57 protein-coding genes (2 of these 57 running past the window's edge) are annotated in these 55,232 nt (G+C 63.1%); 37 read left to right on the forward strand and 20 right to left on the reverse strand.

What is annotated here, in order from left to right:
* Window positions 1–1,048, forward strand: partial view of a hypothetical protein gene (locus ACREXZ_RS11375; RefSeq protein ID WP_431764159.1) — the 3' portion only. Its footprint begins 143 nt before the window's first position; only the last 1,048 of its 1,191 coding nucleotides appear in the window; its start codon lies off the left edge, out of view; it ends in the stop codon at window positions 1,046–1,048.
* A 406-nt stretch (window positions 1,049–1,454) separates the two neighbouring features.
* On the opposite strand, the gene ACREXZ_RS11380 is transcribed toward ACREXZ_RS11375, so the two are convergent.
* Window positions 1,455–1,637, reverse strand: coding sequence for a hypothetical protein (locus ACREXZ_RS11380; RefSeq protein WP_431764160.1), 183 nt, complete (start codon window positions 1,635–1,637; stop codon window positions 1,455–1,457).
* A gap of 458 nt (window positions 1,638–2,095) precedes the next feature.
* On the opposite strand from ACREXZ_RS11380, the gene ACREXZ_RS11385 reads away from it, so the two are divergent.
* From ACREXZ_RS11385 to ACREXZ_RS11410, 6 genes are all read left to right on the forward strand, one after another.
* Window positions 2,096–2,980, forward strand: coding sequence for an acetaldehyde dehydrogenase (acetylating) (locus ACREXZ_RS11385; protein ID WP_431764161.1), 885 nt, complete (start codon window positions 2,096–2,098; stop codon window positions 2,978–2,980).
* On the forward strand, window positions 2,977–4,002 hold the full coding sequence (gene dmpG / locus ACREXZ_RS11390) for a 4-hydroxy-2-oxovalerate aldolase (RefSeq protein WP_431764162.1): 1,026 nt from the start codon (window positions 2,977–2,979) through the stop codon (window positions 4,000–4,002). The genes ACREXZ_RS11385 and dmpG overlap by 4 nt, the downstream gene beginning before the upstream one ends.
* Before the next feature lie 84 nt (window positions 4,003–4,086).
* Window positions 4,087–4,467, forward strand: coding sequence for a cupin domain-containing protein (locus tag ACREXZ_RS11395; protein ID WP_431764163.1), 381 nt, complete (start codon window positions 4,087–4,089; stop codon window positions 4,465–4,467).
* Between the two features lie 69 nt (window positions 4,468–4,536).
* Window positions 4,537–4,929 carry a carboxymuconolactone decarboxylase family protein gene (locus tag ACREXZ_RS11400; protein WP_431764164.1) on the forward strand — a complete coding sequence of 131 codons (393 nt, stop codon included), beginning with the start codon at window positions 4,537–4,539 and terminating at the stop codon, window positions 4,927–4,929.
* The gene (locus tag ACREXZ_RS11405) at window positions 4,926–6,638 is read left to right on the forward strand and encodes a thiamine pyrophosphate-binding protein (RefSeq protein ID WP_431764165.1); all 1,713 of its coding nucleotides are present in this window, start codon (window positions 4,926–4,928) and stop codon (window positions 6,636–6,638) included. Before ACREXZ_RS11400 ends, ACREXZ_RS11405 begins: the two co-directional genes overlap by 4 nt.
* Before the next feature lie 116 nt (window positions 6,639–6,754).
* Entirely contained in the window at window positions 6,755–8,467 is a 1,713-nt protein-coding gene (locus tag ACREXZ_RS11410) for a glycosyltransferase family 39 protein (RefSeq protein WP_431764244.1), read from the forward strand.
* 139 nt (window positions 8,468–8,606) lie between these two features.
* Here ACREXZ_RS11410 and ACREXZ_RS11415 read toward each other — a convergent pair whose 3' ends face one another.
* Together ACREXZ_RS11415 and ACREXZ_RS11420 are read right to left on the reverse strand one after the other, a co-directional pair.
* Window positions 8,607–9,815: a CaiB/BaiF CoA transferase family protein gene (locus tag ACREXZ_RS11415; protein WP_431764166.1), complete on the reverse strand. Its 1,209-nt coding sequence runs from the start codon at window positions 9,813–9,815 to the stop codon at window positions 8,607–8,609.
* Window positions 9,816–9,987: 172 nt separating this feature from the next.
* Window positions 9,988–10,926 (reverse strand): LysR substrate-binding domain-containing protein, encoded by a 939-nt coding sequence (locus ACREXZ_RS11420; protein ID WP_431764167.1) that lies wholly within the window; start codon window positions 10,924–10,926, stop codon window positions 9,988–9,990.
* Between the two features lie 188 nt (window positions 10,927–11,114).
* Here ACREXZ_RS11420 and ACREXZ_RS11425 point away from each other — a divergent pair, with 188 nt between their 5' ends.
* A complete protein-coding gene (locus ACREXZ_RS11425) occupies window positions 11,115–12,431 on the forward strand; it encodes an MFS transporter (RefSeq protein ID WP_431764168.1) in 1,317 nt (438 codons plus the stop codon).
* Between the two features lie 62 nt (window positions 12,432–12,493).
* Entirely contained in the window at window positions 12,494–13,228 is a 735-nt protein-coding gene (locus ACREXZ_RS11430) for an enoyl-CoA hydratase/isomerase family protein (protein ID WP_431764169.1), read from the forward strand.
* A 62-nt stretch (window positions 13,229–13,290) separates the two neighbouring features.
* Here ACREXZ_RS11430 and ACREXZ_RS11435 read toward each other — a convergent pair whose 3' ends face one another.
* Genes ACREXZ_RS11435 through ACREXZ_RS11445 form a run of 3 tightly spaced genes read right to left on the reverse strand, consistent with a single transcriptional unit; the run spans window position 13,291 to window position 16,313 of the window.
* Entirely contained in the window at window positions 13,291–14,541 is a 1,251-nt protein-coding gene (locus ACREXZ_RS11435; protein ID WP_431764170.1) for an MFS transporter, read from the reverse strand.
* Window positions 14,538–15,044 carry a YybH family protein gene (locus ACREXZ_RS11440; RefSeq protein ID WP_431764171.1) on the reverse strand — a complete coding sequence of 169 codons (507 nt, stop codon included), beginning with the start codon at window positions 15,042–15,044 and terminating at the stop codon, window positions 14,538–14,540. The genes ACREXZ_RS11435 and ACREXZ_RS11440 overlap by 4 nt, the downstream gene beginning before the upstream one ends.
* Before the next feature lie 39 nt (window positions 15,045–15,083).
* Window positions 15,084–16,313, reverse strand: coding sequence for a YbfB/YjiJ family MFS transporter (locus tag ACREXZ_RS11445; protein ID WP_431764172.1), 1,230 nt, complete (start codon window positions 16,311–16,313; stop codon window positions 15,084–15,086).
* A gap of 209 nt (window positions 16,314–16,522) precedes the next feature.
* On the opposite strand from ACREXZ_RS11445, the gene ACREXZ_RS11450 reads away from it, so the two are divergent.
* Window positions 16,523–17,431, forward strand: a complete 909-nt coding sequence (locus ACREXZ_RS11450; protein WP_431764173.1) for a LysR substrate-binding domain-containing protein — start codon at window positions 16,523–16,525, stop codon at window positions 17,429–17,431.
* Between the two features lie 22 nt (window positions 17,432–17,453).
* Here ACREXZ_RS11450 and ACREXZ_RS11455 read toward each other — a convergent pair whose 3' ends face one another.
* Complete coding sequence (locus tag ACREXZ_RS11455) at window positions 17,454–18,377, reverse strand: SAM-dependent methyltransferase (RefSeq protein WP_431764174.1); 924 nt, start codon at window positions 18,375–18,377, stop codon at window positions 17,454–17,456.
* A 92-nt stretch (window positions 18,378–18,469) separates the two neighbouring features.
* Window positions 18,470–19,426, reverse strand: coding sequence for a LysR family transcriptional regulator (locus tag ACREXZ_RS11460; RefSeq protein ID WP_431764175.1), 957 nt, complete (start codon window positions 19,424–19,426; stop codon window positions 18,470–18,472).
* Between the two features lie 146 nt (window positions 19,427–19,572).
* Here ACREXZ_RS11460 and ACREXZ_RS11465 point away from each other — a divergent pair, with 146 nt between their 5' ends.
* The 7 genes from ACREXZ_RS11465 (at window position 19,573) to ACREXZ_RS11495 (ending at window position 27,407) form a co-directional block, all read left to right on the forward strand.
* The gene (locus tag ACREXZ_RS11465) at window positions 19,573–21,303 is read left to right on the forward strand and encodes an IlvD/Edd family dehydratase (protein WP_431764176.1); all 1,731 of its coding nucleotides are present in this window, start codon (window positions 19,573–19,575) and stop codon (window positions 21,301–21,303) included.
* An 8-nt stretch (window positions 21,304–21,311) separates the two neighbouring features.
* Complete coding sequence (locus ACREXZ_RS11470) at window positions 21,312–22,241, forward strand: dihydrodipicolinate synthase family protein (protein WP_431764177.1); 930 nt, start codon at window positions 21,312–21,314, stop codon at window positions 22,239–22,241.
* A gap of 79 nt (window positions 22,242–22,320) precedes the next feature.
* Window positions 22,321–23,334: an arabinose ABC transporter substrate-binding protein gene (locus ACREXZ_RS11475; RefSeq protein WP_431764245.1), complete on the forward strand. Its 1,014-nt coding sequence runs from the start codon at window positions 22,321–22,323 to the stop codon at window positions 23,332–23,334.
* Between the two features lie 106 nt (window positions 23,335–23,440).
* Entirely contained in the window at window positions 23,441–24,955 is a 1,515-nt protein-coding gene (gene araG / locus ACREXZ_RS11480; protein WP_431764178.1) for an L-arabinose ABC transporter ATP-binding protein AraG, read from the forward strand.
* A 35-nt stretch (window positions 24,956–24,990) separates the two neighbouring features.
* Complete coding sequence (gene araH / locus ACREXZ_RS11485) at window positions 24,991–26,007, forward strand: L-arabinose ABC transporter permease AraH (RefSeq protein WP_431764179.1); 1,017 nt, start codon at window positions 24,991–24,993, stop codon at window positions 26,005–26,007.
* A 106-nt stretch (window positions 26,008–26,113) separates the two neighbouring features.
* The gene (locus ACREXZ_RS11490) at window positions 26,114–26,998 is read left to right on the forward strand and encodes an alpha/beta hydrolase family protein (RefSeq protein ID WP_431764180.1); all 885 of its coding nucleotides are present in this window, start codon (window positions 26,114–26,116) and stop codon (window positions 26,996–26,998) included.
* Window positions 26,982–27,407, forward strand: a complete 426-nt coding sequence (locus ACREXZ_RS11495) for a MarR family winged helix-turn-helix transcriptional regulator (RefSeq protein WP_431764181.1) — start codon at window positions 26,982–26,984, stop codon at window positions 27,405–27,407. The genes ACREXZ_RS11490 and ACREXZ_RS11495 overlap by 17 nt, the downstream gene beginning before the upstream one ends.
* Window positions 27,408–27,414: 7 nt before the next feature.
* On the opposite strand, the gene ACREXZ_RS11500 is transcribed toward ACREXZ_RS11495, so the two are convergent.
* Together ACREXZ_RS11500 and ACREXZ_RS11505 are read right to left on the reverse strand one after the other, a co-directional pair.
* Window positions 27,415–28,215 (reverse strand): DUF2182 domain-containing protein, encoded by an 801-nt coding sequence (locus ACREXZ_RS11500; protein WP_431764182.1) that lies wholly within the window; start codon window positions 28,213–28,215, stop codon window positions 27,415–27,417.
* A gap of 8 nt (window positions 28,216–28,223) precedes the next feature.
* On the reverse strand, window positions 28,224–28,991 hold the full coding sequence (locus ACREXZ_RS11505; protein ID WP_431764183.1) for a DUF899 domain-containing protein: 768 nt from the start codon (window positions 28,989–28,991) through the stop codon (window positions 28,224–28,226).
* A gap of 122 nt (window positions 28,992–29,113) precedes the next feature.
* On the opposite strand from ACREXZ_RS11505, the gene ACREXZ_RS11510 reads away from it, so the two are divergent.
* Complete coding sequence (locus ACREXZ_RS11510) at window positions 29,114–30,337, forward strand: helix-turn-helix domain-containing protein (RefSeq protein ID WP_431764184.1); 1,224 nt, start codon at window positions 29,114–29,116, stop codon at window positions 30,335–30,337.
* Window positions 30,338–30,378: 41 nt separating this feature from the next.
* Entirely contained in the window at window positions 30,379–31,047 is a 669-nt protein-coding gene (locus tag ACREXZ_RS11515) for a Vgb family protein (protein WP_431764185.1), read from the forward strand.
* Between the two features lie 134 nt (window positions 31,048–31,181).
* Here ACREXZ_RS11515 and ACREXZ_RS11520 read toward each other — a convergent pair whose 3' ends face one another.
* Window positions 31,182–31,787, reverse strand: a complete 606-nt coding sequence (locus ACREXZ_RS11520; RefSeq protein ID WP_431764186.1) for a TetR/AcrR family transcriptional regulator — start codon at window positions 31,785–31,787, stop codon at window positions 31,182–31,184.
* A gap of 321 nt (window positions 31,788–32,108) precedes the next feature.
* On the opposite strand from ACREXZ_RS11520, the gene ACREXZ_RS11525 reads away from it, so the two are divergent.
* From ACREXZ_RS11525 to ACREXZ_RS11535, 3 genes are all read left to right on the forward strand, one after another.
* Window positions 32,109–32,771, forward strand: coding sequence for a DUF3313 domain-containing protein (locus ACREXZ_RS11525; protein ID WP_431764187.1), 663 nt, complete (start codon window positions 32,109–32,111; stop codon window positions 32,769–32,771).
* A gap of 20 nt (window positions 32,772–32,791) precedes the next feature.
* Window positions 32,792–33,082 carry a hypothetical protein gene (locus ACREXZ_RS11530; protein ID WP_431764188.1) on the forward strand — a complete coding sequence of 97 codons (291 nt, stop codon included), beginning with the start codon at window positions 32,792–32,794 and terminating at the stop codon, window positions 33,080–33,082.
* A 237-nt stretch (window positions 33,083–33,319) separates the two neighbouring features.
* The gene (locus ACREXZ_RS11535) at window positions 33,320–34,894 is read left to right on the forward strand and encodes an intermembrane transport protein PqiB (protein ID WP_431764189.1); all 1,575 of its coding nucleotides are present in this window, start codon (window positions 33,320–33,322) and stop codon (window positions 34,892–34,894) included.
* Between the two features lie 15 nt (window positions 34,895–34,909).
* Here ACREXZ_RS11535 and ACREXZ_RS11540 read toward each other — a convergent pair whose 3' ends face one another.
* From ACREXZ_RS11540 to ACREXZ_RS11550, 3 genes are all read right to left on the reverse strand, one after another.
* Window positions 34,910–35,680 carry an SDR family oxidoreductase gene (locus ACREXZ_RS11540; protein WP_431764190.1) on the reverse strand — a complete coding sequence of 257 codons (771 nt, stop codon included), beginning with the start codon at window positions 35,678–35,680 and terminating at the stop codon, window positions 34,910–34,912.
* A 92-nt stretch (window positions 35,681–35,772) separates the two neighbouring features.
* Window positions 35,773–36,627, reverse strand: coding sequence for an alpha/beta fold hydrolase (locus tag ACREXZ_RS11545; RefSeq protein ID WP_431764191.1), 855 nt, complete (start codon window positions 36,625–36,627; stop codon window positions 35,773–35,775).
* Window positions 36,628–36,695: 68 nt separating this feature from the next.
* The gene (locus ACREXZ_RS11550; RefSeq protein WP_431764192.1) at window positions 36,696–37,391 is read right to left on the reverse strand and encodes an alpha/beta fold hydrolase; all 696 of its coding nucleotides are present in this window, start codon (window positions 37,389–37,391) and stop codon (window positions 36,696–36,698) included.
* Between the two features lie 138 nt (window positions 37,392–37,529).
* Here ACREXZ_RS11550 and ACREXZ_RS11555 point away from each other — a divergent pair, with 138 nt between their 5' ends.
* From ACREXZ_RS11555 to ACREXZ_RS11565, 3 genes are all read left to right on the forward strand, one after another.
* On the forward strand, window positions 37,530–38,162 hold the full coding sequence (locus ACREXZ_RS11555) for a CGNR zinc finger domain-containing protein (protein WP_431764193.1): 633 nt from the start codon (window positions 37,530–37,532) through the stop codon (window positions 38,160–38,162).
* Window positions 38,163–38,214: 52 nt separating this feature from the next.
* Window positions 38,215–38,886, forward strand: a complete 672-nt coding sequence (locus ACREXZ_RS11560) for a haloacid dehalogenase type II (RefSeq protein ID WP_431764194.1) — start codon at window positions 38,215–38,217, stop codon at window positions 38,884–38,886.
* 150 nt (window positions 38,887–39,036) lie between these two features.
* Window positions 39,037–39,555, forward strand: coding sequence for a DoxX family protein (locus ACREXZ_RS11565; RefSeq protein ID WP_431764195.1), 519 nt, complete (start codon window positions 39,037–39,039; stop codon window positions 39,553–39,555).
* A 26-nt stretch (window positions 39,556–39,581) separates the two neighbouring features.
* Here ACREXZ_RS11565 and ACREXZ_RS11570 read toward each other — a convergent pair whose 3' ends face one another.
* Complete coding sequence (locus tag ACREXZ_RS11570; protein ID WP_431764196.1) at window positions 39,582–40,142, reverse strand: cysteine hydrolase family protein; 561 nt, start codon at window positions 40,140–40,142, stop codon at window positions 39,582–39,584.
* Between the two features lie 413 nt (window positions 40,143–40,555).
* Between ACREXZ_RS11570 and ACREXZ_RS11575 the strand changes: the two genes are divergently transcribed.
* From ACREXZ_RS11575 to ACREXZ_RS11595, 5 genes are all read left to right on the forward strand, one after another.
* Entirely contained in the window at window positions 40,556–41,641 is a 1,086-nt protein-coding gene (locus ACREXZ_RS11575; RefSeq protein ID WP_431764197.1) for a hybrid sensor histidine kinase/response regulator, read from the forward strand.
* Between the two features lie 628 nt (window positions 41,642–42,269).
* Window positions 42,270–43,379: a porin gene (locus ACREXZ_RS11580; RefSeq protein WP_431764198.1), complete on the forward strand. Its 1,110-nt coding sequence runs from the start codon at window positions 42,270–42,272 to the stop codon at window positions 43,377–43,379.
* Window positions 43,380–43,419: 40 nt separating this feature from the next.
* On the forward strand, window positions 43,420–44,550 hold the full coding sequence (locus ACREXZ_RS11585; protein WP_431764199.1) for a hypothetical protein: 1,131 nt from the start codon (window positions 43,420–43,422) through the stop codon (window positions 44,548–44,550).
* A gap of 165 nt (window positions 44,551–44,715) precedes the next feature.
* Entirely contained in the window at window positions 44,716–45,477 is a 762-nt protein-coding gene (locus tag ACREXZ_RS11590) for a COG4705 family protein (RefSeq protein ID WP_431764246.1), read from the forward strand.
* Between the two features lie 159 nt (window positions 45,478–45,636).
* Window positions 45,637–46,086 (forward strand): PaaI family thioesterase, encoded by a 450-nt coding sequence (locus tag ACREXZ_RS11595; RefSeq protein WP_431764200.1) that lies wholly within the window; start codon window positions 45,637–45,639, stop codon window positions 46,084–46,086.
* 19 nt (window positions 46,087–46,105) lie between these two features.
* On the opposite strand, the gene ACREXZ_RS11600 is transcribed toward ACREXZ_RS11595, so the two are convergent.
* From ACREXZ_RS11600 to ACREXZ_RS11620, 5 genes are all read right to left on the reverse strand, one after another.
* A complete protein-coding gene (locus tag ACREXZ_RS11600) occupies window positions 46,106–46,666 on the reverse strand; it encodes a MarR family winged helix-turn-helix transcriptional regulator (protein WP_431764201.1) in 561 nt (186 codons plus the stop codon).
* 49 nt (window positions 46,667–46,715) lie between these two features.
* Complete coding sequence (locus ACREXZ_RS11605) at window positions 46,716–46,841, reverse strand: hypothetical protein (RefSeq protein ID WP_431764202.1); 126 nt, start codon at window positions 46,839–46,841, stop codon at window positions 46,716–46,718.
* Window positions 46,842–46,899: 58 nt separating this feature from the next.
* The gene (locus ACREXZ_RS11610) at window positions 46,900–47,187 is read right to left on the reverse strand and encodes a hypothetical protein (protein WP_431764203.1); all 288 of its coding nucleotides are present in this window, start codon (window positions 47,185–47,187) and stop codon (window positions 46,900–46,902) included.
* 244 nt (window positions 47,188–47,431) lie between these two features.
* Window positions 47,432–47,665, reverse strand: coding sequence for a hypothetical protein (locus ACREXZ_RS11615; RefSeq protein ID WP_431764204.1), 234 nt, complete (start codon window positions 47,663–47,665; stop codon window positions 47,432–47,434).
* A gap of 189 nt (window positions 47,666–47,854) precedes the next feature.
* Window positions 47,855–49,246: a PLP-dependent aminotransferase family protein gene (locus ACREXZ_RS11620; RefSeq protein ID WP_431764205.1), complete on the reverse strand. Its 1,392-nt coding sequence runs from the start codon at window positions 49,244–49,246 to the stop codon at window positions 47,855–47,857.
* A 444-nt stretch (window positions 49,247–49,690) separates the two neighbouring features.
* Here ACREXZ_RS11620 and ACREXZ_RS11625 point away from each other — a divergent pair, with 444 nt between their 5' ends.
* The 7 genes in view from ACREXZ_RS11625 to ACREXZ_RS11655 are tightly spaced (at most 19 nt apart) and all read left to right on the forward strand, a layout consistent with a single transcriptional unit that may run on beyond the window.
* A complete protein-coding gene (locus ACREXZ_RS11625; RefSeq protein WP_431764206.1) occupies window positions 49,691–50,173 on the forward strand; it encodes an MSMEG_0572/Sll0783 family nitrogen starvation response protein in 483 nt (160 codons plus the stop codon).
* A gap of 19 nt (window positions 50,174–50,192) precedes the next feature.
* Window positions 50,193–51,236: a Nit6803 family nitrilase gene (locus ACREXZ_RS11630; protein WP_431764207.1), complete on the forward strand. Its 1,044-nt coding sequence runs from the start codon at window positions 50,193–50,195 to the stop codon at window positions 51,234–51,236.
* On the forward strand, window positions 51,187–52,299 hold the full coding sequence (locus ACREXZ_RS11635) for an MSMEG_0568 family radical SAM protein (protein ID WP_431764208.1): 1,113 nt from the start codon (window positions 51,187–51,189) through the stop codon (window positions 52,297–52,299). Before ACREXZ_RS11630 ends, ACREXZ_RS11635 begins: the two co-directional genes overlap by 50 nt.
* Before the next feature lie 2 nt (window positions 52,300–52,301).
* On the forward strand, window positions 52,302–52,862 hold the full coding sequence (locus ACREXZ_RS11640; RefSeq protein WP_431764209.1) for an MSMEG_0567/Sll0786 family nitrogen starvation N-acetyltransferase: 561 nt from the start codon (window positions 52,302–52,304) through the stop codon (window positions 52,860–52,862).
* Complete coding sequence (locus ACREXZ_RS11645) at window positions 52,862–53,851, forward strand: sll0787 family AIR synthase-like protein (RefSeq protein ID WP_431764210.1); 990 nt, start codon at window positions 52,862–52,864, stop codon at window positions 53,849–53,851. Before ACREXZ_RS11640 ends, ACREXZ_RS11645 begins: the two co-directional genes overlap by 1 nt.
* Complete coding sequence (locus tag ACREXZ_RS11650; protein WP_431764211.1) at window positions 53,848–55,059, forward strand: MSMEG_0565 family glycosyltransferase; 1,212 nt, start codon at window positions 53,848–53,850, stop codon at window positions 55,057–55,059. Before ACREXZ_RS11645 ends, ACREXZ_RS11650 begins: the two co-directional genes overlap by 4 nt.
* Window positions 55,060–55,068: 9 nt before the next feature.
* Window positions 55,069–55,232, forward strand: partial view of an MSMEG_0570 family nitrogen starvation response protein gene (locus ACREXZ_RS11655; RefSeq protein WP_431764212.1) — the 5' portion only. 121 nt of this gene lie beyond the right edge of the window; only the first 164 of its 285 coding nucleotides appear in the window; its start codon is at window positions 55,069–55,071; its stop codon lies beyond the right edge, outside the window.

Below are 55,232 nucleotides of genomic sequence, written 5' to 3' on the forward strand. Positions count from 1 at the left end.
TTCCGCGGGAATATTTTATTGTTATCAGGAACCGTGCAATGAAGTACTTATCGATCTGGATACTCGCCCTGATGATTTTCTCAAACCTCCGGACCATGACAACCAGCTTCTGAGACACCCGACACTTACGGCGCCCTATTTTTACGAGAGCTACTGCATCCGCGATCGTCTGAAAGGCCGGTTCAGAAAATCCTTCAGCTATGAGGAATATTTCACAGGACCCAGACTTCCAGAGCTGCAAAGGGAATATTTCACTGCGTTGATTGAAGCAGCGCCTGAACGGCCGCTACTGCAGTTCTGTCGCAGTGCAGGGCGTATGGAAGCGCTCAAGCGGGAATTTGGCGGCGTTCACATTCATCTCTGGAGAGAGCCGCGTGGCCAATGGTGGTCATACAAAATTTCTGACTATTTCGACGCCACTACTCAGGCGATCTATAACGCATTTCAATTGCCCGAAGTTCTGATGAAAATCCGAAGGCTGGCTGACATCCGGTGTTTCCGGGGGCGTTCCGTCAACAGGGAGATCGGCTTTTACCGGAGTCATCCGCTAGGTTCGCGAGAAAGCTATCTTGCGTTCTTCGGTATGTGGCTGTATTCATTCATCGAGTGTGAACGACATACATCCGAAACAATTTGCGTCAACAAACTCAACGATGCTGATTACCGCGTACAAGTTATACATGCATTGTCGCTTGCGGGTATTGACGGATTGGAGTTCAGCGATGCGGCGCTGGCAAACTCAATATTTTATAAAACAGAGGCATCATTTTATGAAAATATAGAGAATGAAGTCGCGCAGTTGTTCTGTGCATATGGCTATCCACGATCGGAGGTCATGTCAGCCCTTAGCGTTGGAAGGTCCGACATGCCGCCCATTTCGGATGTGCTCGTAGATCCTTTGCAGGAGGAAATCTCCCGACTACGAGCGCTGGCATTTGCGCATTGGGACATGAAGAAGGCGGACGAATACCGTCTTTTCTCCAGGGTGTCGTCGGCGTACCGGTGCTTGATGCACAACCTCAAGCGATACGCAGGTCACCCAACCTAGACCGGATTCGCGAGGTTACAGGCCGCGATCGGTTTGGGTGAGCCAGGGCATGTGCTGTCCCATAGGAAACGGTGACCGCCCGGATGCGGTCTTCGTACGAATACGTGAACTACCCCAGGGTCGTCCACAATTCTGTCCGCATCCCCGTTCGAGTCATGCGGGGTCAGGGGGGCGCGCCGTCGCCGCTTGAGCGGACTGATGGCGTGAAGATCGAAGGGGGATGAGAGATAAACGTGCCTGCGGTGCGACGGATCATGGCCGCCGTGTTTTACGAGGGCATCGCGCTTACTGCAACTCGACGTTCACGCGCTGATCGCTCGGCCCTATTAGCCAGGGCTGCAAGGCCTGCGCCAGCCGATGGCTCGAATCCGCGCTGCGATGTTGCTGGAATGCGGCATCGTTGCGCTCACGTAGCTGTCGAACAGTCCCATTGCGCGATCGAGCCCGGTACGAGCGATGTCAGGTATGTGACGACCGTTAGCTGGCCAGTCGCACGGGTGTCGTGCCGCGCGGTATCCTGGCTGGCAGACCGGCTGTTCGCCGCAGCAGAAAGCAGCAGTGCGGCTGCTACCCATCGCAGGTAGGCCATGGATTCTCCTGATGTCTCGAATTGGCTTTCCAAGGAAGCCGCAGTATTTCGGTTTTGTGAAACTCAATCCCCGGAAAAGAAGCGTGTTTACCCCTTAGTTCAAGGATTTGATTTTGTCTTACGAAAGTAGCATGAGATTGATTGAGCAATAAACCCTTGACTTCCAAGGAGTTTGCGATGAAACGCAAACGTTTGCGCAGCCCACGTAGTGTTGGCGGGTAGTTCCCGCCCGCGTCCCGCAGAAGCCTTTCCTCGACCGTCGATCGCCTGTGAAAAATTCACACGGGAGTCGATACACGGCGCCTGTCTATTCGCTGCAAATTCCGAACGCAAGCAAGGCGTTCGTTCATGCACAAAGAGTAAGTGGCTTCAGTATTCGAGCGTTATCTTGATTGTGTTTTCGAAATGTACTTAGACATCCTAATATTTAGGATCTTTTGAACATCGGAGAATGCGACATGAATGATTCACGCACGACCGTAGCAATAATTGGATCTGGAACTATTGGCACGGATCTGATGTGTAAAGTTCTCGCGTCGGAAACCCTGAGCCTTGCATTTATCGCTGGGCGCGATCCAGAGAGCCAGGGACTCGCCATTGCGAAGGAGCGTGGCGTCGAGACGTCGGCTGACGGAATTGATTTCCTCAAGGCGCACAGCGATGCATATGAGGTTGTCTTCGATGCGACATCCGCGTATGCGCACGTCGAACACAATGCCTTCTTTTCAGCTTCTGGAAAATTCGCGGTCGATTTGACTCCTGCCGGAATCGGCATGGCCTGTGTGCCATCGGTCAATCTCGACGATGTCGGTGGGCAGCAAAACGTCAGTCTGATTACCTGTGGTGGACAGGCGAGTTTGCCGCTCGTTCATGCGCTCAGGAATGCGACGCAACAGATCGACTACCTCGAGGTGGTCTCTACGATCGCGGCTGCGAGCGCCGGAATGGCGACGCGAGAGAACATCAACAACTACCTGACGACAACGGAGCGCGCTTTATCCCACTTCTCGGGAGCCGATTCCGTCAAGGCAATTCTGAACATCAATCCCGCCGAACCAGGCGTATCCATGCAGACGACGATCTACGCATACGCGAAGTTCGAGGATTTTTCTGCAATCGAAGACGCGATTGAGAAAGCCGTGGCGTCCGTTCAGGCGTATGTCCCGGGGTTCAAGATCGTGCTCCCACCGGTTCTCGATGCGGGAAGAATCACCGTCAGCGTGACGGTTCAGGGAAGTGGCCAATATCTGCCGAGCTACGCGGGCAATCTCGACATTATCAATTGTGCGGCTATCGCTGTGGCGAAGCACAGGGATGAGCTGACCAGGAGTGCGCGATCATGAAAGACTACATCACACTGACCGACGCAACGCTGCGCGACGGCAATCACGCGGTTCGGCACCAGTTGACGATCGAGCAGATTGTCCAGTATGCGGAAGCAGCGGACGAGGCCGGCATCGATATCGTGGAAGTTGGCCATGGCAATGGACTAGGCGCCTCATCGTCCCTCCTGGGCAAGGCAGTCAACACGGATGCGACGATGCTCGCATCCGTCCGTGCAAAGCTCGCGCACTCGAAGCTCGGCATTCATTTCATCCCGGGGCTTGGCAAGATTTCAGACATTGAAATTGCGCTGGAAGCCGGCGTCGACGTTTTTCGTCTGGCATCGCATTGCACCGAGGCGAACATAACGCGGCAGTTCATCGAGCATGTAAGGCATGCTGGAAAGACCGCATATGGCGTCTTGATGATGTCGCACATGGCCGATGCCACTGAGATCCTGAAGCAATCCCGCCTGATGCAATCCTACGGCGCGCACGCAATTGTCCTGATGGACAGCGCGGGCTTTTCAACCCCCGACCTCGTGAAGGAAAAGGTCGAGCGTCTTATCGACGGTCTCTCGATACCTGTTGGATACCACGCGCACAACAACCTGGGACTCGCGGTTGCGAACTCGATTGTCGCGGTGGAAAGCGGCGCAACGTTACTGGACGCCTGCGTACGCGGTTTCGGTGCTGGCGCCGGAAACACGCAGCTCGAAACGCTGGTTCCGGTTCTCGAACGATATGGGTATCGGACGGGTACCGATTTCGCGCACGCGGTCAGACTTGCGAAGCGCACGGACGAATTCCTGCCAATCCGCACCCCTCATATCGCGATTTCGAATATCACCACAGGTGTCTTCGGCCTTTTCTCGGGCTTCGTTCCGCACATCGAGCGTCTTGCTTCCGAACTGAAGATCGATTCGTTCGAGCTGTGTCAGGCGCTTGCGCATCGAAAGCTGGTCGCGGGGCAGGAAGACGTCATTGTCGAAGAGGCGCATCGTCTCGCGACAAGGAACGCTCGCAGCGTTCCTGCCAGATAGCCACGTTCGCTGAAGAGGGTGTCCCACGAGGTTGGTCGTGCATTTCGGGGCGCCGAGTCTGAACAACCATTGCGGAGCTGGATCATGACAACGAAGAGCGACATATCGCATCACAACCTGGCGGACCTGCCCACCAAAGCCCTCGGCGAAAGCATCACGCAGCAGATCATCAACGGGAAGGACTTGACGCTTTCCTTATTGACACTGAAATCCGGGGCATCCGTTGCGCGGCATTGTCATCCGAACGAGCAACTGACCTACATCATGCAAGGTGCGCTGGTATTTCGTGTAGGTGAAGCGCTGGAGCACGAATTCACGGTGAGGGCCGGCGAGATTCTGCACATCCCCGCCAACGTCCCGCACTGCGCTCATGCGCTGGAGGACACGCTCGATCTCGATATCTTCTCGCCACAACGAACCGATTGGATGAGACCCGGTGGCGAAGACTATTTTCACAAACGCTAACGATCTTGCGGTTGGGCAAAAACAATCGACCTTGATGCCGGTCCCTTCAAGCGGGAAAGGAAGCCATTCATGGAACAGGAAAAAGGCAGTCGTTCAAACGGCGCGAGCGCCGGTCAACGGGAACTGGATGAAATCTATCATCCGGCGCACGCAGCGGCACTGCGATCCCTGCAGGCGTTTTGCCCAGATTATTTCGCCATTATCGAGGAGTTTGGGCTCGGCAATCTGTGGCAGCGACCGACCTTGACGCCGCGCGACAAAGAGCTCGTCGTCTTTTCGACGCTGATCACGCAGGGCGACACGGAACTCCAGTTGCGTCAGCACGTGCACACCGCTTTGAAGCGGGGCATGAAGGTCGAAGAGATTCTTGAATGCATCATCCTGCTGGCGGTATACGTCGGTGTTCCGCGCACGTTGAACGCGATCCAGATCGTTCGATCCGAACTGGCGGAGGTCGCATGAACGTCGCCGACGCAATAGTCAGCGCTTTGCGCGAGGAAAGTGTACGACACGTCTTCTGCGTGCCGGGACAAACGATCGACCCTCTGCTTGAAAGTCTCTCTCGCCAGAATGAGGTGCAGCCCATTGTTTGCGCGCATGAGGCTGGGGCGACTTACATGGCGGACGGATACGGACGCGCAAGCGGCCGCTTTGGCGTATGCGCGACAACGAGCGGGCCGGGCTTCACGAATACCCTTACGGCATTGGCGACGGCTTATACCGACCGATCGGCGGTTCTGGCGATCTCAGGAGAAGTCAGGCAGGACCGCGCGGGGCGGGGCGCTTTTCAGGACTCCAGCGCGGCGGGAATTCGAGGTGCCGATATGGCGACTTCGGTCACGGCACTGCAACTGGATCTGTCTTCTCCGTCGCTTGCGTATCGTCACCTCGGTCGCATGTTGCACAGCATGCTGGGTCATTCGTCACGCGGCCCCGGCCATCTGTCGATTCCTTTTGATGTCCAGGGGGCGGAGACGACTGGCGAGTGGGTACGGCTTCCTTCGTCGTTGTATCAACCGCGCTTCGTGGACGCCGGTAGTTGCGGGGCGTTTTGGGAGCAGGTGGGGACGAAGCCCAAAGTCGCCATTCTTGCCGGGTCCGGCTGCGTGCAGTCGGACGCGACCGAGTCTCTTGTCCGCTTCGCTGAAAGCTTCGACATACCGGTTGCGACGACGTTGCCTGCCAAAGGCGTGTTTCCCGAGGACCATCGCCTGAGTCTTGGCGTGATGGGCTGGTTCGGCAATCGACCGGCGATCGATGCACTCGCGTCCGGCAACGTCGATGTCCTGTTTGTGCTGGGTTCACGCCTGAACATGCTGGACACGCTCATCTGGACTGCGGGATTCAAGCCGCGACATGCGCTGATCGTGAACGACATCAACGCGAACACCGTCTTTCAGGATTACCACGTAGACCTTCCTATCCTCGGCGACGCCCGCACCTGCCTCGACACGCTGAATAACGCTGCACCGGCGCTTTCCGCACGCTTGCGCTCGAGCCGGCCAGCCCGGCAAGACTGGATCTCGTCGCTGAAAATGAACGGTGGGCTGGTCGATGCGATCGAGCATCGCGCATCTGAACCTGGACAGATCCACCCCGCCGAGACCATCACTGTTCTGCGTCGCGTGATGCCTCGCTCGACGATGCTGTTTATCGACAGCGGCGCCCATGCCTTTTTTGCAGGCCACTACTGGACCGCATACGACCCTCGACGTTTCTTCACGTCCATCAAGTACATGGGGTCCATGGGCTGGGCGATTCCGGCGGCGATCGGTGCGCAACTGGCTCGTCCCGACGACCCCTGTGTGGTCGTGACGGGGGATGGCTGCATGCTGATGCACGGAATCGAGATGCAGACCGCCGCTCGTTACGGAATTCCGCTGATCTGCGTGGTCCTCAATAACTCTGCATACGGCAACCCGAAACTGCGTGCGGACCGGATCAGCCCGGAGATGGGGCGTTTGCATGAACTGCCGACACACGACTGGGCGAAATTCGCGGAATCGATCGGTGCGCTCGGTATGACGGTGCACGAGGAATCGGACCTGGCGGAAGCGTTCGAGCAGGCGTTGCATGCGAGAAAGGCCGTGGTGATCGATGTGCGCACCGGGAATTTCCCGACACCGACTGAAGCGTTCGACAGGATGGCGGCGGGCGCCCATATGGAATGACCGGATGCCGGCGGTGTGCCGCGGGCAACTCGATGACTGGACCGATGAGGACTGAACCCAGGCTACTTATGAGCGACATACTCGAACCGATCCTGCCGGCCACTGGCGCCGTGCCCGTGGATGCCACCACGACCGCTGCCCGTGCGCCGCGCGCGCTGCCACTTTCGCGCACGGCGTTGCTGCTGATTGCACTGCTGTTCGCTGGCGCCTGGTTCGCCCAGCTCAATTACCGCCACCTGATCCCGAGTGACGAAGGCCGCTATGCGGAAATGGCCCGCGAAATGTTCGTCACCGGCGATTGGATCACCCCGCGCTACAACGGCGATAAGTACTTCGAAAAGCCGCCGCTGCAAATCTGGTTCAACGCGCTGACCTTCGCGTGGTTCGGCGTCGGCGAATGGCAGGCGCGGCTCTACACGGCACTGACCGGCTTTGGCGGCATCCTGCTGGCCGGCTACACCGGCGCGCGCGTATTCAATGCGACGGCTGGGGTGATGGCCGCGGTCGTGCTCGCGAGCTCCCCGTACTGGAATCTGATAGGCCACTACAACCTGCTCGACAATGGGCTGTCTTTCTGGATGGAGCTCACGCTGTGCGCGCTGCTGCTTGCGCAGTTGCCGGACGCGAGCATAGCGTCCCGGCGCGGCTGGATGTGGGTGTGCTGGGCGGCGCTGGGCTTCGCGGTTCTCTCGAAGGGGCTGGTGTGGCTGATCGTACCCAGCGTGCTGCTCGTCTACTCGTTGGTCGCTCGCGACTGGGCGCTATGGAAGCGCCTGCACCCGATCAGCGGCGCACTGATCTTCGCGGTCGTCGCGGTGCCATGGATCGCGCTGGTGCAGGGTGCAAACCCCGAGTTTTTCCACTACTTCTTCGTCGTCCAGCAGTTAGAGCGCTACCTGACGCCCGCGCAGCATCGCCCTGGCCCGATCTACTATTTCGTGCCGGTGCTGCTGATCGGTTTTCTACCGTGGCTGTCGATTTGCTGGCAGAGCGTGCGCCACGCGCTGCGGATGCCGCGGCAGACGAACGGCTTTGCGCCGGCGACGATGCTGCTCGTATGGTCGGCCTTCATCTTCGTGTTCTTCAGCATCTCGCATTCGAAGCTGATCCCGTACATGCTGCCGATCGCCCCGGCCCTCGCGATGGTGATCGGCGCCTATCTGCCACGCGTGAGCACCGCTCAGTGGCGCCGCCATCTGCTCGGCTATCTGGTGCTGCTGATCGTCGCCGCGTTCGGTGCGCTGTTTCTTGCGCATATGGGCGACGCGAAGAATCCAAACGCGCTGTACCGTCAATTCCAGTTCTGGATCTACGCGGCGCTCGCGGCCTGCTTTGCGCTCACGCTGGTCGCGCTATGGCTGAATCGGCTCGCATTGCGCGCGCCGGCAAGCCGTGCGCTCGCGGCGAGCATCGCTGCATTTGCGTTCGGCTGGTTCGCGTTCTGCGCGATCGGCGGCAATGGTCACGAGGTGTTCGGCCGCTATAGTTCGGGTGCACTGCTCGCGCCGGCAATCAAGGCCGAACTCGCGAAGCTGCCGCCCGATACGCCGTTCTACTCGGTCAATGTGCTCGACCATACGCTGCCGTTCTATGCTGGCCACACGATGATCATGGTTCAGCACGGTGACGAACTGTCGTTCGGCGCTCGCGTCGAACCGAACAAATGGGTGCCGACGGTCGACGAGTGGGTCGTGCTATGGAAGCGTGAGCGCTACGCGATGGCGCTGTTACCGCTGGCGCTCTACGAGAAGTTCGCGGCTGAAGGATTGCCGATGCAGGTGGTCGCGCGCGATCTGCGTCGCGTGGTCGTCGCGAAGTCGCAACCATGAGGCGCCGTACCGTCGTTAAATGACCAGGCGAGAACGTGGTATCCAGGAGGAGTCGGCCGCTTCCGTGTCCGCGGGCGTGAGCGATGAGCGCCGGAGTGGCGCGGCCAGACCGCCACCACGAGATCGACGGCGCACCCTCTCACACCACCACCTCCCCCTGCAGCACAACCCGCTCGTCACACCACGCATCGATCCGCGTTTGTGAGTAACCGAATTCGCGCAGCACCTCGGTCGTATGTTCGCCGAGCATCGGCGGCGGCGTGCGTACCGTGCCTTCGGTCATTTCGCCCATACCGATCGCGCTTGCGACCTGCTTCAGTTGCCCGATCGTGCCATGTGCGACCTCTTCGACGAGCCCGCAGTGCACGACCTGCGGATCGGCGAATACGTCCCGCAGATTGTTGATCGGGCCGGCTGGAATACCCAGCCGGAGCATTTCGGTGATCCATTCATGGCGGGTGCGCGTCCGCAGCCGCCCGTCGATGATCACTTTCAGTTCCTTGCGATGATGCATCCGCTGTTCGTTGGTGACGAAGCGCGGGTCGGACGTGATCTCCTGGAGTTGCAGCAACTCGCACAACTTGACCCACATATCCGGCGTCCCGGGTGCGAGGTTCAGCGGACCATCCTTCGCCTCGAATACGCCGTACGGTGCGATCACCGGGTGATCGTTGCCGGTCGGCTCGGGAATTTCGCCGGCGCTCAGATAGCGCTGCCCCTGCACGCCGAGCAGGGCGACGAGACTGGCGAGCAGCGAACTCTCGACACGTTGCCCGCGCCCCGTACGTTCGCGCGACAACAGCGCCGCCAGTACACCCATCGCGGTCCACATGCCCGCCGTCATGTCGCCGATCGCGACGCCCACCCGCGTCGGTCCCGCGTCCGGCATACCTGTCACGCTCATCAGGCCCGAGTAGCCTTGTGCGACCTGATCGAAACCCGGCCAGTGCGCGGCCGGTCCGCTGCGGCCGAAGCCGGTGATGTTGCCGTAGATCAGTCGTGGATTGGCGGACGACAGTGCATCGAAGCCGAGTCCCATGCTTTCCATCGTGCCGCTCTTGAAGTTTTCGACGACGACGTCGACGTGTCCCGCCATCTCGCGCAACAGATCGAGTGCGGCCGGCTTGCGGAAATCGACCGCGATGCCGCGCTTGTTGCGATTGCACGAGAGGTAATAAGAACTGATGCCCGCGGAGAACGGTCCCCACGTCCGGATCATGTCGCCTTTCGGCGCAGGCTCGACCTTGATCACGTCCGCACCGAGGTCCGCGAGGATCATCGAACAGAAAGGGCCCGCGAGGGCGCGCGTCAGGTCCAGCACCCGGATTCCCTGCAACGGCAATGTCATGTCGGCTCCGCAAGTGACGCTCCGCCTGCGCGGCAGGCTGAAGGTCGGAGCGGCCAATATAGCCAGCGCCCAACGGTCATTCAAAATACCGTTTGACGATAGCTCAATCGCGTTGCGTTATGGGAATGCGCGGTCGATGCATGTTCATTTCTTTGACCGCGTCACGAAGCAGCTAGGCCTCGCGCTCCGCGAGCGTGCTGCGCGCGCCAACCCATTCACCGGACCCGACGCGGCGTGTGACTTCCTGCACGATCAACGACTGGACGATCTCGGCGGCTGGCGTGAGCGGCATGGTTTCAGCGTGGCAGAGCCACAGATCGCGCTGCCAGAAATCGCCTTCGAGTGGTGTCGCGATGAGCTTTCCGGTCTGCACCTGCTCATGCACGGCGGACCATGGCAGCACGGTTGCGCCGACGCCGCGCTCGACCCACGAGACCAGCAGCGAGGTCGCGTTGACGGATGCGACCAGCTGATAGCCGAGTCGCGCCGCGGCGAACGCCTGATCGAGTTTGGTGCGCACGATATTCGGCTGGCTGACGAGCACGAGCGGCAACGTGGCGAGTTCGGCGAGACTGCACACCGGCGCTGGCGATGCGAGTCGCGGATGCCGCACGGCGAACAACTGCTCGTTGAGCAACTGCGTCTGCACGAGTCCACGCAACGGCTCGCCCACGACGATCGCCAGATCGACGCGGCCATGCAGCACCAGCATCTGCAGATCGGCCGACGAACTCTCGACCAGGTCGAGGCTGATGCCCGGGTAGTCGGTGCGCAGACGGTCGACGATATCGATCGCGATCAGATGCGCGGTGCTGTAGGGCATGCCGACCGCGACCTTGCCGCCAGGCTGCTGCCCCTGCTGGGACAGCAGCGCTTTGGTGTTGTCGGCCTGGCGCACGATGCCCATCGCGTGCCGGTACAGCAGCTCGCCCGCTGGCGTCGCTTTCACGCCCTGCACGCTGCGGATCAGCAGTTGAGTGCCCAGCTCCTCTTCGAGATTCTTCACGGCGAGACTCAGCGCCGGCTGTGCGATGCAGAGGATGTCCGCCGCGCGCGTGATGCTCCTCGATTCGACGATTGCGAGGAAATATCTCAACTGCCTCAGGTCCATCGCATGCTCCTCCGTTTCGTGACAGTGCCCGGGTTTGTCCCGTGTCTGTGTCGATCCGCGTCCCATATAAAGCCGCGATGGACGGATCAGAATTCGCTATTTATTCGATGCGCAGACCGCAGCATATAGTAGCTGCGACACACGACGCGCACCACGAACAGCGCGCTCGCACAACAAAGGAGACATCTGTGAACGTATCCGGCCAGGCCTTGGAGGCAGCGCGTCCTGCGCGCAAGTCCAGACTCAATCGCGAGCAGATTGTCGGTTTCTGGGCTGCCTGGTTTGGCTGGACGCTCGACGGGATGGACTCCGTGATCTACGCGCTGGTGCTCATACCCGCGCTGAAGGAATTGCTGCCGCGTTCCGGTTATGCGGCGACACCCGGCACGATCGGTTTTGCCGGGTCGCTGTTGTTTGCGCTGTTTCTGGTCGGCTGGGGCTTCTCGTACATCTGGGGACCGCTTGCCGACCGTTTCGGCCGCGTCCGTGTGCTCGCGGCGACGACGCTTTGCTATGCGGTGTTCACGGGTCTCGCCGCGTTCTCGGGCAACATCTGGGAGCTTGCGCTGTTCCGCTTTCTCGCGGGTGTGGGCGTCGGCGGCGAATGGGCACTGGCGGGCACCTATGTGGCCGAATCGTGGCCCGAAGACCGACGTCGCGCGGGCGCGGGCTATCTGCAGACCGGCTACTATGCCGGCTTCTTTCTTGCCGCGGCACTCAACTACGCGATCGGCACGGTCTATGGCTGGCGCGTGATGTTTCTATGCGGACTGCTGCCGGTGGTCGTCGCGCTATACACGCTGTTCAAGGTGCCGGAAACGCGTCGCTGGGAGCGTACCCGGCACGACGGGCCGGGCGTGACGGCGAAACGGCAACCGCTGCGTGAGATTTTTGCGCCGCCTTACCGGCAGCGCACGATCGTCAACTGCGTGCTCGTCACCGTGGGCATTCTCGGTTTGTGGGGCGGTTCGATCTATCTGCCGAGCGCGGTGATCCAGCTCGCGGAGCGCCAGGGGATCGCTGCAATCGGTGCGGCCAAACTCGCGTCGGTGACGACAGCGATCTATTCGATCGGTACGATCCTCGGCTGTCTCGCGTTGCCGTCTATCGCTGAGCGCTTTGGCCGGCGTGCGACGCTCGGCGGCTACTATGCGTTTACCGCGCTGTGTCTGATTGCGACGTTCGGCTGGGCGTTTTATCTCCGCGCCGGGCTGGTGCCGTTCATCGCGTTGTCGTTCTTCGTCGGCTTCGGCGGCGGCAACGCGGCGATGTACGCGTTATGGCTGCCCGAACAATATCCGACCTCGATTCGCGCGACCGCGTTTTCGTTCTCGACGTCGATCGGCCGGTTCTTTGCGGCGGCGGTGAGCCTGGGGCTGGGCGTCGCGGTCAACCGCGCGGGCACGCTCGGGATGCCGATCGCGGTGACCGCGTCGGTGTTCATCGTCGGAATCGTCGCGCTGCGCTGGGCAATGGAAACGCGCGGCGCACCGCTGCCGGAATGAGAAGATCGCTATTTGAACGGTTTCGCCTGTCGAATTCCCCATGAACTGAACGGCTGCAAACGATGACGGCATCTCCTGGCTTTATCTATTCGCAACACGAAGGTGTTGGCACGATCAGGCTCGATCGCGAAGCTCAGCACAACCGGATCGATCCGGCCGATCTCGACTCGCTGCGCGCGACGCTCGCGGAAGTCGCACGCGACGAAAGCGCGATCGCGCTCGTCATCACCGGCACCGGCGCTAAGACCTTCAGTTCCGGCTATACGTTGTCCGCGCTGGCAAACGGCAGCATCGACCGATCGTTTGAAGCCTTTCTGAATGAACTCGAAGCACTACCCGTCACGACGATCTGCGCACTGAACGGCAGCGTGTATGGCGGCGCGACGGATCTCGCGCTGTGCTGCGATATCCGGCTCGGTGTGGAAGGCTCGCGGATGTTCATGCCGGCTGCGCGCATCGGTCTGCATTACTACCCGGACGGGATGCGTCGTTATGTTCGCGAACTCGGGCCGACGCACGCAAAGCGGCTGCTCCTGACCGGCATCGCAATCGATGCAGCCGAGATGCTGCGGATCGGTTACCTGACCGAGCTGGTCGCAGCCGATCGACTCGCCGAGCGGGTCGACTTTTATACCGACGCGCTGAAGTCGTGCGAAGCGGACGCCGTACGGTCGATGAAAAAGCAATTGCTGGCGATCGCCGCAGGCGACGCGCAGGCGTTGACGGACAGAACCGCGCATGAGGCGTCGCTGCGCGATCCGCGCCTCGCGCAGAGGATCGCGGCGCTTAAAAAGTAGGAGAGGAAGCCTACACGGCGACAGCCTTCCGAATTGCTCGTGCGTAGACGCCCGCGGTACGATCACGCGTGAGCTTGCTGCGAAACCCCCCGCCCCCGCACCCAGTAATTCACCCCCGCACAAAGCACGAGCAGCGACCCCGTCACGAAGAACACCTGATGCAAACCCACGTGCGCGCCGATCTGCCCACCGATCAGCGGCCCGACAACCTGCCCCGTGAACTGCGCCGACTGCAGATAGCCCAGCGTCTTCCCCGAATGGCTTTCATCGACCGAATGCCGCACCAGCTTCGCGATCGCCGGCAGCAAACCCGCAATCGTCATCCCCATCACCCCGCGTAGTGCAGCCAGTTGCCACCATTGCGTGACGAACGCCTGCGGCAGCATCACGAGTCCCGTCACGACGAGACAGCCGATGATCACGTTCCAGCTGCCTATCCGGTCGGCGAGTGCGCCGAGCCTCGGCGCGGTCAGCATGCTGCCGAACGCGGACGACGCCATCACGATGCCGGCCACGCGCGTCAGATGATCGTGCGGCACGCCGAGCTGTGCGATGTACACGGTGATGATCGGCTCGATGGACATGTTGGCCAGCAGCACCATCATCGCGGTAAGCAGCAGCGCGACGAGAACGGAGCGCTGCGATCCGGTCTCATGATTGTCTTGCGCGGCAACGCGCGCACGCGCATCCACGTGCCGGTCGAAATCTTCGCGGACGAGAAAAATCGTCGCGGCCGCCGCGACCGCGATCATCGCGCCGCCGACGAAGAACGTGCCGCGGATCCCAACCCACGCGGGTAGAAAGCCGCCCACAAGTGGACCGATCAGGTTGCCCGCCAGCGCGCCTGTCGAGAGTACGCCGAGCGCCCATCCCGCACGCTCGCGCGGTGCCTGCGTGCCGACCATCACGATCGACGCCGACGCATAGCCGCCCACGAGCCCGGCGACCAGACGCAGCGCAACGAGGACGGCAACGCTATGCGCGACGCCGATCAACGACATCACGACCGCCATGCCGATCGCCGCCCGAATGAGCATCGGCTTGCGGCCGTAGCGGTCGGCGAGGCGTCCCCACAGCGGCGCGGTGACCGCGGTGCCGAGGAATGTCGCGCCGAACGCTACGCCCGACCATTGCACGATCGCAGCCGGCGACGTCACGCCGAGCTGTTCGACATACAGCGGCAGGAATGGCAGCAGCATGCTCAGGCTCACCAGCGTCGTGAACGAACCGAACACGCACACAGCCAGGTTGCGTTTCCAGTACCGCTGATTGCGCTCGACGTAGCTGGGCGGCACATCCATTGAACGATTCATGATCGGTTTGCTTTGTCCGAAGGCGTACTCGCGGGAGCACCCAAAGGCGCACCAAAAATAACCCGCTGATAGTCCGCCAGTAACGCAGGCTCTTCGATCGACCCATGATGATGCAATTGCCGCCATACGCCGTCGATCTTCACGAACCAGCGCGTCGTGCGGATGCGCAGATCGAGCGTTGTTCCGTCCGCCGTGCACGTGCCTTTCTCGCGGCCGACGAAGATATGCCAGTCGTCGCCGCCGTCGCTTGTGAAATCGTGGAAGGTCACGTGAACGCTTGCCGGTCCGGCAAACAGCTTTTGATACCCGTCGCGAATCGAAGACCAGCCACGGCGAATGCCGCCGATCGGGTTATCCATGCTGGGACGCTCGCCTTCGGCCCAGTTCGCCGCGAGCGCGTCGAGGTCGCCGTGATTGAACGCACGGTAGAAGCGGATGAGGGCGTCGAGTGCGCTGCCATCTTCGGCATGCACTTCGTTGCCGGTGATTTGATCGGGTTTCATGGTCGTGATCCTTTCGAGGTTACCCGTGGGTACTCGTGGTTACGCGGTGCGATTGCGGTTGCTCACTGCGACGATGAGATCGATCGACAGCGCGAGCACCATCGCTGCCGTGCCGATTGCAAACAGCAGCCGGTAGTCACCGCTGCCGTGCGAGAAAACGAAAGACAGTCCATATGCCGCGACGGCCTGGAACAGCGCGAACGCGACGGTCGCGGTCCGCCATGCCGGATCCTGTTGCGCCGGGTGATGCGCAAGCAGTTCATGCACGCGGCCGAGCACGAGCGGAACGGTGCCCGTGACGAAAGCCCCGACCACGATGCTCGACACCATCAGCCACGCCATGCCGAGCCCGAGTGCGGGAATCGCGACGCCGCCGATTTGCAGCGCGAACGCGATCCGCAGCGCGCGACCGAAGCCGACGCGGTCGGCGAGCACGCCGGCGAAAACCGGACCCACCGTCGCACCGATGCCGAACAGCACCCAGTATTCGGCGCCGACCTGCAAACCCCGGCCGAGACCACGCGCGACGAAGTCGACGAGGAAAATCATATGCGGTACCCAGCCCGCCGCATTCAACGCGTACTCGGCGTACAGCGCATACAACGAAGTTGAGCGCGGTGCATGACGGGCGTGTGTGTGCGGATGAACGGGCGCGGCCGGTGAGGCGGTCTGGGTCGGCCAGCCCTTCCACGCGATCGCCGTCAGCACGAGCGACAGTACGCCGAGTCCGATCCACGCGGCGCGCAAACCGTTCTGCAGCAGCAGCGGGACAAGCGTGCCCGACGCCGCGATTCCGACGCCTACGCCCATGAAGATGACGCCGCTGGCGAGGCCGCGACGGGACGGCGGCACGTGAGGCAGCACCGTCGGTGCGGCGAGCACCATCAGCGCGCCGCCAGCCAGTCCCGACAGGAAGCGCCATACGAAGAACCACGAAAACGTCACCGGGAACGCACAGGCGACGAACGCGAGCGTAGCCAGCACCATCATCGCGCGCAATGTAACGACGACGTTCGATCGTGCGGCGATCGGCCGGCCGAGCAGCGCACCCGCCAGATAACCGGCCAGATTGGCCGCACCGAGATACGCGGCCATCGACGCATCGAACCAGTGCGCGCCGATGATCGCCGGCAACAGCGGCGTGTACGCGAAGCGCGCGAGCCCGATGCCGACGAGGCTCGCACAAAAGGCCGCCACCGTCGCCCATCGCGCATCCGCGGGTTGCGCGTGCGATCCGGAAGTCCCGCGCGATGTCGCGATCGTGTTCATGTTGCGATCCCTCAGTTCACTCGATTCGATAGCTGCAGGCTACGCGCTATCACTAATCCGAAGAACTGAATTGATTTGATAGCACCTATCTGCTTTGCAGATAGGTGCTATGCTGAAATACCGCGCCTGGATCGCTTTGACGGCGACTAGAATCGACGTGTGGTCTCCCGAAAGGCTCCCGAAAACCCTCACCTTTACCTTTACCGCATATGGACGTCGCCGACCTGAAGACCTTCGAAGCCGTCGCCCGGCATGGCAGCATGAACAAGGCGGCTTCCGAACTGCATACCGTTCAATCGAACGTCACGGCGCGCATCCGCGCGCTCGAAGACGAGCTTGGCTTGCCGCTGTTCCGGCGCCACGCGCGCGGCGTGATCGTCACGCCGGCGGGGCAGCGCATGCTGCCGTTCGTCGGGCGCATTACACGACTGATCGCCGAGGTGCAGGCGGCCGCACAAGACGACGGCGCACCGTCCGGTTCGCTGACGCTGGGGTCGCTCGAAACCACGACTGCGCTGCGCCTGTCGCCGCTACTGACCGAATTCGCGAAGACGTGGCCGTCCGTCAGGCTCGTGGTGAGCTCCGGCACGACGGCGCGGCTGGTGCAGGACGTTGTCGAATATCGGCTGGAGGGCGCGTTTGTCGCCGGGCCGATCGACCATCCCGATCTGCATCAGGAGGCGATCTTCACCGAGGAACTCGTGCTGGTCGCGAGCCCCGGCGTGCAGTCGCTGAAGGACCTGACGAAGATTCCCGACCTGAAGACGGTCGTGTTCCAGTTCGGCTGTTCGTACCGGCAGCGGCTCGAAACGTTCCTCGCGGGGCTGGGCATCGTCGCCGCGCGGCCGCTCGAGTTCGGTTCGCTCGATGCGATCGTCGGCTGCGTGTCGGCGGGCGTCGGCGTGACGCTGCTGCCGCGGGCGATCGTCGCGTCCGCTCACGAAGCCGGCAAGGTGTCGATCCACCGGTTGCCGCGCGAGGTCGCGCGTGTCGAGACGCTGTTTATTCGCCGCCACGATGGATATGTGTCGAGTGCGCTGGCGGCTTTTCTCGAGATGGCGCGGCGCGTCTATCGCACGTCGAAGGCGAAGGCGGCTCCTGAAAAAAAGGCGGCTTGACCGGCCGCCTGGCGCAGATGGCTTAAGACGGCTTGCGCGCGATGACGGTCGGGAACATGCGCGCGCGATCGTCGATGAACACGAGGTCCGTGAAGCCGGCATGTTCGAGTTGCGCACGGGTTTGCGCCTGGGTGCGGAGCGCGCTCCACTTCGCTTCGAGGATCCGCACGAACAGCAGGTGCTGCAGCGCGAGCAGCGCCGGCGTCACCGCGCTCATGTCCCACGGCGATTCCGGCGACAGCATCGGCGGCGGCGTCAGGAAGCTCGTGACGAGGCGGCCATCCGGCTTCAGCGCGTCGAAGAACTTGCGATACAGCGCGATCACGCGCTCGTCGTCGGGTTCGTAGATGTTGAGGCCGTTGCTGGTCAGCACGTCGGCATTGGCATTCAGATCCATCGACCACGCATCCTCGTGACGCAGCGACAGTCGCTGCGCGAGGCCACGTTCTGTCGCGAGCACGAGCGCGCCGTCGAGTGCGCGCTGGTCGAGATCGACACCCAGCAGCGTGGCATCGGGGCATGCGGTGTAGTCGAGCAACAGCAGATCGCCCATCAGTCCGCCCGGCACCGACGCGAGCGCGATGCCCGGCTTAAGCATCGTCTGCACCTCGCGACGGAAGATGCCGAAGCGCTCGCGCGTCGCGAGCACGGCCGGCATGTGTTCGAAGATCTGATATTCGAGGTCGGACACTTCACCACGTTGCAGCGTGCCCGGCTCATAGGTCACGAGACGGTGCGTCCAGTACGCGTCCAGCCCGCGATTGACCAGCAGAAAGCGGCCCAGATCGAACGATGCAAGCTGGTCGACGAGCGCGAGCTGCTGATCGACCGTCGCACCGGGCACATCGCCGGCAGTGCGCAGACGCGCCTTCGCTGCTTCGGCCGCCTGTTCGTATGAGCGGTCGGATTGGTCTTCGTGGGAAATCAGTCGATCGGGAGGGGTCATCGGCGGCGTCGCTTTTCGAGATAAAGCGTGATCATAGCCGGGTGTATGTATCGGCGTTGTGACGCTGAAGCCGAAACGTCACACGCGCAACCTCACCGTTGCGGCCCATCCTCATACGCCAGCCCACCCGCGGTACGCAATGCCTCGAGCATCAAATGCCCCGCCGGCGAAAGCGCGCGATCCGTGCGCGTGATGATGCCGAAGTCGTCCATATGGCACGGTAGTGCGAGCGGCAGTATCGCCACCACGCCGAACGACGCGTAGTAGCGCGCAACGTCCGTCGCGAGCACGGCGAACATATCGGTTTCCGCAAGCAGCCGAGTGAGGACAAGCAGCGCGCTCGTTTCGACGAGGTTCGTCGGCGGCACGAGACTGTCGCGCTGGAACATCAGCTCGAATCGGTGGCGTAGCACGGTGCCGGCGGGCGGCACGATCCACGCGGCATCCCTGACGTCGCCCAGGCTGAGGTCGTGCGCGCCGATGAGTGGATGATCAGGCCGCGCGACCGCGCACACCGGCTCGCTCGCGAGCGGTTCGTAATGCAGCTGCAGCTTGTCGTGCTCGGCGGACAGACGCCCCACCACCAGATCGAGCTTGTCCTGCGCGAGCCGTTCGAGCATCACGTTGCTGTTCTCGACTTCCAGCGCGATCCGCAGCCCGGGATGCCGGCGCTTCAACTGTGCGACGGCGGACGGCAGCACACGCGTCGCCGGCGCCGTGATCGCACCGACCGCGACGTGACCCAGGTCGCCGGTCCTTACCGCCAGCACCTCCTTGTGTGCCTGGTCGAGACTGCCGAGCACCGCGCGCGCGTGGCGAATCATCACTTCGCCGTAGACGGTTGGCCGCATGTTGCGCGGTAGCCGCTCGAACAGTTCGACGCCTAGCGTTTCCTCGAGTTCGCGCAGCAGTTTGGACGCGGCGGGCTGCGTCATGTTCAGCGCGTCGGCGGCGCGATGGATGTTGCCAAGCTCCGCGATTTCGACGAGCAACAGCAACTGACGCGGCTTGAGCCTCGTCCGGATGTACCAGGGTGGCGCGGTGCTCATAGGGTTTGTATGAATGCTGGAATGGATATCGATACTGCCGGAATTTTCATTGGATTGGTATTGGGCCTACTCCTACACTCTCTCTCGCCCCTGCCGTCACGAGAAGACGTCCGTGCGGCCTCGCGGACCTCTTTCAAAAAGAAACCATGCCGGAATCGAAACCCAAACTGCGGTCCACCCAATGGTTCGGAACCGCGGACAAGAACGGCTTCATGTACCGAAGCTGGATGAAAAACCAGGGCATCCCCGATCACGAATTCGACGGACGCCCGATCATCGGAATCTGCAATACGTGGTCGGAGCTGACGCCGTGCAACGCGCACTTCCGCAAGCTCGCCGAACACGTTAAACGCGGTGTCTTCGAGGCCGGCGGCTTTCCGGTGGAATTCCCGGTTTTTTCCAATGGCGAATCCAATCTGCGGCCGACCGCGATGCTGACCCGCAACCTCGCGTCGATGGACGTCGAGGAAGCGATTCGCGGCAATCCGGTCGACGCGGTCGTGCTGCTCGCCGGTTGCGACAAGACCACGCCCGCGCTGCTGATGGGCGCGGCAAGCTGCGATGTGCCGGCGATCGTCGTGAGCGGCGGTCCGATGTTGAACGGCAAGCTCGACGGCAAGGACATCGGTTCGGGAACAGCGGTCTGGCAATTGCACGAGTCGCTGAAGGCCGGCGAGATCGACCTGCATCGCTTCCTCTCTGCGGAGGCCGGCATGTCGCGTTCCGCGGGCACCTGCAACACGATGGGCACCGCATCGACGATGGCGTGCATGGCCGAAGCGCTCGGCACGTCGCTGCCGCACAACGCTGCGATTCCCGCGGTGGATGCGCGCCGTTACGTGCTCGCGCACATGTCGGGCCTGCGCATCGTCGAGATGGCGAAGGACGGGCTCACGCTGTCGAAGGTGCTGACCCGCGCGGCATTCGAGAACGCGATCCGCACGAACGCGGCGATCGGCGGCTCGACCAATGCGGTGATCCATCTGAAGGCGATCGCGGGCCGCATCGGCGTGCCGCTCGAACTCGAGGACTGGGCCCGCCTCGGTCGCGACACGCCGACCATCGTCGACCTGATGCCGTCCGGCCGTTTCCTGATGGAAGAGTTCTATTACGCAGGCGGTTTGCCTGCGGTGCTGCGCCGGCTCGGCGAAGCGCAACTGCTGCCGCATCCGGATGCGCTCACGGTGAACGGCAGAACGCTGTGGGACAACGTGAAAGACGCGCCCAACTTCAACGACGAAGTGATCCGGCCGCTCGACAAGCCGCTCATTTCTGATGGTGGCATCCGTGTGCTGCGCGGCAATCTCGCGCCGCGTGGCGCGGTGCTGAAGCCGTCGGCGGCGACGCCCGAACTGCTCAGGCATCGCGGTCGCGCGGTCGTGTTCGAGAACCTCGAGCACTACAAGGAACGCATCGTCGACGAGACGCTCGAGGTCGACGCGAACTCGGTGCTGGTGATGAAAAACTGCGGCCCGAAGGGTTATCCCGGCATGGCCGAGGTCGGCAACATGGGCTTGCCGCCGAAGCTGCTGCGTCAGGGTGTGAAGGACATGGTGCGAATCTCCGACGCGCGGATGAGCGGCACCGCGTACGGCACCGTCGTGCTGCACGTCGCGCCCGAAGCGGCGGCGGGCGGCCCGCTCGCCGCCGTGCGCGACGGTGACTGGATCGAGCTGGACTGCGAGAACGGCACGCTGCATCTGGACGTCGACGCCGACGAGGTCGAACGCCGGATGAAATCGCTTGCCCCGCCGCCGCCAGGCCAGGGCGGCTACCGTCAGCTTTACGTCGATCACGTGCTGCAGGCGGACGAAGGCTGCGATCTCGACTTCCTCGTCGGCATGCGGGGCGCTTCGGTGCCGCGCCACTCTCATTGACTGACTTCATGACCTCGTCCCGTTCCCCCCGCTATCAGGGCATCTTTCCGGTGGTGCCGACGACCTTCACGGAATCCAGCGCGCTCGATCTGGAAAGCCAGAAGCGTGCCGTCGATTTCATGATCGACGCCGGTTCCGACGGCCTGTGCATCCTCGCGAATTTCTCCGAGCAGTTCGCGCTGTCCGACGACGAGCGCGACCTGCTGACGCGGACCATGCTCGAACATGTCGCGGGCCGCGTGCCGGTGATCGTCACGACGACGCACTACAGCAGCCGCGTCTGCGCGGAGCGTAGCCTGCGCGCGCAGCAGTTGGGCGCGTCGATGCTGATGTTGATGCCGCCGTATCACGGCGCGACGTTCCGCGTGCCCGAAACGCTGATCTACGAGTTCTACGCGCACGTGTCAGACGCGGTCGACATCCCGATCATGGTTCAGGATGCGCCCGCGAGCGGCACCGTGCTGTCCGCCCCGTTCCTCGCGCGGATGGCGCGCGAGATCGAACACGTCGCGTACTTCAAGATCGAGACGCCGGGCGCGGCCGCGAAACTGCGCGAGCTGATCCGGCTCGGTGGCGATGCGGTGGAGGGACCGTGGGATGGCGAAGAAGCCATCACGCTGCTCGCGGATCTCGGCGCGGGTGCGACTGGTTCGATGACCGGCGGCGGTTATCCCGACGGCATCCGGCCGATTCTCGACGCGTATCGCGCGGGCCATCACGATCTCGCGTTCGAGCGCTATCGGACCTGGTTGCCGCTGATCAATCACGAGAACCGGCAGACCGGATTGCTCGCTGCAAAGGCGCTGATGAAGGAGGGCGGTGTGATCGCGTGCGAGGCGTCGCGGCATCCGCTGCCGCCGCTGCATCCGGACACGCGCCGCGAACTGATCGACATCGCGCGGCGGCTCGATCCGCTCGTGCTGCGATGGGGCACGTAGAGACGTACTAAAGGACGCACTAACGGACGTACTAAAACAACCTCGACTCAAGGAGACTCAGATGCAGACAAAGAAAAAGATGAACCCCGGGCTTCGCCGCTTGACCCTGTCGGCGCTGGCCGCTGCCGCGCTGGCGATTCCACTCATTCCGCTCGGCACGTCGCTGTCCGTGCACGCCGACGAGCCGCTGAAAATCGGCTTTCTCGTGAAGATGCCGGAGCAGGCGTGGTTCATCAACGAGCAGAAAGCCGCGACGGCGCTCGGCAAGCAGGATGGCTTCACCGTGATCAACATCGGTACGCCGGATGGCGAGAAGGTGCTGAGTGCGATCGACAACCTCGGGGCGCAAGGCGCGAAAGGCTTCGTGATCTGCGCGCCCGACGTGCGTCTCGGACCTGCGATCCGCGCGCGTGCGAAGACGTACAACATGAAGTTCGTGACCGTTGACGACCAGCTCGTCGATTCGTCGGGCAAGCCGCTTGCCGACGTGCCGCACCTCGGGATGTCCGCGTTCAAGATCGGCAATCAGGTCGGCCAGGCGATCTCCGACGAAATGAAGAAGCGCGGCTGGAAGCCCGAAGAAGTCGGCGCGCTGCGCATCACCGACTACGAGTTGCCGACTGCGAAGGCGCGCACCGACGGCGCGACGCAGTCGCTGCTCGCGAACGGCTTCAAGAAAGCGAACATCTTCGATGCACCACAGAAGACGACTGACGACGAAGGCGGTTTCAACGCGGCATCGCCGGTGCTCGCGCAGCATCCGGACATCAAGCTGTGGGTGGTCTACGCGATCAACGAGGAAACCGTGCTGGGCGCCGTGCGCGCGACCGAACAGCTGCATATCCCGTCCGCCGACGTGATCGGCGTCGGCATCAACGGTGCGGGCGAAGCGTTCGCCGAGTTCCAGAAGAAGGAGCCGACCGGCTTTTACGGCACGATCGCGGTCAGCTCGACGAATCACGGTAAGCAGAGCGCGGAGAACCTCGTCGACTGGATCAAGACGGGCAAGCAGCCGCCCGCCGATACCCAGACCACCGGCAAGCTGATGGTCCGCGGCAACTGGCAGGACGTGCGCAAGGAACTCGGTATCTGAGTGTGCGGAAACACGACGGGGACGGGCGCGTGTGCGTCCGTTTTTCCGTGAACTCGACAACGCCGCGCGATTGATGCGCGGCGTCGTTGCAATCGATGGGTGAAAGATGATCGTTCCAGCAAGCGCGGAACAGGCCAAAGACACGCACATCCTGCTCGACGGCATCACGGTGCGTTTTCCCGGCGTGCTGGCGCTCGACAAGGTCGCGCTCGACGTGCGCGGCGGGGAAGTGCACGGCCTGATGGGCGAGAATGGCGCCGGTAAGTCGACGTTGCTGAAGGTGCTGTCGGGTGTCAATCATCCCGACGAAGGCACGCTGGTGCTGAACGGCGTCGAACGAAAATTCACCGCGCCGAAAGATGCGATCGACGCGGGCATCGCGATCATCTATCAGGAACTGCACCTCGTGCCTGAGCTGACCGTCGCCGAAAATCTGCTGCTCGGCGCGTTGCCGCATCGTCTCGGCGTGCTCGACGAAAAGGCACTGGTGCGGCGTGCCGTCGATGCACTCGACCGGCTCGGCGAAAAAATCGACCCGGCGCGCAAGGTCAAGGAACTGCCGATCGGTCAGCGGCAGATGATCGAGATCGGCAAGGCGCTGATGCGCAACGCGCGCGTAATCGCATTCGACGAACCGACCAGTTCGCTGTCGTCGCGCGAAACCACGCAGCTGTTCCAGATCATCCGCGCGCTGAAGGCGGAAGGGCATGCGATCGTCTACGTGACGCACCGGATGGAGGAAGTCTACGAACTCTGCGATCGCGTGACCGTGTTCCGCGACGGCCGGCGCATCGACACGCTGGACGCGCAGGGCGGGCTCGATCGCGACCGGTTGATCAGCTGCATGGTCGGCCGCTCGATCAACGACGTGTACGGCTACCGGCCGCGCGACACCGGCGACGTGCAGCTGGAAGTGACAGGCCTGATGGGTCCGGGGCTCGCGGAGCCGGCGTCGTTCGTCGCGCGCAAGGGCGAGATCGTCGGCTTCTTTGGACTCGTCGGCGCGGGCCGGTCGGAATTGATGAAGCTGATTTACGGTGCAGTGAAACCGACGGCCGGCGAGATCGTACTGAAGGGTGCTCGCCGCCGTTTTCATTCGCCGCGCGACGCGGTGCGCGCGGGCATCGCGCTGTGTCCGGAAGACCGCAAGCAGGACGGGATCGTCGCGATCGCGTCGGTCTCCGACAACATGAACATTAGCTGCCGGCGACACTTCAGCCGCTTCAACGTGCTGAACCGCCGCCGCGAAGCGCGCGTGACGTCGGAATACGTGAGCCGCCTGGCGATCAAGACACGCGATGGCGATACGCAGATCGGTACGCTGTCGGGCGGTAACCAGCAGAAGGTGATCCTGTCGCGCTGGCTTGCCGAGGACATCGACGTGTTCCTGATGGACGAGCCGACCCGCGGCATCGACGTCGGCGCGCGCAGCGAGATCTACGGCCTGCTCTACGGACTCGCCGACGAAGGCCGCACAGTCATCGTCGTGTCGAGCGACATGGCCGAAGTGATCGGCGTCGCGGACCGCGTGCTGGTGATGCGCGAAGGCCGCATCGTCGGCGATCTTCCACGCGCGCAGGCCACCCCCGACGCATTGATCAAGCTCGCGCTGCCGCGCTGACCGGCAGCATGAGCAACCGCAACAGGAACCGACACATGCAAACGCAATCGACAGGCCGCAACAGCACGGCCTCCACCGCGACCACCACCACCGCGGGCAGCAGCACCCGTGCTTCGCGAACGTGGAATCTGATCAACCGCTCGGGCATCGTGATGGTGTTCATCATCCTGCTCGCGGTGCTGTCGTTCACGGTGCCGGACTTCACAAGTGCACGCAACATCCAGGGCCTGCTGCTGTCGGTCACGCTGATCGGCTCGATCTCCGTCACGATGATGTTCGTGCTTGCGCTGGGCGAAGTGGATCTGTCGGTCGCGTCGATCGTCGCGTTTTCCGGCGTGGTCGCGTCGACGCTGATCACCGCGACGCATAGTGTGCTGCTCGGCGTGGTCGGCGGCGTGCTCGTGGGCGGGGCGGTCGGACTCGTGAACGGTGTGCTGGTCGCGGGCTACCGGATCAATTCGCTGATCGTGACGCTCGCGATGATGGAGGTCGTCCGGGGACTCGCGTTCATTACGTCGAACGGCGACGCCGTGATGATCTCCGAGGAGCGCTTCTTCGATCTCGGCGGCGGATCGTTTCTCGGCGTCTCCTATCCGATCTGGAGCAATGTGATCGGCTTTGCCGTGTTCGGCTTCATCCTGAACCGGACGGTGTTCGGCAAGAACGTGCTGGCGGTCGGCGGCAACAGCGAGGCCGCGCTGCTCGCGGGGTTGCCGGTCAGACGCATCAAGATCACGGTGTTCGTGCTGCAAGGGCTCGTCACCGGCTTTGCGGGCGTGATGCTCGCGTCGCGGATGAGCCTCGGCGATCCGAAGACGTCGGTCGGCCTCGAACTCGGCGTGATCTCCGCGTGCGTGCTCGGCGGCGTGTCGCTGACGGGCGGCGTCGCGACGATTTCCGGCGTGATCGTCGGCGTGCTGATCATGGGTTCCGTGCAGGACGCAATGAGCCTCTTGAACGTGCCGACGTTTTATCAATATCTGATTCGCGGCGGCATCCTGCTGCTCGCGGTGCTGTTCGACCAGATCCGGCGCAACCGGCGCGGCGGGTAATCCAGCGCTCCATACCGAAGATCATTCGAATCCATCCTCGATTCGAATGATTGCGGTTCGTTATTTCGCATGCTAAACAAGTTACTTCGCATGCGAAATAAAAGCCATGACCACGACAACTCATTCCGTTCGCTGTTCCGACGGCTTCATGCTCGAAGCCACCATCCATTCTGCCGCGCAGCCGGCCAGAGCAGTCGTGCAGATCAATCCGGCCACTGCCGTCACCGAGCGGATGTATTTTCCGTTCGCCGAGTACCTGACTGCGCAGGGCTTCGACGTCGTCACGTACAACTATCGCGGCATGCGCGCGGGCGGTCCCCATGCAAAATCAGTGGACGCCGGTTTCATGACGTGGGCCGACCAGGACGTCGAGGCCCTCACGCGATGGGTTGCCGGACGCTATGCGGACGTTCCGCGTCTCGCGGTGGGCCATAGCTTCGGCGGACACGCGATCGGCCTGTGCGACAGCAGCCGTCTGCTGTCCGCGGCCGTGTTGATCTGCGCGCACGCGGGCTGCCTGCGCTTCATCCGGCCATTCGGCGAACGTCTGCGCGGCGCGCTTCTGTTGAAGGTTATCGGGCCGCTGTGTGCACGGATGCTCGGTTTCGTACCGGGGCGCAGGCTCGGCATCGGCGAGAATCTGCCGGGGCGGGTTATGCTGGAGTGGTCGCGCTGGACGAGCCTGCCGCGTTACTTCCTCGACGATCCGGAGACTCACGCGCTCGAACGTTTTCGCAGTCAGCGGCTACCCGTGTTGTCGCTCGGTATGGAAGACGACCTGTGGGCACCCGCGGAGGCGATCGATCTGCTGGCGCGTGAACTCACGGGCTGCGCGGTCGAACGCCGGCAACTAGGTCCGTCGGATAGCCGCGGTCAGGCAGTCGGGCACCTCGGCTTTTTCCGTCGGCATCACGCGGACACGTTATGGCCCGTCGTCACGCAATGGTTTGAACGACATCTCTCGAGTGAGCGATATGGCGCAAGACCGTAGATATGTGTTTCTTTTGAATACCGCGCAGAAGGCGCTGCAGCGATATCTGGAGCGGCAGGTCAACGAACAGGCCGGCGCCAGCGTCGCGCAGGCAGCGGCGCTGTTCGTGCTTCAGCGCCAGGACGGCGCGTTGAGCGGGGAAGTGGCGCTCGCACTGGATATCGCGCCGTCGGCGATGACAGGGCTCGCGGACCGGATGGTGAAGGGTGGATTGATCGAACGCCGGGCCCATGAGGACGATGGGCGAAACAGCTGCTTATGGCTGACGAAGGCCGGTCGAGCGGCAGCGGTATCGGCGACGAAGCAGCTCGGTCCGCTGAATGCGAAGTTGACCAGCGGTTTCGACGATCACGAACTGGAGGTTGTTTCCCGCTGGCTTGCGGCGGTGCGTGAGCGATTCGGTAGTTAAGTGTGCGTCATCCGAGCCCGATCGACCGCGCGATCATGAAGAGGCCTGCGCCGATCGCAACGGCACCGATCGCGCGCGCGACCCGCTTGCCCGCAGGCGCGAGACGCTCGGCAGCGATGGCGACAGTGACGACGGTCATCGCGTGCAGATTCATGATACCGGCGACGAGCAGAACCGCGGTCGGGCCGGCGCAGCAGTAGACGCAGTGGAGGCCGAAGCTGAGACCATATCGCCACGCGGTGCCCGTGTTTGCCGCTAATGGACGCTTACCCGGCGTGTTCGAGCAGCAGGCCAGACGACGCATCTTCCATGAAGTGAACTGCGACGCACCGGCGACCAGCACCACAATGCCGCTCGCGACCGGCACGGCACGAGCCAGCACAGGTATGTGCATGTCGAGCATCGTCAGCGCGACGCCCAGCGGAAAGACCGTCATGCCGAACGCGGTCCACACGACGAAGTACGCCGCGCCGACGCAGACGGTCAACCGGTCCGCATGCGCTTTATCGGTCGTGTCGAGCGCCGCGCGGTAGCGCCACAGCGTCGGCGCGACGATGGGCAGCATCATCGCCGTCATCATCGCGATCCACATGCCGGCGAACGATGCCGCGACGTCGATCCACGTTTGTCCGCACACGCGCATCCACATCGACGACATCGTCCAGCCGCCGGGCATCGGCATGCCGTTCATCGCGGACATCGACGTGTGATGGACGAGCGTCATGCCCACGCCGGCGGCGAACAGCAGCGTCGTCACGGCAATGAAACTCCAGCGTGGCCTTGCTTCGACGAGATTGGCGTAGCGCATTACACAACTCATCGCTTCGCGTACTCGTCATGCCGATGCCACCAGACACCCGTCTCGTTGCGTCCCTTCGGCGCGTGATCGAGCCACTGATACATGCCCCACAGACCATCGAGCCCGCGCGCGTACGTCGAATACGTGTGATACACGACGCCGTCTTCGAGCACGAAGGCGCTCATGCCGGGTCGATCGCGCGAATAGGTGGGCGCGTCGGTGCCGCAGGCCGCGGCGAATTCGACGACGGGCGGCGGTACTGGCGTTGCGTCCATCGCGTGGCCGCCGCGCCGGTAGTTGTATTCGATAGAGTCGTCGCGCTGCTGCTGCTCGGTGAACGACACGTTGAGGTCGAAGTTGAAATCGCTGTCGACCGACGATGCCCACGGAAACGTCCAGCCCATCCGCTGCTTATACGCGTTCAGCTTCGCGAGCGGCGCACGCGATACCGCCGTGAGCATCACGTCGTGATTCGCGAGGTGCACGGCGAAGCCATCGAAACCATCCGCGATCGCCGAACACGACGGACATCCTGCCTGGTAGTCGGGGCCGAACATGAAGTGATAGACGAGCAGTTGCGAGCGTCCATCGAAGAGATCTTTGAGCGATGCGCTGCCCTTGCCGGTCTCGAACCGGTAGGTCTTGTCGACGCGTACCCACGGCAGCGCCTCGCGTTGTCGCGCCAGTTCGTCGCTGCGGCGGGTGAGTTCCTTTTCCGCTTCGAGCAGGTCGAGGCGCGCGGTCAGCCATGCTTCGCGGGTGCCGGTGGGGTGGGTCGTCGTCATGATTGCTCCGTTCGGTTGCGCCGTCGTTCGCGCGGTCTGCTCGACGACGGACGGTGAGGGGTCGTGTGATAGATTAGTTCTCGACCTCGAACGGTGGGAGTGACAAGTGTGGCGGGATTCCGATGGACTCGCTGATCAACGCCGCCGCGCACGCGCTCGCGGCGGGTGATCCGCTCGGCGCGCTGAACCGGGTCGCGTTGCGCGATGACGCGCCGGCGCTCGCGCTGCGCGGCATCGCAATGGCGCAGCTCGGCGATCTGGTTCGGGCGAAGACATTGCTGCGCCGTGCGGCTCGCGCGTTCGGTCCGAAAGAGGCGGTGGCGCGCGCGCGCTGTGTCGTCGCCGAGGCCGAAGTCGCGCTCGTGTCGCGCGACCTGAACTGGCCCACGAAAGCACTCGATGCCGCGCGCGCAACGCTCGACGCGCACGGCGATCATGTGAATGCCGCGCATGCGCGATATCTCGAAGTTAGACGTCTATTGCTGATCGGACGTCTCGACGAAGCCGAGCGCACGCTCGACGGTCTCGCTTCTGCAGCACCGCTGCCGCCCGCGTTGAGCGCTGCGCACGAACTGGTCGTCGCGGGGATCGCGATGCGTCGTCTGCGCACGCAACCCGCACGTGCCGCGCTCGACCGCGCCGCGCGTGCGGCTCGCGATGCGGGCATCGCCGCGTTGACCGCGGAAGTCGACAGCGCGTCGCACGTTCTGAATACGCCTGCCGCGCGTCTGATCGCGCGCGGCGCCGAGCGGCTGCTTCTGCTCGACGAAGTCGAGGCGCTGCTGACGTCGGCAGCGTTTGTCGTGGACGCGTGCCGTTACGCGGTACGCGATGCGCACCAAACGGTTTCGCTGGCGACACGCCCCGTGTTGTTTGTGCTTGTACGCGCGCTCGCGGAGGCGTGGCCGCAAGACGTGCCGCGCGACACGCTCATCGCTCTCGCATTCCGGACGAAGCATGCTGACGAATCGCATCGCGCGCGGCTACGGGTCGAAATCGGACGGCTACGCGCGATGCTGCGGCCGCTCGCGCGTGTGAGCGCGACGCCGCGCGGGTTCGCGCTGCTGCCTGCTGCGGCGCAGGAAGTCGCGGTACTGGCACCGCCCGTCGACGACCCGCATGCGACCGTGCTCGCGTTCCTCGCCGACGGTGGCTCGTGGTCGAGCTCGGCACTCGCGCTTGCGCTAGGCACGAGCCAGCGTACCGCGCAGCGCGCGCTCGACGCGCTGGCGGCGACGGGCAAGGTGCAGTCGTTCGGTCGCGGGCGCGCGCGTCGCTGGACTACGCCGCCGGTGCCCGGATTCGCGACGACCTTGTTACTCCCCGCTCCACTGCCGGGCGATTAGGATCGAACCATCCATCGTCCACTATAAAAGAGGATCGACACATGAAACGATCGGCGGCAGAAATCATCCGTGAATATGGGCCTTTCCCGGGCATCGACCATGTGCATGGCGTGAGTTACGACGGCCGGCAGGTCTGGATCGCGACTGGCGACACGCTGAGCGCGCTCGATCCCGCGAGCGGCGAGAAGCAGCGTTCGGTCGACGTCGCGGCGCATGCAGGGACCGCATTCGACGGCCGGCACCTGTTCCAGATCGTCGAGGATCGCATCGAGAAAATCGATCCGCAGACCGGCGATGTGCTTGCGACGATTCCGTCGCCCGGCGGCGGTGGCGACTCGGGGCTCGCGTGGGCCGAAGGGACGTTGTGGGTCGGGCAGTATCGCGAGCGGAAGATTCATCAGATCGATCCCGCGACCGGCAAGATCCTGCGCACGATCGAGTCGAATCGCTTCGTGACCGGTGTCACGTGGGTCGACGGCGAACTGTGGCACGGCACGTGGGAAGGCGATCAAAGCGATGTGCGGCGTGTCGATCCGCGTACGGGCAACGTGCTGGAGAGTCTCGACATGCCGGAGGGCACCATGGTGTCGGGGCTTGAGTCCGACGGCGGCGACCGGTTGTACTGCGGTGGTGGCAGCAGTGGGAAAGTACGGGCGGTTCGCCGGCCGCGCCGGAATACCAGGGATGCGGGCGGCTCCGCGAGCGAGTAAGCAAAACGGACCGCAGCAGGGCGTGCGTCGAAACCGTCGGACCGAAGAAGGTATCGCACGATGCGCATCGGCGCGGCCGCTATCGCATGGTGCATGCCTAACCCGCTACGCGGCCTCTGCAAACAGAGGTCGAATCACTGCGAAGGTTTCTTTGCCTTCGCCTTGCTGTTCTTTGGCGAGGCGACAGACTTCCATTTGTCGTCATCGAGCAGCCGCTCGAACAAGCGGTCGCGCTGTTTATCGGAGAGCGGGCACAACCCGAGCAACGCATTGAAGGCGAGGCCCTTGGCCGCGGCCCAGCGCACCAGCGCCATGTCGGGATCGGTGGCTTCTTTCTCGATAGTCTTGATATTCGGCACGTCGGTCGTGCGGATCATTTCCAGCAACGTCGCATCTTCGACCAGCGCCGCTAGCACCGCACGCGCGACCGGATGCGGTTGCTTCATCGCTTCGCGCGACACCGCGATCTGCGCGGAAAGCGTCGGCTCGGTCGCCGAAGCGGCCTTGCTCGACAGATAGTCGGTCGCGAACTGCTGAAAATGCTGCGTCTGATATTCAAGCAGCGCCTTGATGATGCCGCTCTTGGTGCGGAACTGATGCAGCAGTCCCCCCTTGCTGATCCCGCTTTCGCGCGCGAGCGCATCGAACGTCAGTGCGCCGACACCGTCGCGGGTAAGAATGACGAGCGCCGCCTGGATGGCGGTCTGACGGGATCGTTCGGAACGGGTGGGGTTGTCCATATTCTCTCGAGAAAGCGTCAACGGCTGTTCGCGCCGGTGTGACGGTGCATCGCATTGCGAATGCCGGAGCCACCGCTGCCGGCGGCCTGCGATGCGCGATTCTATCAAGCCGGCAACGCGTCTTCTTCGTCGCCGGTCTGGAGTGCGGAAAGCGCGTCGGCGCAGTTTCCTGCCCGGCCACAAGAACCAGTATGAACCATTGCCTTAAGAAAACAAACCGTCTGGACGGTTTACATCGAGCACAAGCGATGTTACGCTCGCGACTCAAATGACTGAGCCTGCATGTCCATTCACGTGCACGGCCCTTGAACGGAGGTTCGAATGGTTAACGTGAACGGCGCGCGGCGCGTTCTGATCGGGGCTGCGTGCATCGCGCTGGCGGGTTGTGCGGGCGTACAGCCGGTCGCGTATTCGGGTATCGATTCGTCGTCGTACCTGAAGACGAACACGCACGACACATCCGGCCGCATCCCGTACCGGTATTCGACTCAGGTCGACTGGCGCAGCTATACGAAGGTCATCGTCGATCCGGTCACCGTCTATCGCGGGGCCGATGGCCAGTTCGGCGATCTGCGCGACACGGATAAGACCGCGCTTGCGGACTACATGAAACGCACGTTCGTCGACAAGCTGGGTAAGCGCTTCGTCGTTTCCAGCGAAGCGAGCCCGAACACGATGCGCGTGAAACTGACGCTGACGGGTGCCGAAACCACGACGCCGTTCCTCGGACCGGTATCGCGATTCGATATCGCGGGCGGTCTCTACAACGGCGTGCAGGCGATACGCGGCGGCAAGGGATCGTTCACCGGTTCCATCACATACGCGGTGGAGGTCTTCGATGCGTCGACCGGTCGTCTGCTGGACGCCTACGTAACGAAGCAGTACCCGAATGCGATGAATATCGGGGCGGCCTTCGGCTCGCTAGGCGCGGCAAAAACCGGCATCGACAAGGGCGCCGACGCGTTTCTTGCCGGCCTGAACTGAACGGCCGGGTGTTTCTTGCCATGTTCTCGCCTGCGATCCACGACACCGTGCTTACCGTGGCCGATTTCGTCGCGCAACGCATGCCGCCGACGCTAACGGTCGTGCTCGTCTTCGCGATCGCGTACCTCGTCGTGGGCATACCGGTTCACTTCCGGCGCGGTGCCGAATCGCGGGACGTGCTGGGATCGCTGGCGGGATTGTTTGCCGGGCTGATGTACCTCGTGTTCCTGCTTGGCGTTTATCCGGGTCTGCACAGCGTGCATCTCGCCGATGCGCCTCCGCGCGTCGCATCGCATGCGACGCCGCGTTGAAGTGCGTCGACTTGCATCGCGGGACGTGTTGCGGGCATTCGCTCAAGGCAGCGCGATGAAATTTATCCGTGTATTCGGAGGCAAGATGCGATTGGGATCGATCAAGCGGTTCGCACGCAAAGTGTACGAGGTCGTCGTCGGACGGTTGTGAAATGAAACAGGCGAAGCATGGGTGAATCACGCACGACGTGCACGCGATGCATCCGGCTTAAGCCTTTCGCGCACGAGTCCACGTAGATGATCGCGATCGCGAACAGGCGTCGGCTGCCGTCGCTCGTGTGGTTGCTGCCGCTCGTCGCGGCATCGATCTGCATCGTGCTGCTCGTGCGCAGCGTCGTTGCGCGCGGACCGGCTGCGACGATTGCGTTCTCGACGGCTGAAGGACTGGAGGCAGGCAAGACGCGCGTCAGGTATCGGAACATCGATATCGGTCGCGTGGAAGCGATCCGTCTGTCGAGCGACCGGTCGCACGCGCTGGTCGACGTGCGGTTGACGTCGGCGGCGAAATCGTTCGCTGTTACCGGCTCGCGTTTCTGGGTCGTGCGTCCGCGCATCGGCGTGACCGGCGTGTCGGGCCTCGGGACGATGCTCTCGGGTGCCTACGTGGCCGTCGACCCCGGTCGGTCCCGCGAGGCACGCGCGGCATTCGTCGGCCTCGATACGCCGCCCGCCATCACCGGCGACCGCACTGGCCGCCGCTACGTACTGCATGGCGAGTCGCTGGGCTCGGTCGACGTCGGCTCGCCCGTCTATCATCGCCACGTCGAAGTCGGACGCGTGCTGGGCTTCTCGCTTGACAGCGGCGGTGGCGGCGTGACGATCGACGTATTCGTCGATGCGCCGTACGACCAGTACGTCGGCACGCATTCGCGCTGGTGGCAGGCGAGCGGTCTCGATCTGCGGCTCGACTCCAGCGGTCTGAACCTGAACACGCAATCGCTTGCGACGATCCTTGCGGGCGGCCTCGCGTTCGACGGTTCGCCGCGACAACAGGTGGGAACGCCGGCCGCGGACGGCGCATCGTTTCGCGTGGCGAGCGACGAGACCAGCGCGATGCGCGCGCCGACGGAGCAACCCGCGCCGGTGGTGATGATGTTCGACCAGTCGTTGCGGGGACTTGCGGTCGGTGCGCCGGTTGATTTTCGTGGCATCGAGTTCGGCTATGTCACCGCAATCGACGTCGAATACGATCCGGACAAGCGCCGCTTCGTGATGCCGGTCACCGTCGACCTGTATCCCGAACGGCTCGGGCAGCGTTATCGCGAAGCGCTCGGCCGCGGCGATACGGCGGCGGCCAAGGCGCTGCTGCGCAAGCTCGTCGCCGACGGCCTGCGCGGACAGCTGCGCACCGGCAGTCTTATCACGGGGCAGCGTTACGTTGCGCTCGACATGTTTCCGAAAGCGCCACCGGTCACGATCGACACGGACCGCATGCCGATCGAACTCCCGACGGTGCCGAACACGCTCGAGGAACTGCAGGACCAGATTGCCGATCTCGTGCAGAAGCTGAACCGTCTGCCGTTCGAAGAGATCGGCAAGAACCTGAACGGCACATTGCGCAACGCGGATGCGCTGTTTGCGCGGCTCGACACCGAACTCGCACCGCAGGCCGTCGACACGCTGGTCGCCGCGCAACGCACATTCGATAGCGCTCATGCAACGCTGCAGCAAGACTCGCCGCTACGCTCCGACGTGCATCAGGCGTTGACGCAACTCACGCAGACGCTTCGAAGTCTCAATCAACTCGCGGACTACCTGGAGCAGAATCCGCAGTCGTTGCTGTACGGCAAGCCTCGCGATGCGCAGCATTAGCGGTGGCGCGCTCCGTTAGATCGACTTCACTTCGCCGCCGTCCATCCGCAACGTCGAACCTGTCATCCATTTCGCGCCCGGCGACACGATGAACGCCATCAGCTCGGCGATTTCCTCGGGCTGGCCGTAGCGGGCGATGCCTGCTTCGCGCGGAAACCTCGCGGTCGCTTCCTCGACGCTCATGTTGTGCAGCGGCGCCCAGTGTTCGAGATACGACTGCCGACGCCCGGTCATCACCGGGCCGGGCAGCACGCTGTTGACCTGCACGCCGTCGCCGATGCCGCGATCCGAAAACGCCTTCGCCAGCGCGACGATCGCCGCGTTGATCGTGCCGACCGCCGCGTACGGAGCCTTCGGAAACAGCGCCGAATTGCCGGACATCAGCACGACCGAGCCGGACGTTTCCTTCAACGAAGGCCACGCCGCGATCGTCAGACGGCGCGCGCCGTGAAGCTTCAGCGCGAGGCCGTCTTCCCATTGCTGGTCGGTCATTTCGAGAACGTCGATCTGCGGCACCGCGCCTGCGATGTTCAGCAGCGCGTCGATCTGTCCGAATGACGCGAGCGTCTGGTCGACCACTTCCTGCGCCGCTTCAGGGCGGGACAGATCGAGGTCGAGCACGAGCACCTCGGCGCCGGCTTTTTTCACGTCGGTTGCGGTCTGTTCCAGATTGTCCCGGTTGCGCGCGACGACGGCGATCGCAGAAAAATCCCGTGCGAGCCGGATGGCGGTCGCACGTCCGATACCCTGGCTCGCGCCGGTCACGATGGCGACTTTCTTCGACATGACGTTTCTCCTTGATGTGATTGAACGGGTAGGGGCGACAAGCACGGCGATCAGTGGATGATCACCCTCTTTCCACCCGCACACCCCTTTACTTAGCGTGTCAAAAACTCTTTGATCGCACCGGCGATTTCGACCGCGTGCGTTTCGAGCGCGAAGTGGCCAGTGTCGAGGAAGCGCACCACCGCATCGGGGATATCGCGCTTGTACGCATCGGCGCCGGGCGGCAGGAAGAACGGATCGTGCTTACCCCAGATGGCGAGCAGCGGCGGCCGGTGCGTGCGGAAATAGTCCTGAAACTCGGGGTACAACGCGACGTTGCTCTTGTAGTCGCCGAACAGGTCGAGCTGGACCTCATCCGAACCGGGGCGGCTCAGATAGAAGCTGTCGAGCGAATAGCCGTCGGGCGATACGGCGGTCGTGTCGGGTACACCGTGTGTGTACTGCCATTGAACCGCTTCGGGTGCCAGAAACCCTCGCAGCGCATCGCGGTTCGCTTGCGACGGGTCGCGCCAATACGCCTGGATCGGATTCCAGCCGTCGCTCAGACCTTCTTCGTATGCGTTGCCGTTCTGCGAAATGATCGCGGTGATCCGCTCGGGATGCCGGACCGCGAGACGGAAGCCCGTCGGTGCGCCGTAGTCGAACACGTAGACCGCGAAGCGATCGAAGCCGATCACTTCGGTGAAGCGGTCGATCACGTTGGCGAGGTTGTCGAATGTGTACTTGAACGTGTCGCGTGACGGCATATCCGAGCGACCGAAGCCCGGCAGATCCGGTGCCACGATATGGAAGCGGTCGGCCAGCAGCGGAATCAGGTCGCGGAACATGTGGCCCGAGCTGGGGAAGCCATGCAACAGCAGCAGCTTCGGTGCACCGGTGCGGCCGGCTTCGCGGTAGGACACGTTGAAGCCGTCGACGTCGGCCTGGCGATAGCTGATAGAGGACATGAGATTTCTCCTGGGTGATTCGATGACGGTTGGGGGGCTGGGTTGCAAAGAGGCGATGAGGTTGCGTACTAGCGCGTAGAGACAGCCTGTACCGCTTCGAGCACGATGTCGGTGACGACATCTGGAGCGGTCACGCTCGGTGTGTGATCGACGTCGTGTTCGTGCACGCGGGCATTCATCCGGTGTGCCATGAAGCGCTGCGTTTCCGGATTGATCATCCGGTCCTGCCCGGCGACGAGGAACCAGCTCGGCCGGTCCTTCCACAGCGGACGACCCAGCGCGACACCGATAGACGCCGCTGCGATCGGCCGCTGGATCGACGCGAGCACGGTGAGTTCTTCCGGCGCCGCATGCTGGGCGAACGCAGCTGCGAACGCGTCGTCCGGTAGCCAGATCAGGCCGTGCGCGTCCGGCGCCAGCGCGGGTGCTTGCGGATGCACAGTGCCGCGATAGAACACGTCGGCGACCGTTTCGCCTTCATCCGGTGCGAGCGCCGCGACGTACACGAGCGCCGCGACCTTGTCGCTGCGTGTCGCGCCGATGACCGCACCTGCATACGCGTGACCGACGACCACGACCGGCCCTTCGATGCGTTCCAGCGTGCGATCGAGCGCGGCGACATCCGCATCGAGCGACGTCAGCGGCAGCGGCGCTGCGACTGCATGGATACCTTGTGCAGCCAGACGGCTAATCACCTTGCTCCAGCTCGAACCGTCCGCCCATGCGCCGTGCGCGAGCACCACCTTCACGTTGCCAGAAGACATTTCCTGCTCCTTTGTCGAGACACCAATAGTAACCGTTAAAATCGTTGAATGAAGGTTACTAATTGACAATGTAACTTGTCAAGAGCTTTTTTAATGGTTACACTGTTTCACATGACGAACTGAAAGCTGGGGCCTTGAATGGACTACCGACACCTTCCTGCCATCCTCGTGGCCGACGCACCGGGCCTCGATTTCCTGAATTCGATTGCGACGCCCGCGACCGAGCCGGTCGACTGGATCGGCGACGGAGAAGGTTTGCTGTCGTGGCTGGAACAGGCGGGCTTCGTGTCGCGCAATACGATTGACACGCTCCGCGCGCAGGCGACGCCCGGCGAACTGGATAACGTCGCCGCGCAGGCGCGCGATCTGCGCGAATGGTTCAGGGTTTTCGTGCGACGGACGAAGGGGCGGCGTCTTGCCGCGAAAGATCTGCGCGAGCTCGAACCGCTCAACCGTTTGCTTGAACGGGACGAGGGTTACGGCGAGATCGTCGCCGGTGAACGTGGCGCGGCGACGCCATTGGAATGGCGCGCGACGCGACGCTGGCGCTCGCCGGAATCGTTGCTGCTGCCGATCGCGGAAGCACTCGCGAAACTCGTATGCGAGGAAGATTTCTCGCTGGTAAAGGCGTGCGAAGGTCCGCAGTGCACGCTACTGTTCGCCGATCACACGCGCGGCCACGGACGCAGATGGTGCAGTATGGCGCTGTGCGGCAACCGCGCGAAAGTCGCGGCTCACCGCAAGCGTATCAAGGAGCAGGCAGGCGGCTGAGCGGTTCGCGCGACGGCGTGTATTTCATTCGGCATAAGCAGGAGGACGCAGGATGAACGGCATCAAGGGAATTGCTTTCGATCTGTACGGCACGTTGTTCGACGTGCATTCGGTGGCCGCGCGCTGCGACGACGCGTTTCCGGGGCGCGGTCGGGAGATCAGCGCGCTGTGGCGGCAAAAGCAGCTCGAATACACGTGGCTGCGCAGCCTGATGCAGCGCTACGTCGATTTCGAGCAGGCGACGGAAGACGCATTGCGCTTCGCGTGCCGGCAACTCGGACTTGAACTTGACTCACGTACGCACGACACGCTGCGCAATGCGTACCTGCAACTCGCGCCGTTCGCCGAAGTACCCGGCACGTTGCGCGAACTCAGGCAACGCGGGCTGAAGCTCGCGATTCTATCGAACGGCTCGCCGAAATCGATCGATGCGGTCGTGAGTCATGTGGGACTTCGCGGCGAATTCGACCATCTGCTGAGTGCGGATGCGGTGCACGTCTACAAGCCCGATCATCGCGTGTACGAACTCGCCGGGCAGACGTTGCAACTGGATCGAACGGAGATCCTGTTCGTGTCGTCGAATGCGTGGGATGCGACGGGCGCGCGCTCGTTCGGCTTTCCGACGTGCTGGATCAACCGGAGTGGCAACGTCTTCGAAGAGATGGGGCAGAAGCCCGATTGGGAAGTGACTGGCTTGCAGGGGCTGGCGGCGCTGTTCGAGTGACAGCCGAAGCAACAATAAAAAAAATAATCCGACTTTGTGTAACCGAACCCCGTGCTGCATCGATATACCGTATGGCGCGCGCTTGTTGATCGCGCCGGTGCAACTTCCGTGTCGGCGTGTTCTGCCGACGCGCCAATACGGGAATCATGCATGAAGCCGTTTTCTTTGCTGCTCCGCCTGGCCGATCCATCGTGGCTGGCCTCGAAACTCCAACGCTTCGCGCCTTTACCGATACGCATCGCGATCGGGTATGGCTTCATCGCGCATGGCATCGCAAAGATCGAGAAGCATCCTGAGCATTTCGCAGCGATTCTCCATGCGCTGGGCGTGCCGGCTGCGCACCTGATGGCATGGGCGACGATTGCGATCGAGTTACTCGGAGGGCTGGCCATCCTCCTGGGGGCATTCGTGCCGATCGCAACGGTGCCGATGCTCGTCGTGCTGCTCGTCGCGACGGCCACGGTCCATCTGCAATACGGATTCACGTCGATCAAGCTGATGGACGTCGTCAGCGGTGTGCCGCAGTTCGGGCCGCCGGGTTACGAGACGGATCTGTTATATGCGGTGGGGCTGCTGACGCTGGTGTTCGGCGGGAGCGGACCGCTCGCTGTCGATACGCTGCTGCGTCCGTGGTATGCGCGCATCCGCGGGCAATCTCACACGCGTTAAGGCGCGCGCTGAACGCGCGAAATCCGCTACACGCTTTCGAGCACCGCCGTCGTGCGGACCACGGTCGCGAACTCGTCGTGCAGACTCGCGAGCGCGGTCTCGTGCATCTGTTCGGCGGTAAACGTTTTGCCGTCGGGACCGCGCCGTCCGAACGTCGCCGTCGCATCGGAGACGAGGTACGTGTCGAAGCCGAGGTTGCCTGCCATGCGCGTCGTCGTCGACACGCAGTGGTCGGTCGTGATGCCGACGATCACCAGCGTCTCGATGCCGCTTGCCCGCAACCGCTGTTCGAGATCGGTGCCGATGAACGCGCTGTTGACGTCCTTGTAGATCACCGGTTCGCCGGGTAGCGGCACGGCCTCGGGCTTGACAGCGAAGCCGGGGCGCTCCGGATGAAACAGGCTCTCCGGTCGCGGCGAGCGATGCTGAATGTGAAAGACCGGACGCCGCGTATTGCGCCATGCGGCGAGCAGCGTCGCGACGTTGGCCTCGGCGGCTGGGTTGTTGCGCGGACCCCAGATCGGGTCGTCGAAGGCCTGTTGCACGTCGATCACGATCAGGGCGGCGTCGGGCGGCAGCGGCTTCATGCGAGTTTCCTTGCGATGAGGTGAGAGAGCGATCGAACGCCATCATGCCAGCGTCGATCGGCGCGGCGCAACCGTTGCGCCATCCGCGCGGTAGGGCGAACCGTCTCTCCCCATGTCCGGACACAGCGGTGCCCGCATTGTCGCGCGATCGCATGTTCAACGATTACGAAAGCGCCGGGCAATGAGCCGGATCACGCATTCGTCGATGCGTCCCAACGTGCGATCGCGCGTGCACCTGGTCGCTAACCATCAGTAGCGCACCGACTGCTTTCCGAGACAATCTTCCGTTGAATAAGCGGACATCTGGGGACACTACGGCTAACATAGCGGTGCGCATCGACTCGTACGTTTGCGCCCCAATACGGCCATATTTAACAATTTTGACGTGAGTTCGACCTGAGATACGACGTCCGATGGATTCAAACTCGACCTTGATGTCGGCTGCCGCATCGGTCCTGCTGGTCGACGATCAACCGATGATCGGCGAGCTGGTGCGGCGCATGTTGGCAAGCGAGAAAGACATTGCGCTTGACGTTTGCCTCGACGGCCGCGAGGCCGTTACGATGGCTGCGACGCTCAAGCCCACGGTGATCCTGCAGGATCTGGTGATGCCCGGTGTCGATGGGCTGGATGTCGTGCGCAGCTATCGCGCGGACCCGGCCACTGCGGGCATTCCGGTGATCGTGCTGTCGTCGCGCGAACAACCCATCGTGAAGAGTGCCGCGTTCGTCGCCGGCGCGAGCGACTATCTCGTCAAGCTGCCCGACGCGATCGAGCTGATCGCGCGGATTCGCTATCACTCCAATTCGTATGTCGGCGCATTGCAGCGCAAGGAAGCGCTCGATTTCCTGTCGCACGACATGCGCTCGCCACAGGCTTCGATTCTCGCGTTGATCGAGAGTCATCGCACCCAGCACGGCACGCTGCCGCCGGTTCTCGAGCGCATCGCCACGCATGCGAGCGCCGCGCTCGCGCTGGCGGACGGTTTCACGCATCTGGCGCGCGCGCAGTCCGAGTGGCTGCACCTCGATACCGTCAATCTCAATGACCTGTTGATCGTGGCCGCCGACCAGCTATGGGAAAAGGCACGCGCGAAGGGCTGCCACATCATGGTCAGCACGCCGCCGACGGAATCGCTGTGTCATTGCGACCGGCTGATGCTGACGCGGGTCATCTCGAACCTGCTCGATAACGCACTGAAATACGGGCCGCCTCAATCGGAGGTGCGTTGCATGCTGTCGTCCTCGGACGACGCGTGGCTGATTGGCGTCGAAGACGCCGGGCAAGGCATCGCCGAGCATGAACACGAGAAGGCGCAGCAGCGCTTTGCGCGCCTCGATTCGCAGATCGCGAACAAGGTCGAGGGCTGGGGACTCGGTCTCGCGTTCGTCAACGTCGCGGCGCAGAAGCATCGGGGAACGGTGGCGATGCGCCGGACCGATCGCGGCTTTCTGATCGAGGTAGCCCTGCCGCGCGGCGCATCGGCGATCGAACCATAGGCGGCGCAACGTGGACCTCGCCCGTTCGTTTCGATAGATTCGCAAAACTTGCATTGATGGTGAACGGCGTGTCGGGGCGCGGCAGTGTCGATCGCTGTCGTCTATCCTGCGTATCCCATTCATCCTGAACGCCAGCCCGACGTGGCATCACACGCGGCCCCCGACTCGTCGCACCTCTTCGATCGTCCACTACGCGTGGACGGTCGTTCAATCATCCCGCATGCCGTTCGTCGGAGGTCGCTCCGCGCTCCGCGCGCACGTGTGTTCGTCCCCCAGACATGACGAGGCACTCAAGATGCGGGACATTCGTTGATTCTCTACTTAAATCAATAATCTCTTTTCAGAGAATAAATCGAATGGTTTCCAGAGTGATACTGCACGCCACAGACAAAAAGATGGAGACGGCATGAACGGCGCGCAACGCATCGACGACACATGCAGCATCACAGTCCGAAATCGAACGCGTTCGATGCACGGGGCGCGGCTCGACGAAAGCCCGCGTTGCCACGCCTCCGGGTGACACGCTAACCGGCGAAAAAAACGGCCGGACATTCCTGGCAGGGAACAGGCAGTCCTCGTGCGAGGAAGGGCGTCGCTTTGCCCAAAAAATAATGAATGGAGACAACGGATGAACAAGCTTGCGATGAGTGCAGCGGCGACGTTGCTTACGCTGACGAGTCACGCTGTCCAGGCTCAGAGCAGTCTCACGCTGTACGGCAGAATCGACGAAGGCCTGACGTTCGTGGACAACGAGGGAGGTGGCCATAACACGAAGCTCGATAGCGGTGTGCTGTACCCGAACATATGGGGCCTCGCGGGTCACGAGGACCTGGGCGGCGGCAACACGGTGGTGTTCAAGCTCGAGGGCCTGTTCGATCTGAACAACGGGAAAATGCTCCCCTCCAACACGGAATTTGCACACCAGGCCCTGATCGGCGTGGAGACGCCTTACGGCAGGATCACCATGGGCTATCAGTACGACATGGCCTTCGATTTTTTCAACCAGTTCAACGTGAGTGCGCTCGGCAGCGGCTATGCGGTGCATCAGGGGGATTTCGATCACACCAACAACGACCGGATGCCGAACTCCATCAAATACACCAGCCCGACCATCGAAGGATTCCAGTTCGCTGCGATGTATGGCTTCAGTAATACGGCAGGAAGCTTCCACGACGGCAGCGCGTGGAGCGTGGGCGGACAGTACGCAAACGGGCCATTGACGATCGGTGCGGACTATACGTCCGAGGCCACGCCGACGCTGGACCCCTACGCGCAGATCGGCTTGCGGACCTTCTTCGGCGTACCGACCGTAACAGGGACCGGCAATTCAGCCAGCGATCTCCAGCCGGCATTCACGCTCCATTCGCTGGACACATTCGGCATCGGCGCTTCGTATGCGATCGGCGATGTCACTCTTTACGGCAACTTTACCGATACGACGCTGAAATACCAGGGCGAGGCCTCTGTGATGCACGTCTATGAGGGCGGTGCGACGTATCAGGCCACCCCGTTCCTGCAGTTCGTATTCGGATACCAGCATACTGGCTTCCAGGGGCACAAATGGAATCAGGCGACCGCTGCAGCCAGCTATTCACTCTCGAAGCGGACGCAGATCTACCTCTCGTCGGATTACGTGAAGGCATCGGCAGGCGTTGATGCTGTGCTCGGCGACACGCTCGGACCCTCGTCGGCCAGTCAGCAGGCCGACGTTCGCATTGGAATCGTTCACGGTTTCTGACCGTGACGAAACTTCAAACCCTGATTGGAGAAATGGACACATGAAACGCGTTTATGCAGGTATGGCGGCGATGGGTGCGCTGGTATGGAGCACCTTTGCGTGGAGCGCCGCGTCGGCGGACAGTCTGCCGAAATGGACCGCCAATATCCCGGTCAAGGTCGCGCAGCACTTCGCGTTCGACACGAGCGCAACGGCGGACGGAAAGTACTATCTCGCCGACGGATCGAATGCCGCGCTCGACGTATTCGATGCGAAAACCATGACGCTGCTGGCCCAGATTCCCGGCGATTTCGCCGGCGTGGGAAAGAGCTTCGATACCTCTGCGCCGGCCGGCGTGACACCGGTGCCGGGTACGTCGCTGGTCTACGTGGGCGATGTCAACGCGGTCAAGCTGATCGACGTGTCGGAAAAGAAGCTGGTCAAGACGATCGCCGTCAGTACGTCGGGACTTCGTGCCGACGAGGGTTGTCTCGACGCGGAACACCACGTCGTGATGTACTCGAGCGGCGGCGAAAAGCCGCCATTCGCAACCTTCATCGACACCCGGACTCAGGCGGTCGTCGGCAAGCTCACGCTGCCGGATTCCACCGGTCTCGAAGCGTGCGGCTACGACCCGAAAAACCGCAACTTCATGTTGAACAACGACGGGACCAAGGCTCATCCGAAGGGCGAGGTCGATCTCATTCCGGTTGCGTCGGTGCTTGCAGGAAAACCGCGGGTGTCACACGTGTTCGGGCTTGAAGGATGCGGGGCACCGACCGGGATCGCGATCGGACCGCGCAACGATGCGCTGATCGGCTGCGATCCCGACGAGGGCGGCAAACAGACGACCTTGATCATCGACCGCAGTAGCGGCAGGACGCTCGCCGAGCTGCCGTTCGGCGGCGTGGATCAGGTCACCTATGACCCGGTCTCGAAACGCTACTTCCTGCCCGCAGGCCATCGCTCCGCTGACGGCATTTCGCAGGTCGGTCGAAAGGACGCGAAGTTCGATTCGGCGCTCGGCGTCGTCGATGCCGTTACGCGACGTCTCCTGGGCAGCGTTCCCACAGGCGTTCATGCGCATTCGGTTGCCGTGGACGGCAAGTTGAACCGTGTTTTCGTCCCGCAGGCAGGCGGTGCCGACGCCGAATTTTCCAGCCCGGGAGTATCGGTATTCACCGCGCGGTAACGGCGATGGTCATTTTCCTTCAGGCAGATCGCAGCCGTTCGATCCGCCTGAAGGAGTGAAAGCCGCTACGCGCGTTCGTGTTGCCGCGCGCATCGAGACATCCATCAAAGGATCCATGTGATGACGAACCCTTCGAATCCGGATTCGCGCGGCGAATCCGGTCTAATCAGTAAAGTCCCGCAGATCACGTTGATGTTCTGGGTCGTCAAGATTCTCGCGACCACGGTGGGCGAGACCGGCGGCGACGCGCTTTCCATGTCGTTGAACCTGGGTTACGCGATCAGCAGCCTTATCCTCCTCGCGTTTTTCGCGGTCACGCTCACGGCCCAGATGGCGTCGGAACGCTATCACGCGATCGTCTACTGGCTCGTGGTGGTCGCCACCACGACCGTCGGCACGACGACATCGGACTACCTGGATCGCACCGTTGGCCTCGGCTATGTCAAGTCCTCGATCATGCTGTTTTGCGGTGTGCTGCTGGTCCTCTTCATCTGGCATCGCGTCGCCGGAAAGGTCAGGTTCGAGGACATCGCCACCCGGAAAGAAGAGCTTTTCTACTGGCTGACGATTCTGGTGTCCAATACGCTCGGGACTGCACTCGGTGATTTTGTTGCGACCAGCGTCGGTCTTGGATTCGATGGCGGTGCGCTGATATTTTCCGGGCTGATCGCGATCGTGGCCGCGACCCGCTTCTGGTCAAAGCGGATTCCCGCCAGCGTGCTTTTCTGGGCGGCCTATATCCTTACGCGTCCCCTTGGCGCAACGCTTGGCGACACCCTCACCAAACCGCATAGCGAAGGGGGACTGGCGTTGGACCGCATCACGTCTTCACTGACGATTGCAGCCGTGATGGCGGTGGGGATCGTCTACATGTCGATACGAAAGGAACGCCGTTCGACGCCGTCCGGCCAGACATTGCTGGACTGAATCCGTGGCGAAGCGCGGTTCAATGGATACTGCTACGAACTTGCTTCCCGCGATCGAACGGGCGGCGGTGTAGAGTTCACGCTGGAGGGAAACGTCAACGACGGGCGGGTCGTCGACGAGTCTGAACCGCATCCCCATGTTCGATCGAGGAGACGCAGTATGAATCAGGTTGCCGACATGCCGGCCGGTCTGACCGGTCTAGAACAGTTGCGGCGATTGCTGGGCGTGGAGACGCGACCGCCGATTGGCGACACGCTCGATTTCTATCTGGCGGAAGTGGAAGAAGGCCGCGCTGTGTTCGAAAGCGTGCCGACCCTGCGCCTCTACAATCCGATCGGCACTGTGCACGGGGGCTATACGGCGACGCTGCTCGATTCCGCCTGCGGCTGCGCGGTCCATTCGCGGCTCAGTCCGACCCAGGCCTACACGACGCTCGAACTGAAGATCGCGTATCACAAGGCGATCACCGTCGACACGGGCAAGCTGCGAGCCGAGGGACGCGTGCTGACCATCGGTCGCCGAGCGGCATTTGCCGAAGCGACGCTGACCGATGAGGCCGGCAAGCTTTACGCGTCGGCGACGTCGACGCTGCTGGTGTTCGAGCGATAGCGGGCCGACTCGTTGTCGCTTAGTGCGCAGGTTCAGCTTCGGCAGGCGCCTCGCGGTCGGGCGCGCACGCGCAATGCGTATCGTCGCTGCCTGGTGCCAGAGCCTCTTCATCCGCATGGTCATGCGCATCCTGATGCGTTTTCGCAAGCGCCGATAGCCGGGCGAGGTCGGCGCTGCCGAGAAAATGCGACGCTTCCGCTGATGCCGACATCCATAGCGGCAACGCATCGACAAGCACCGACTGACCGTATGGCGTCAACATCAGACGACGCCGGCCGCGGTCGCGTTGCCCCGCAACCGCGACAACCAGCGCGCGGCGCGTGAGAATGCTCAGTTGAGCGGACACGTGCGACGCTTCCAGATTCATCTCGTGAGCGAGTTCGCTGACTGTTGGCGGCTCGTCGCGATGCAGCAGCGCGAGCAGACAGAACTGCGCGGAACTGATGTTCAGCGAGCGCAGCGCATCGTTGAGAAGGCGCGCGATTTCGCGCATGCCGCGCTGTGCGAGCAGATGGCTGAGACTCGATTCGCTCGCGCGGGCGAGCAGCGCGGCGTTTTCCGGCGACAGCGGGCGTGCCATACGTTGAATTCCTGTTCGTGACGGCGCCCGGCAAGGCGGCGCCGCGTTACTACGAGCCGCCTTGCGTTCCTGCAACGTGTTCCGTCGCGGGCGCCGGCGTGGACAGTTTGCCCACCAGCGACGGCCCGCCGACCAATGCAACGACGAACGCAACTACGACGACGACTGCTGCCATACGTTTTCCGGTCCTCTGGGTTTGTCTCTTGCTTCTGTTACTTCTCTTACTTGATACCTCAACGGCCTTCGCTACCGTTCGAGCCGCCCGGCAGCCCCGTGACGGAGCGCACGATGTCGCGATTGCGCTGTTCCGCTGCTGCCGCATTTGCAGGATAGTGGCCAAAGATCGACCGGTGCGTTGACGGTGCGCCGACTTGCGTGTGCCCGACCGGGTCCGAACCGCGATCCGAATAACTGGAAGGCGTGGCCGCCTGATCTGTTTCCTGAGCATGGCCGGCGGCTGCGAAACTGGCGAGCAAGACCGCGGCGAGGCTCGACATCCATTGACGATGCGTGCGTGACATACCAACCTCTCGAACAGGGTTAAGCCGCTGCAGGCGCACGCGTCGCCTGATGGCGACCGGCGATGCGTACGGCAATCGGCGCATGGGTACACGTTAGACGGGACGGGCGGCGGGATAAAGACGCGGAAAGTGAAAAGAGTGCTTTAGTAATGTGAACAATCGATAGCCGGGCCGGATGGGTGTCCGGCGGACCTGTGTTGCACAGGCCCCGCGCAGCGAGCGGCAGCCGCCGCTTGATTCGTGTCTAGTTCGTGCGTTTCGGCACGCCAGTGCTGACGGTCATGTCGAACAGCGCTTCGGCTTCGGCGAGTTCGTCGAGGGCCTGTTCGAGTTGCAGTACGGCGAGCGAATGTTCGATTAAGAGACTTTCAGGCGCCACTTCGCCGCGCACGGCGCGAAACGCGAGATCGACCTTGCGCGACGCGCGAACGAATCGTTCCGCGGCGTTGGCTTCACGTGAACGGGCGATGACCGACATGTCTGAACCTCCATTCCTTTGTACCGATAGAGCGGTGTTTGCGCTCGATCTGCGTAGCTTGCCAGGAACTTGGTCGAAGTGCCAGGACCTTGTTGCGATTTCTCGCCCGGTACTGTTAACTTTCGCGTGGCTGTGTTAACTTATTGCGCTGTTTTTGCAGGCTTGTTTCAACCCATACGTACAGCGCGCTTACATCATCGGCATGTGCAGATGATGCGGGTCGTTCAGCGTATCGGCGACGCGTTGCAGCGCTTCGCGGCAGTCGTCGCGAAGCTGTGGTCCGCCGAGGCAGAGACGCACCGCGTTCGGTGGATTGCCGTCGGTTGAAAACGCCGCGCCGGCCACCGCGCCGACACCCTGGTTGCGCAGTTGCAACGCGAGTTCCGATGCGCTCCAGTCGCAATGCGCGGGAATCGGGAGCCACAGGTGAAAGCCGTCCGGATGCGCATCGTAGGACCAGCCGGCCAGTTCCTGCGCGGCGATCGTCTGGCGCGCATTCGCTTCGGCACGGATCGCGTCGAGCATGTCGTGCGCGGTGCCGTCGTTGACCCACTGCGTGGCAAGCATCACCGTGAACGGACTCGGCATCACGGTCGTTGCGCGCAACGCACCGGCCACCCGCTGCGCCTGACGTGCACCGGGCGCGCGCAGATAGGCGACGCGCAATCCCGCACCGAGCGTCTTCGATAACCCCGTCACGTAGTACGTCAGCTCCGGCGCGATGGCCGCGAGCGCTTCAGGCGCCTGCTGCGGCAGCAGCGCATACGCGTCGTCTTCGATGATCGGCACGCTGTAGCGCAACGCGACGTCGGCCAGTGCTATGCGACGCTGCATGGACAGCGTGAGCGTGCTCGGGTTCTGCAAGGTCGGGTTGCAATAGAACGCGCCGGGCTTTTCGGCTTTGCACAGCGCTTCGAACGCGTGCGGCAGCGGTCCGTCATCGTCGCGCGGCAGCGCCTGCAGGCGCACGCCCAGTTGCGACGCGATCGCCTTGATGCCCGGATACGCGAGCGTATCGAGGCAGATCGTGTCGCCGGGCCGCGCGAGTTGCGACACGAGCGCGACGAGCACGCTATGAATGCCGGGACACACCAGCACGGTGTCCTCTTCGCAATCGGGTAGCCGCTCTTTCAGCCAGTTGCGGCCCGCCGCGCGATCTTCCGGCGCGCCGCCGAAATCCTGATAGCGCAACAGACGGTAAGGATCCGCGGAGGCGAACAGCTGCGCCGACGACTCGCGCAAACGTGCCGCGAGTTCGGGCGGTTCCGGTGGCATGTTCATCGACATTTCGACACTGCTGCCGCCCGCGAGCGGCAGCGTCTGCGTGCGTCCGCGCACGAATGTACCGCTGCCGGCGCGCGCATCGAGCAGGCCGCGCTTGCGCGCTTCCGCATACGCGCGGGCGACCGTCGTGTAGTTCAGCTGCAGCGTGCTCGCAAGATCGCGCAGACCGGGCAGCCGGTCGCGCGGACGCAGCCTGCCGCTCGCGAGATCCTCTTCGATCAGATCCGGTATCACGAGATACGCGGGCTTGCGGCTTTCGGCAAGCCTTTTGATCCAGTGATGCGTCGAGTCGTTCATGGCCGTTTCCGATGCAATTGCAGCGAACTTTCAGCGAGTTTCCAGCGCGGATGCGTGAATGAAACATAGCATGCCGAATAAAAATCGCGCGTATCCGATTGCATGTTTTTCGGGTGCTGATCGCATTGATCGCATTGATCGGATGAGTGCACTCTTTCGGTGTGTGCCGCACCAGCGATACGCGCATCGATGCGGAATGACGTGTCGCGTCGCGCGCCGACGGTGCATGACGCGCGGCGACAGATAGCGGCCTACGCCGCCGCCGTGCCCAGTTACAAAAAAATTTCGCACGTGTTCGGTTCGTGCCGTTTGAATGATTGGAAAGTGATCGCATTCGCGATGCGATCCATTGGCATATCCGTTGCGTTGCTCGGCATGCCGGCCGGGCTCTATGAGCCCTATAGCCGGATCGACGATCAATGTCTGGACTCAACGGAGAGCGCCATGCCCGCTGTGAACAAACCTGCCCATCAGAAAGGGGACTTTCTGGTCGATTACGAAGAGAAGGTATTCGAGGACGTGAAGGCCGAGCCCGGCGAAAAGGCGCTCGTGACGTTCCACACCGTCGCGTTTGAAGGATCGATCGGCTTCGTGAACCTGCTGCAGGCCACCCGGCTGCAACGCAAGGGCTTCGAAACGTCGGTGCTGCTGTACGGACCTGGCGTGACGCTCGGCTTGCAGCGCGGCTTTCCAACGCTCGGCGACGAAGCGTTTCCCGGTCATCTGAACTTCAACAAGCAGCTCATGAAGTTCATGGAAGAGGGCGGCAAGGTCTACGCGTGCCGCTTCGCATTGCAGGCGCTGTACGGACACGGCGAAGCGTCGCTGATCGAAGGCATCCGGCCGATCAGTCCGCTCGACGTGCTCGATCTGCAACTGCTCCATCGCAAGGAAAACGCGCTGGTCGTCCATACGTGGACCGTCTGAGCGCCGCGCGGGGAACATCATGTCCGACCCGAGAATCGTCCGTGCGGCGGCGGTGCAGATCGCGCCCGACCTCGAGCGCGCCGCCGGCACGCTCGACAAGGTGTGCATCGCGATCGACGAGGCCGCCGCGCGCGGCGTACAGCTGATCGTCTTTCCCGAGACGTTCGTGCCGTATTACCCGTACTTCTCGTTCGTGCGACCGCCGGTCGCGTCGGGCGCGGATCATCTGCGACTCTACGATGCTGCCGTCGTTGTACCGGGACCGGTCACGCACGCGGTTGCCGAGCGCGCGCGGCTGCACCGGATGGTCGTCGTGCTCGGGGTGAACGAGCGCGATCACGGCAGCCTGTACAACACGCAGCTCGTGTTCGATGTCGACGGCCGGTTGCTGCTGAAGCGCCGCAAGATCACGCCGACGTTTCATGAGCGGATGATCTGGGGGCAAGGCGACGGTTCGGGGTTGAAGGTCGCGCAGACCGCGGTCGGTCGTGTGGGTGCGCTCGCGTGCTGGGAGCACTACAACCCGCTCGCGCGTTATGCGCTGATGGCGCAGCACGAGGAAATCCATTGCAGCCAGTTTCCCGGCTCGCTGGTGGGGCCGATCTTCGCTGCGCAGATCGACGTGACGATCCGCCATCACGCGCTCGAATCCGGTTGCTTCGTCGTCAACGCGACCGGCTGGTTGACCGACGCGCAGATCGAATCGATTACGCCCGACCCGAATCTGCAAAAAGCACTGCGCGGCGGCTGTCATACCGCAATCGTGTCGCCCGAAGGCCAGCATCTGGCCGAGCCGCTGCGCGAAGGCGAGGGCATGGTTGTCGCCGATCTCGACATGGCGCTCATCACCAAACGCAAACGGATGATGGATTCGGTCGGCCACTACGCCCGCCCCGAACTGCTGAGCCTCGTGATCGACGACCGGCCCGCGGCACCGATGATGTCGATGGAGAGTTTTGCTGCGCCATCCGGCTACCCTTCCGAACGTTTCGAAACTCACCGCGGAGAACCCGATGAACACGAGCGACGCGCTGCCGGTGCAGAGCCGGCAATTGATCACTGAACTGCAGTCGGCCGGTCTGCGCCTCATCGATCCCACGGTCGGCGCCGCGAGCCGTCGCGGCGGCGCGGGGCCGTCGGACCACAAGGCGGTGATCGTCGATGGTGTGACTGTGATGGTGCCGGTGCATACCAGTAGCGCGTGGCAATCGCCGTTCGTCGCCGCGCAGCCCGATGCGAGTGGTCGCAGCGCGCTGCTGCGCAACGCGATTCCGATTGCGCAGATCGGCTTTCCGAAGGCACCGCGTTTCTACGCGCTGCAAACGCTCGACGGTGTGCCGTATTCGCACATCGCGACGCTGCACAGCACCGACGTGCTCGCGACGACCGTGCTGCAAACCTGCATCCGCTACGAGAGCCGTCGCAAGAGCTGCAAGTTCTGCGCGATCGGGCAGTCGCTCGCGGCGGGACGCACGATCGCGCGCAAGACGCCCGAGCAACTGGCCGAAGTCGCGCGCGCCGCGGTGCTGCTCGACGGCGTGAAGCACATGGTGCTGACCACCGGCACGCCGCCCACGTCCGATCGCGGCGCGCAGATCCTGTGCGACAGCGCGTTCGCGATCAAGGCTGCGGTCGACCTGCCGATCCAGGCGCAATGCGAGCCACCTGACGACGATCGCTGGTTCGACCGGATGAAAGCGAGCGGCGTCGATACGCTCGGCATGCATCTCGAAGTCGTCACGCCGGCCGTGCGCGAACGCATGATGCCGGGCAAGGCGAGCGTGCCGGTGTCGCGCTACATGGCCGCATTCGATGCGGCGGTACGCGTGTTCGGCCGCGGCCAGGTCAGCACGTACCTGCTCGCGGGGCTCGGCGACCCGGCTGACGCGATCCTGTCGACGTCGCGGGATCTGATCGCGCGCGGCGTCTATCCGTTCGTCGTGCCGTTCGTGCCGATCAGCGGCACGCCGCTTGAAGATCATCCGGCGCCGAGCGCGGCGTTCATGAAATCGATTCTCGAACCGCTCGGCGCGATGCTGCGCGACGCGCGATTGCGTTCCGCGGACATCAAGGCGGGCTGTGGCAAATGCGGCGCGTGTTCGTCGCTCGCCGCGTACGAGGAGTGACCATGCTGTGCGATACCGTCGATACCGATGCATTGCCGCTCGCCTTTACGCCTTCGGAGTATCGCGTCAAACGCGCGACGCTGCCGTGGGAAGCGACGGGCGCGTACGCGCTGCGGCGCGCGGTGTTCTGCATCGAGCAGGGGATCTTCGTCGGCGACGATCGCGACGACGCGGATGGACACGCGCATCAGCTTGTCGCGTTGAGTTGCGTCGGGGGCATGCCGGACCAGGTGGTGGGCACGGTGCGGATTCATGAAACCGGGTCGCGCGTATGGCTCGGTTCGCGGCTTGCGGTGCATGCGGCGTTCCGACGGCACGGCCGGATCGGCTCGACGCTGATCCGGCTCGCGGTCGGTAGTGCGCATGCGCTCGGCTGCGACACGTTTCTCGCGCACGTGCAGAGCCAGAACGTGCCGCTCTTTCAGCAACTGCACTGGCGCATCGTCAGCGAGGAGTTGCTGTTCGGACGGCCGCATTGCGTGATGCAGGCCGACCTCGATCATTACCCGCCGTGTGCGAATCCGGACAGCGGCTATGTCACGTCGGTGCGGGGAGTTGCGTGATGCCCTCGGCACTTTCGTCGCTCGCGGAACGGTTGCGCGCAAGCCGCGGCTTCGCGCACAAGACCGACATCGCCAGCGTCGTGTCGGCGCTCGCGAACCGTCTGCCGCGCGGCGCGGCGGATCTTGCGCAGGCCGTCGCACTCGGCGACGACTGCGCGGCGCTCGCGGACGGCGACGGTTATCTGCTGTTCGCGATCGAAGGGATGGTCCGCGATTTCGTCGACGCGATGCCGTGGTTTGCGGGCTACAGCGCCGTGATGGTCAACGTGAGCGACATCTACGCGATGGGCGGCCGGCCGCTCGCTGTCGTCGATGCGTTGTGGAGCGACGGGATCGACGCCGCGGAGCCGATCCTCGCCGGCATGGCGGACGCGTGCGTCGCGTACGGCGTGCCGATGGTCGGTGGCCATAGCAACACGCGCAGCGATGCCGCGCAGCTCGCGGTCGCGATCGTCGGACGGGCGCGCGCGTTGCTGTCGAGCTTCAATGCCCGTCCCGGCGACCGGCTGCTGATGGCCGTCGATCTGCGCGGCCGTTTCGAAGATCCGTATCCGTTCTGGAATGCGTCGGTCGGTGCGCCGTCCGCCCGACTGCGAGCCGATCTCGATCTGCTGCCCGCGATCGCCGAAGCGGGGCTCTGCGACGCGGCGAAGGACATCAGCATGGCGGGCGTGCCCGGCACCGCGCTGATGTTGCTCGAATGCTCGCGTGCGGGCGCGCGGATCGATCTCGATGCGATACCGCGACCGGACGGCGTCGATTTCGAGCGCTGGTTGAGCGCTTTTCCGAGCTTTGGCTTCTTGCTGTCGGTGCGCGAGCGGCACGTCGACGAGGTGATCGCGCGCTTCGCGGCACGCTCGCTCGCGTGCGCGGCGATCGGTACGGTCGATGCGTCGCGCGAGGTGGTGATCACGCGGCGCGGCGACGCGGCGCTGCTGTGGAACTTCGGCGATGAACCGTTCATCGGCGCGGCCGGCGACTCGCGATGAGCGCGGCGTCGCTGCGCGTGGCGCTGTTCACGCATTCGGTCAATCCGCGCGGCGGCGTCGTGCATACGCTCGAGCTGGCGCGTGCGCTGCATCGGCAGGGACACGACGTCACCGTGTTTGCGCCGGCCGCGCATGGCGAGAGGATGTTCCGTGAAACGCCGTGTCGCGTCGTGCTCGCTAACGTAGCACCGCTGACGTACGAGTCGCATTGCGACGGCGCAGCCCGTCTCGCCGCGACCATCGACGCGCGCATCGTCGCGTTGAAAACAGCGCTGCGCGTGCATGGCGCCGACCATTTCGACGTGCTGCATGCGCAGGACAGCATCAGCGGTAATGCGCTCGCAGAGTTCGTCGAAGAGGGTGCGATTCGAGGCTTCGTGCGGACCGTGCATCACCTCGACGACTTCGACGATCCGCGTCTCGCCGCATGGCAGCGCCGCGCGTATCGCGAAGCGGACGTCGTGCTGTGCGTCAGCGACGCGTGGACGCGGCATCTGCGCGACACGTTCGACATCGTGGCGCAGACGGTGCCGAACGGTGTCGACGCGGAGCGGTATCGTCACGCGAGCCACGCAGGCCTGCAGCACGAAGCGACGTTGCGCACGCGCTTCGGCATCCATGGGCACCCGGTGGTGCTCGCCGTCGGCGGGATCGAAGCACGCAAGAACACGCTGATGCTGCTCGATGCGTTCGCGCAACTGCGCGCGTCGCATGCCGGTGCGCAACTGGTGATCGCGGGCGGCGCGAGCCTGCTCGATCACGACGACTATGGCCGGCGTTTCATCGAACGAGCCTCGCAGCACCGGCTCGCGATAGGACCCGGCGAGCCGGTCGTCGTGACCGGTCCGCTCGACGATGCCGCGATGCCTGGTGTGTTCCGCATTGCGGACGTTGTGCCGATGGTGTCGGTACGCGAAGGTTTCGGACTCGTCGTGCTCGAAGCGTTGGCGAGCGGCAAGCCGGTCGTCGTGTCGGCGATCGAGCCGTTCACGGACTACCTGTGCGACGACATGTGCTGCTGGGCCGATCCCGCCGACGCCGGGTCGATCGCGCGTGCACTCGTGCGCGCGTTGAGCCCCGACAGCGGGATCGATTTTGCACACGCGGTGCCCGCGCTGCTGCAGCGCTTCACGTGGACGGCGAGCGCCGCGCGGCATGCGGAAATCTATCGGCGCTGGCTATGTCGCCAACCCGCCGCGACTCACTAAGGATTCACGATGCCTGTCATGCACTTCACAGTCCGCTGGCCCGATGGCAGCGAAGCCGATTGCTACTCGCCGTCGACGGTAGTCGGCGATTTCTTCGTGCCGGGCGAACGCTACGCGCTGCACGATTTCGTCGAACGGGCACGCGAGGCGCTGCATATCGGTTCGGAGCGCGT

It is taken from the genome of Paraburkholderia sp. (assembly GCF_050742655.1).
Classification (GTDB): domain Bacteria; phylum Pseudomonadota; class Gammaproteobacteria; order Burkholderiales; family Burkholderiaceae; genus Paraburkholderia.

Coding starts and splice junctions, on each gene's coding strand:
- ACREXZ_RS11650 (WP_431764211.1), top strand. CDS start 53,848: ATGAGCGCGGCGTCGCTGCGCGTGGCGCTGTTCACGCATTCGGTCAAT.
- ACREXZ_RS11640 (WP_431764209.1), top strand. CDS start 52,302: ATGCTGTGCGATACCGTCGATACCGATGCATTGCCGCTCGCCTTTACG.
- ACREXZ_RS11400 (WP_431764164.1), top strand. CDS start 4,537: ATGGAACAGGAAAAAGGCAGTCGTTCAAACGGCGCGAGCGCCGGTCAA.
- ACREXZ_RS11545 (WP_431764191.1), bottom strand. CDS start 36,627: ATGTCCTCTATCAGCTATCGCCAGGCCGACGTCGACGGCTTCAACGTG.
- ACREXZ_RS11490 (WP_431764180.1), top strand. CDS start 26,114: ATGACCACGACAACTCATTCCGTTCGCTGTTCCGACGGCTTCATGCTC.
- ACREXZ_RS11565 (WP_431764195.1), top strand. CDS start 39,037: ATGAAGCCGTTTTCTTTGCTGCTCCGCCTGGCCGATCCATCGTGGCTG.
- dmpG (WP_431764162.1), top strand. CDS start 2,977: ATGAAAGACTACATCACACTGACCGACGCAACGCTGCGCGACGGCAAT.
- ACREXZ_RS11515 (WP_431764185.1), top strand. CDS start 30,379: ATGAAACGATCGGCGGCAGAAATCATCCGTGAATATGGGCCTTTCCCG.
- ACREXZ_RS11385 (WP_431764161.1), top strand. CDS start 2,096: ATGAATGATTCACGCACGACCGTAGCAATAATTGGATCTGGAACTATT.
- ACREXZ_RS11610 (WP_431764203.1), bottom strand. CDS start 47,187: ATGTCACGCACGCATCGTCAATGGATGTCGAGCCTCGCCGCGGTCTTG.
- ACREXZ_RS11550 (WP_431764192.1), bottom strand. CDS start 37,391: ATGTCTTCTGGCAACGTGAAGGTGGTGCTCGCGCACGGCGCATGGGCG.
- ACREXZ_RS11420 (WP_431764167.1), bottom strand. CDS start 10,926: ATGGACCTGAGGCAGTTGAGATATTTCCTCGCAATCGTCGAATCGAGG.
- ACREXZ_RS11415 (WP_431764166.1), bottom strand. CDS start 9,815: ATGACATTGCCGTTGCAGGGAATCCGGGTGCTGGACCTGACGCGCGCC.
- ACREXZ_RS11460 (WP_431764175.1), bottom strand. CDS start 19,426: ATGAGCACCGCGCCACCCTGGTACATCCGGACGAGGCTCAAGCCGCGT.
- araH (WP_431764179.1), top strand. CDS start 24,991: ATGCAAACGCAATCGACAGGCCGCAACAGCACGGCCTCCACCGCGACC.
- ACREXZ_RS11475 (WP_431764245.1), top strand. CDS start 22,321: ATGAACCCCGGGCTTCGCCGCTTGACCCTGTCGGCGCTGGCCGCTGCC.
- ACREXZ_RS11520 (WP_431764186.1), bottom strand. CDS start 31,787: ATGGACAACCCCACCCGTTCCGAACGATCCCGTCAGACCGCCATCCAG.
- ACREXZ_RS11440 (WP_431764171.1), bottom strand. CDS start 15,044: ATGAAACCCGATCAAATCACCGGCAACGAAGTGCATGCCGAAGATGGC.
- ACREXZ_RS11605 (WP_431764202.1), bottom strand. CDS start 46,841: ATGGCAGCAGTCGTCGTCGTAGTTGCGTTCGTCGTTGCATTGGTCGGC.
- ACREXZ_RS11495 (WP_431764181.1), top strand. CDS start 26,982: ATGGCGCAAGACCGTAGATATGTGTTTCTTTTGAATACCGCGCAGAAG.
- ACREXZ_RS11500 (WP_431764182.1), bottom strand. CDS start 28,215: ATGCGCTACGCCAATCTCGTCGAAGCAAGGCCACGCTGGAGTTTCATT.
- ACREXZ_RS11585 (WP_431764199.1), top strand. CDS start 43,420: ATGAAACGCGTTTATGCAGGTATGGCGGCGATGGGTGCGCTGGTATGG.
- ACREXZ_RS11570 (WP_431764196.1), bottom strand. CDS start 40,142: ATGAAGCCGCTGCCGCCCGACGCCGCCCTGATCGTGATCGACGTGCAA.
- ACREXZ_RS11630 (WP_431764207.1), top strand. CDS start 50,193: ATGTCCGACCCGAGAATCGTCCGTGCGGCGGCGGTGCAGATCGCGCCC.
- ACREXZ_RS11445 (WP_431764172.1), bottom strand. CDS start 16,313: ATGAACACGATCGCGACATCGCGCGGGACTTCCGGATCGCACGCGCAA.
- ACREXZ_RS11620 (WP_431764205.1), bottom strand. CDS start 49,246: ATGAACGACTCGACGCATCACTGGATCAAAAGGCTTGCCGAAAGCCGC.
- ACREXZ_RS11470 (WP_431764177.1), top strand. CDS start 21,312: ATGACCTCGTCCCGTTCCCCCCGCTATCAGGGCATCTTTCCGGTGGTG.
- ACREXZ_RS11525 (WP_431764187.1), top strand. CDS start 32,109: ATGGTTAACGTGAACGGCGCGCGGCGCGTTCTGATCGGGGCTGCGTGC.
- ACREXZ_RS11595 (WP_431764200.1), top strand. CDS start 45,637: ATGAATCAGGTTGCCGACATGCCGGCCGGTCTGACCGGTCTAGAACAG.
- ACREXZ_RS11625 (WP_431764206.1), top strand. CDS start 49,691: ATGCCCGCTGTGAACAAACCTGCCCATCAGAAAGGGGACTTTCTGGTC.
- ACREXZ_RS11560 (WP_431764194.1), top strand. CDS start 38,215: ATGAACGGCATCAAGGGAATTGCTTTCGATCTGTACGGCACGTTGTTC.
- ACREXZ_RS11510 (WP_431764184.1), top strand. CDS start 29,114: ATGGACTCGCTGATCAACGCCGCCGCGCACGCGCTCGCGGCGGGTGAT.
- ACREXZ_RS11450 (WP_431764173.1), top strand. CDS start 16,523: ATGGACGTCGCCGACCTGAAGACCTTCGAAGCCGTCGCCCGGCATGGC.
- ACREXZ_RS11600 (WP_431764201.1), bottom strand. CDS start 46,666: ATGGCACGCCCGCTGTCGCCGGAAAACGCCGCGCTGCTCGCCCGCGCG.
- ACREXZ_RS11455 (WP_431764174.1), bottom strand. CDS start 18,377: ATGACCCCTCCCGATCGACTGATTTCCCACGAAGACCAATCCGACCGC.
- ACREXZ_RS11405 (WP_431764165.1), top strand. CDS start 4,926: ATGAACGTCGCCGACGCAATAGTCAGCGCTTTGCGCGAGGAAAGTGTA.
- ACREXZ_RS11535 (WP_431764189.1), top strand. CDS start 33,320: ATGATCGCGATCGCGAACAGGCGTCGGCTGCCGTCGCTCGTGTGGTTG.
- ACREXZ_RS11540 (WP_431764190.1), bottom strand. CDS start 35,680: ATGTCGAAGAAAGTCGCCATCGTGACCGGCGCGAGCCAGGGTATCGGA.
- ACREXZ_RS11505 (WP_431764183.1), bottom strand. CDS start 28,991: ATGACGACGACCCACCCCACCGGCACCCGCGAAGCATGGCTGACCGCG.
- ACREXZ_RS11395 (WP_431764163.1), top strand. CDS start 4,087: ATGACAACGAAGAGCGACATATCGCATCACAACCTGGCGGACCTGCCC.
- ACREXZ_RS11465 (WP_431764176.1), top strand. CDS start 19,573: ATGCCGGAATCGAAACCCAAACTGCGGTCCACCCAATGGTTCGGAACC.
- ACREXZ_RS11435 (WP_431764170.1), bottom strand. CDS start 14,541: ATGAATCGTTCAATGGATGTGCCGCCCAGCTACGTCGAGCGCAATCAG.
- araG (WP_431764178.1), top strand. CDS start 23,441: ATGATCGTTCCAGCAAGCGCGGAACAGGCCAAAGACACGCACATCCTG.
- ACREXZ_RS11575 (WP_431764197.1), top strand. CDS start 40,556: ATGGATTCAAACTCGACCTTGATGTCGGCTGCCGCATCGGTCCTGCTG.
- ACREXZ_RS11615 (WP_431764204.1), bottom strand. CDS start 47,665: ATGTCGGTCATCGCCCGTTCACGTGAAGCCAACGCCGCGGAACGATTC.
- ACREXZ_RS11555 (WP_431764193.1), top strand. CDS start 37,530: ATGGACTACCGACACCTTCCTGCCATCCTCGTGGCCGACGCACCGGGC.
- ACREXZ_RS11430 (WP_431764169.1), top strand. CDS start 12,494: ATGACGGCATCTCCTGGCTTTATCTATTCGCAACACGAAGGTGTTGGC.
- ACREXZ_RS11635 (WP_431764208.1), top strand. CDS start 51,187: ATGAACACGAGCGACGCGCTGCCGGTGCAGAGCCGGCAATTGATCACT.
- ACREXZ_RS11645 (WP_431764210.1), top strand. CDS start 52,862: ATGCCCTCGGCACTTTCGTCGCTCGCGGAACGGTTGCGCGCAAGCCGC.
- ACREXZ_RS11580 (WP_431764198.1), top strand. CDS start 42,270: ATGAACAAGCTTGCGATGAGTGCAGCGGCGACGTTGCTTACGCTGACG.
- ACREXZ_RS11530 (WP_431764188.1), top strand. CDS start 32,792: ATGTTCTCGCCTGCGATCCACGACACCGTGCTTACCGTGGCCGATTTC.
- ACREXZ_RS11380 (WP_431764160.1), bottom strand. CDS start 1,637: ATGGCCTACCTGCGATGGGTAGCAGCCGCACTGCTGCTTTCTGCTGCG.